This is a genomic window from Allobosea sp. AAP35 (assembly GCF_001295925.1).
Classification (GTDB): domain Bacteria; phylum Pseudomonadota; class Alphaproteobacteria; order Rhizobiales; family Beijerinckiaceae; genus Allobosea.
This window is the reverse complement of record NZ_LJHQ01000056.1, coordinates 1-54,456: the sequence shown is the minus strand read 5'-3', so window position 1 is coordinate 54,456 and position 54,456 is coordinate 1. Positions and strand designations below refer to the sequence as shown.

At 68.0% G+C, this 54,456-nt stretch carries 58 protein-coding genes and 1 pseudogene (1 of these 59 only partly in view); 45 read left to right on the top strand and 14 right to left on the bottom strand.

Annotated elements, in window-relative coordinates; genetic code table 11:
• Window positions 1–446: the 5' portion of an alpha/beta hydrolase gene (locus IP69_RS17730; RefSeq protein WP_054144165.1), read on the bottom strand. It extends 379 nt beyond the left edge of the window; the window shows 446 of its 825 coding nt (coding positions 1–446); its start codon is at window positions 444–446; its stop codon lies off the left edge, out of view.
• Between the two features lie 163 nt (window positions 447–609).
• Here IP69_RS17730 and IP69_RS17725 point away from each other — a divergent pair, with 163 nt between their 5' ends.
• Genes IP69_RS17725 through IP69_RS17715 form a run of 3 tightly spaced genes read left to right on the top strand, consistent with a single transcriptional unit; the run spans window position 610 to window position 2,219 of the window.
• On the top strand, window positions 610–1,608 hold the full coding sequence (locus IP69_RS17725; RefSeq protein ID WP_054144164.1) for an asparaginase: 999 nt from the start codon (window positions 610–612) through the stop codon (window positions 1,606–1,608).
• Window positions 1,609–1,668: 60 nt separating this feature from the next.
• Window positions 1,669–1,896, top strand: coding sequence for an antitoxin MazE-like protein (locus IP69_RS17720; protein ID WP_054144163.1), 228 nt, complete (start codon window positions 1,669–1,671; stop codon window positions 1,894–1,896).
• A complete protein-coding gene (locus IP69_RS17715) occupies window positions 1,893–2,219 on the top strand; it encodes a type II toxin-antitoxin system PemK/MazF family toxin (RefSeq protein WP_054144162.1) in 327 nt (108 codons plus the stop codon). The genes IP69_RS17720 and IP69_RS17715 overlap by 4 nt, the downstream gene beginning before the upstream one ends.
• A 3-nt stretch (window positions 2,220–2,222) precedes the next feature.
• Here the strand turns inward: IP69_RS17715 and IP69_RS17710 are convergent, their stop codons facing one another.
• From IP69_RS17710 to meaB, 3 genes are all read right to left on the bottom strand, one after another.
• A complete protein-coding gene (locus tag IP69_RS17710; RefSeq protein WP_054144161.1) occupies window positions 2,223–3,599 on the bottom strand; it encodes a TIGR03808 family TAT-translocated repetitive protein in 1,377 nt (458 codons plus the stop codon).
• Between the two features lie 70 nt (window positions 3,600–3,669).
• Window positions 3,670–4,299: a hypothetical protein gene (locus tag IP69_RS17705; RefSeq protein ID WP_054144160.1), complete on the bottom strand. Its 630-nt coding sequence runs from the start codon at window positions 4,297–4,299 to the stop codon at window positions 3,670–3,672.
• 35 nt (window positions 4,300–4,334) lie between these two features.
• Window positions 4,335–5,321 (bottom strand): methylmalonyl Co-A mutase-associated GTPase MeaB, encoded by a 987-nt coding sequence (gene meaB / locus IP69_RS17700; protein ID WP_054144159.1) that lies wholly within the window; start codon window positions 5,319–5,321, stop codon window positions 4,335–4,337.
• Window positions 5,322–5,524: 203 nt separating this feature from the next.
• Between meaB and IP69_RS17695 the strand changes: the two genes are divergently transcribed.
• Together IP69_RS17695 and IP69_RS17690 are read left to right on the top strand one after the other, a co-directional pair.
• On the top strand, window positions 5,525–6,604 hold the full coding sequence (locus IP69_RS17695) for an alpha/beta hydrolase (protein ID WP_197279937.1): 1,080 nt from the start codon (window positions 5,525–5,527) through the stop codon (window positions 6,602–6,604).
• Between the two features lie 110 nt (window positions 6,605–6,714).
• Window positions 6,715–7,737 (top strand): alpha/beta hydrolase, encoded by a 1,023-nt coding sequence (locus IP69_RS17690; protein ID WP_054144187.1) that lies wholly within the window; start codon window positions 6,715–6,717, stop codon window positions 7,735–7,737.
• A 16-nt stretch (window positions 7,738–7,753) separates the two neighbouring features.
• Here the strand turns inward: IP69_RS17690 and IP69_RS17685 are convergent, their stop codons facing one another.
• Window positions 7,754–8,212, bottom strand: coding sequence for an Lrp/AsnC family transcriptional regulator (locus tag IP69_RS17685; RefSeq protein ID WP_054144157.1), 459 nt, complete (start codon window positions 8,210–8,212; stop codon window positions 7,754–7,756).
• A 150-nt stretch (window positions 8,213–8,362) separates the two neighbouring features.
• On the opposite strand from IP69_RS17685, the gene IP69_RS17680 reads away from it, so the two are divergent.
• Complete coding sequence (locus IP69_RS17680) at window positions 8,363–9,646, top strand: cystathionine gamma-synthase family protein (RefSeq protein ID WP_054144156.1); 1,284 nt, start codon at window positions 8,363–8,365, stop codon at window positions 9,644–9,646.
• On the top strand, window positions 9,643–10,485 hold the full coding sequence (locus IP69_RS17675) for a lytic transglycosylase domain-containing protein (RefSeq protein WP_054144155.1): 843 nt from the start codon (window positions 9,643–9,645) through the stop codon (window positions 10,483–10,485). The genes IP69_RS17680 and IP69_RS17675 overlap by 4 nt, the downstream gene beginning before the upstream one ends.
• 12 nt (window positions 10,486–10,497) lie before the next feature.
• Here the strand turns inward: IP69_RS17675 and IP69_RS17670 are convergent, their stop codons facing one another.
• On the bottom strand, window positions 10,498–11,250 hold the full coding sequence (locus IP69_RS17670; protein ID WP_248306883.1) for a DUF3750 domain-containing protein: 753 nt from the start codon (window positions 11,248–11,250) through the stop codon (window positions 10,498–10,500).
• Window positions 11,251–11,380: 130 nt separating this feature from the next.
• Between IP69_RS17670 and IP69_RS17665 the strand changes: the two genes are divergently transcribed.
• From IP69_RS17665 to IP69_RS17645, 5 genes are all read left to right on the top strand, one after another.
• The gene (locus IP69_RS17665) at window positions 11,381–12,493 is read left to right on the top strand and encodes a polyamine ABC transporter substrate-binding protein (protein ID WP_054144153.1); all 1,113 of its coding nucleotides are present in this window, start codon (window positions 11,381–11,383) and stop codon (window positions 12,491–12,493) included.
• A 26-nt stretch (window positions 12,494–12,519) separates the two neighbouring features.
• Entirely contained in the window at window positions 12,520–13,674 is a 1,155-nt protein-coding gene (locus tag IP69_RS17660) for an ABC transporter ATP-binding protein (RefSeq protein ID WP_054144152.1), read from the top strand.
• Window positions 13,671–14,570, top strand: a complete 900-nt coding sequence (locus IP69_RS17655) for an ABC transporter permease (RefSeq protein WP_054144151.1) — start codon at window positions 13,671–13,673, stop codon at window positions 14,568–14,570. Before IP69_RS17660 ends, IP69_RS17655 begins: the two co-directional genes overlap by 4 nt.
• Window positions 14,567–15,355: an ABC transporter permease subunit gene (locus tag IP69_RS17650; protein WP_054144150.1), complete on the top strand. Its 789-nt coding sequence runs from the start codon at window positions 14,567–14,569 to the stop codon at window positions 15,353–15,355. The genes IP69_RS17655 and IP69_RS17650 overlap by 4 nt, the downstream gene beginning before the upstream one ends.
• A gap of 101 nt (window positions 15,356–15,456) precedes the next feature.
• A complete protein-coding gene (locus IP69_RS17645; RefSeq protein WP_054144149.1) occupies window positions 15,457–15,738 on the top strand; it encodes a hypothetical protein in 282 nt (93 codons plus the stop codon).
• Window positions 15,739–15,794: 56 nt separating this feature from the next.
• Here IP69_RS17645 and scpA read toward each other — a convergent pair whose 3' ends face one another.
• The 6 genes from scpA to IP69_RS17615 all read right to left on the bottom strand — a co-directional run bounded on the left by scpA (window position 15,795) and on the right by IP69_RS17615 (window position 21,976).
• On the bottom strand, window positions 15,795–17,960 hold the full coding sequence (gene scpA, locus IP69_RS17640; RefSeq protein ID WP_054144148.1) for a methylmalonyl-CoA mutase: 2,166 nt from the start codon (window positions 17,958–17,960) through the stop codon (window positions 15,795–15,797).
• The gene (gene thiD, locus IP69_RS17635) at window positions 17,957–18,790 is read right to left on the bottom strand and encodes a bifunctional hydroxymethylpyrimidine kinase/phosphomethylpyrimidine kinase (RefSeq protein WP_054144147.1); all 834 of its coding nucleotides are present in this window, start codon (window positions 18,788–18,790) and stop codon (window positions 17,957–17,959) included. The genes scpA and thiD overlap by 4 nt, the downstream gene beginning before the upstream one ends.
• Window positions 18,787–19,068 carry a helix-turn-helix transcriptional regulator gene (locus IP69_RS17630; protein WP_054144146.1) on the bottom strand — a complete coding sequence of 94 codons (282 nt, stop codon included), beginning with the start codon at window positions 19,066–19,068 and terminating at the stop codon, window positions 18,787–18,789. The genes thiD and IP69_RS17630 overlap by 4 nt, the downstream gene beginning before the upstream one ends.
• Window positions 19,065–19,358 carry a type II toxin-antitoxin system RelE/ParE family toxin gene (locus IP69_RS17625; protein ID WP_248306882.1) on the bottom strand — a complete coding sequence of 98 codons (294 nt, stop codon included), beginning with the start codon at window positions 19,356–19,358 and terminating at the stop codon, window positions 19,065–19,067. The genes IP69_RS17630 and IP69_RS17625 overlap by 4 nt, the downstream gene beginning before the upstream one ends.
• 54 nt (window positions 19,359–19,412) lie before the next feature.
• Window positions 19,413–21,410 (bottom strand): methylmalonyl-CoA mutase subunit beta, encoded by a 1,998-nt coding sequence (locus IP69_RS17620; protein WP_054144144.1) that lies wholly within the window; start codon window positions 21,408–21,410, stop codon window positions 19,413–19,415.
• Between the two features lie 179 nt (window positions 21,411–21,589).
• Window positions 21,590–21,976 (bottom strand): DUF2267 domain-containing protein, encoded by a 387-nt coding sequence (locus IP69_RS17615; protein WP_054144143.1) that lies wholly within the window; start codon window positions 21,974–21,976, stop codon window positions 21,590–21,592.
• Window positions 21,977–22,130: 154 nt separating this feature from the next.
• Here IP69_RS17615 and IP69_RS17610 point away from each other — a divergent pair, with 154 nt between their 5' ends.
• From IP69_RS17610 to IP69_RS17560, 11 genes and pseudogenes are all read left to right on the top strand, one after another.
• Window positions 22,131–23,672 (top strand): helicase HerA-like domain-containing protein, encoded by a 1,542-nt coding sequence (locus tag IP69_RS17610; RefSeq protein WP_054144142.1) that lies wholly within the window; start codon window positions 22,131–22,133, stop codon window positions 23,670–23,672.
• A gap of 274 nt (window positions 23,673–23,946) precedes the next feature.
• Window positions 23,947–25,338, top strand: a complete 1,392-nt coding sequence (locus IP69_RS17605) for a dipeptidase (protein ID WP_054144141.1) — start codon at window positions 23,947–23,949, stop codon at window positions 25,336–25,338.
• Between the two features lie 4 nt (window positions 25,339–25,342).
• On the top strand, window positions 25,343–25,924 hold the full coding sequence (locus IP69_RS17600; protein WP_054144140.1) for a TIGR00730 family Rossman fold protein: 582 nt from the start codon (window positions 25,343–25,345) through the stop codon (window positions 25,922–25,924).
• 161 nt (window positions 25,925–26,085) lie between these two features.
• Complete coding sequence (locus tag IP69_RS17595) at window positions 26,086–26,484, top strand: hypothetical protein (protein ID WP_054144139.1); 399 nt, start codon at window positions 26,086–26,088, stop codon at window positions 26,482–26,484.
• The gene (locus IP69_RS17590; RefSeq protein WP_054144138.1) at window positions 26,462–27,724 is read left to right on the top strand and encodes a terminase family protein; all 1,263 of its coding nucleotides are present in this window, start codon (window positions 26,462–26,464) and stop codon (window positions 27,722–27,724) included. The genes IP69_RS17595 and IP69_RS17590 overlap by 23 nt, the downstream gene beginning before the upstream one ends.
• A 128-nt stretch (window positions 27,725–27,852) precedes the next feature.
• On the top strand, window positions 27,853–28,968 hold the full coding sequence (locus tag IP69_RS17585) for a phage portal protein (protein ID WP_082359444.1): 1,116 nt from the start codon (window positions 27,853–27,855) through the stop codon (window positions 28,966–28,968).
• A gap of 147 nt (window positions 28,969–29,115) precedes the next feature.
• Window positions 29,116–29,298: pseudogene (locus IP69_RS17580) on the top strand (phage portal protein); the annotation flags it as partial.
• Entirely contained in the window at window positions 29,295–29,495 is a 201-nt protein-coding gene (locus IP69_RS17575; protein ID WP_054144136.1) for a hypothetical protein, read from the top strand. The pseudogene IP69_RS17580 and the gene IP69_RS17575, both read left to right, overlap by 4 nt.
• On the top strand, window positions 29,492–29,674 hold the full coding sequence (locus IP69_RS17570; RefSeq protein ID WP_054144135.1) for a hypothetical protein: 183 nt from the start codon (window positions 29,492–29,494) through the stop codon (window positions 29,672–29,674). Before IP69_RS17575 ends, IP69_RS17570 begins: the two co-directional genes overlap by 4 nt.
• Window positions 29,671–30,207 (top strand): HK97 family phage prohead protease, encoded by a 537-nt coding sequence (locus IP69_RS17565; RefSeq protein WP_054144134.1) that lies wholly within the window; start codon window positions 29,671–29,673, stop codon window positions 30,205–30,207. Before IP69_RS17570 ends, IP69_RS17565 begins: the two co-directional genes overlap by 4 nt.
• 24 nt (window positions 30,208–30,231) lie before the next feature.
• The gene (locus tag IP69_RS17560; protein ID WP_054144133.1) at window positions 30,232–31,476 is read left to right on the top strand and encodes a phage major capsid protein; all 1,245 of its coding nucleotides are present in this window, start codon (window positions 30,232–30,234) and stop codon (window positions 31,474–31,476) included.
• Window positions 31,477–31,500: 24 nt separating this feature from the next.
• Here IP69_RS17560 and IP69_RS17555 read toward each other — a convergent pair whose 3' ends face one another.
• Together IP69_RS17555 and IP69_RS17550 are read right to left on the bottom strand one after the other, a co-directional pair.
• Complete coding sequence (locus tag IP69_RS17555; protein WP_082359443.1) at window positions 31,501–32,343, bottom strand: trypsin-like serine protease; 843 nt, start codon at window positions 32,341–32,343, stop codon at window positions 31,501–31,503.
• Window positions 32,344–32,408: 65 nt separating this feature from the next.
• Window positions 32,409–33,188: a trypsin-like serine protease gene (locus IP69_RS17550; protein WP_054144131.1), complete on the bottom strand. Its 780-nt coding sequence runs from the start codon at window positions 33,186–33,188 to the stop codon at window positions 32,409–32,411.
• A 70-nt stretch (window positions 33,189–33,258) separates the two neighbouring features.
• Here IP69_RS17550 and IP69_RS17545 point away from each other — a divergent pair, with 70 nt between their 5' ends.
• The 22 genes from IP69_RS17545 to IP69_RS17440 form a co-directional block, all read left to right on the top strand.
• Window positions 33,259–33,828 (top strand): head-tail connector protein, encoded by a 570-nt coding sequence (locus IP69_RS17545; RefSeq protein WP_054144130.1) that lies wholly within the window; start codon window positions 33,259–33,261, stop codon window positions 33,826–33,828.
• 3 nt (window positions 33,829–33,831) lie between these two features.
• Window positions 33,832–34,176 (top strand): phage head closure protein, encoded by a 345-nt coding sequence (locus IP69_RS17540; RefSeq protein ID WP_054144129.1) that lies wholly within the window; start codon window positions 33,832–33,834, stop codon window positions 34,174–34,176.
• A complete protein-coding gene (locus tag IP69_RS17535; RefSeq protein WP_054144128.1) occupies window positions 34,173–34,583 on the top strand; it encodes a DUF3168 domain-containing protein in 411 nt (136 codons plus the stop codon). Before IP69_RS17540 ends, IP69_RS17535 begins: the two co-directional genes overlap by 4 nt.
• A 31-nt stretch (window positions 34,584–34,614) precedes the next feature.
• Window positions 34,615–35,025 carry a phage major tail protein, TP901-1 family gene (locus IP69_RS17530; RefSeq protein ID WP_054144127.1) on the top strand — a complete coding sequence of 137 codons (411 nt, stop codon included), beginning with the start codon at window positions 34,615–34,617 and terminating at the stop codon, window positions 35,023–35,025.
• A gap of 11 nt (window positions 35,026–35,036) precedes the next feature.
• Window positions 35,037–35,417, top strand: coding sequence for a gene transfer agent family protein (locus IP69_RS17525; RefSeq protein ID WP_054144126.1), 381 nt, complete (start codon window positions 35,037–35,039; stop codon window positions 35,415–35,417).
• The gene (locus IP69_RS17520) at window positions 35,414–35,623 is read left to right on the top strand and encodes a phage tail assembly chaperone (RefSeq protein ID WP_054144125.1); all 210 of its coding nucleotides are present in this window, start codon (window positions 35,414–35,416) and stop codon (window positions 35,621–35,623) included. Before IP69_RS17525 ends, IP69_RS17520 begins: the two co-directional genes overlap by 4 nt.
• A gap of 37 nt (window positions 35,624–35,660) precedes the next feature.
• Window positions 35,661–36,266: a phage tail tape measure protein gene (locus IP69_RS17515; protein ID WP_054144124.1), complete on the top strand. Its 606-nt coding sequence runs from the start codon at window positions 35,661–35,663 to the stop codon at window positions 36,264–36,266.
• 12 nt (window positions 36,267–36,278) lie between these two features.
• Window positions 36,279–36,917, top strand: a complete 639-nt coding sequence (locus IP69_RS17510) for a DUF2460 domain-containing protein (RefSeq protein ID WP_054144123.1) — start codon at window positions 36,279–36,281, stop codon at window positions 36,915–36,917.
• A 21-nt stretch (window positions 36,918–36,938) separates the two neighbouring features.
• On the top strand, window positions 36,939–37,820 hold the full coding sequence (locus IP69_RS17505) for a DUF2163 domain-containing protein (protein ID WP_054144122.1): 882 nt from the start codon (window positions 36,939–36,941) through the stop codon (window positions 37,818–37,820).
• Window positions 37,817–38,260 carry a peptidase P60 gene (locus IP69_RS17500; protein ID WP_054144121.1) on the top strand — a complete coding sequence of 148 codons (444 nt, stop codon included), beginning with the start codon at window positions 37,817–37,819 and terminating at the stop codon, window positions 38,258–38,260. The genes IP69_RS17505 and IP69_RS17500 overlap by 4 nt, the downstream gene beginning before the upstream one ends.
• Window positions 38,260–42,177 (top strand): glycoside hydrolase/phage tail family protein, encoded by a 3,918-nt coding sequence (locus IP69_RS17495; protein WP_054144120.1) that lies wholly within the window; start codon window positions 38,260–38,262, stop codon window positions 42,175–42,177. Before IP69_RS17500 ends, IP69_RS17495 begins: the two co-directional genes overlap by 1 nt.
• Window positions 42,178–42,232: 55 nt before the next feature.
• The gene (locus IP69_RS17490; RefSeq protein ID WP_054144119.1) at window positions 42,233–42,550 is read left to right on the top strand and encodes a hypothetical protein; all 318 of its coding nucleotides are present in this window, start codon (window positions 42,233–42,235) and stop codon (window positions 42,548–42,550) included.
• Between the two features lie 40 nt (window positions 42,551–42,590).
• Window positions 42,591–43,259 carry a response regulator transcription factor gene (locus tag IP69_RS17485; RefSeq protein ID WP_054144118.1) on the top strand — a complete coding sequence of 223 codons (669 nt, stop codon included), beginning with the start codon at window positions 42,591–42,593 and terminating at the stop codon, window positions 43,257–43,259.
• Between the two features lie 9 nt (window positions 43,260–43,268).
• Window positions 43,269–44,648 carry a sensor histidine kinase gene (locus IP69_RS17480; RefSeq protein ID WP_054144117.1) on the top strand — a complete coding sequence of 460 codons (1,380 nt, stop codon included), beginning with the start codon at window positions 43,269–43,271 and terminating at the stop codon, window positions 44,646–44,648.
• A 74-nt stretch (window positions 44,649–44,722) separates the two neighbouring features.
• Window positions 44,723–45,826, top strand: a complete 1,104-nt coding sequence (gene ccmI / locus IP69_RS17475) for a c-type cytochrome biogenesis protein CcmI (protein WP_054144116.1) — start codon at window positions 44,723–44,725, stop codon at window positions 45,824–45,826.
• Window positions 45,823–46,362: a cytochrome c maturation protein CcmE gene (gene ccmE, locus IP69_RS17470; protein ID WP_054144115.1), complete on the top strand. Its 540-nt coding sequence runs from the start codon at window positions 45,823–45,825 to the stop codon at window positions 46,360–46,362. The genes ccmI and ccmE overlap by 4 nt, the downstream gene beginning before the upstream one ends.
• A gap of 7 nt (window positions 46,363–46,369) precedes the next feature.
• Entirely contained in the window at window positions 46,370–48,355 is a 1,986-nt protein-coding gene (locus IP69_RS17465) for a heme lyase CcmF/NrfE family subunit (RefSeq protein ID WP_054144186.1), read from the top strand.
• Between the two features lie 5 nt (window positions 48,356–48,360).
• Window positions 48,361–48,837 carry a cytochrome c-type biogenesis protein gene (locus IP69_RS17460; protein WP_054144114.1) on the top strand — a complete coding sequence of 159 codons (477 nt, stop codon included), beginning with the start codon at window positions 48,361–48,363 and terminating at the stop codon, window positions 48,835–48,837.
• A gap of 137 nt (window positions 48,838–48,974) precedes the next feature.
• The gene (locus tag IP69_RS17455; protein ID WP_054144113.1) at window positions 48,975–50,153 is read left to right on the top strand and encodes a Do family serine endopeptidase; all 1,179 of its coding nucleotides are present in this window, start codon (window positions 48,975–48,977) and stop codon (window positions 50,151–50,153) included.
• A gap of 177 nt (window positions 50,154–50,330) precedes the next feature.
• Window positions 50,331–51,014, top strand: coding sequence for a response regulator transcription factor (locus IP69_RS17450; protein ID WP_054144112.1), 684 nt, complete (start codon window positions 50,331–50,333; stop codon window positions 51,012–51,014).
• Window position 51,015: 1 nt separating this feature from the next.
• The gene (locus IP69_RS17445) at window positions 51,016–52,560 is read left to right on the top strand and encodes an ATP-binding protein (RefSeq protein WP_082359441.1); all 1,545 of its coding nucleotides are present in this window, start codon (window positions 51,016–51,018) and stop codon (window positions 52,558–52,560) included.
• An 11-nt stretch (window positions 52,561–52,571) separates the two neighbouring features.
• On the top strand, window positions 52,572–54,456 hold a 1,885-nt coding region (locus tag IP69_RS17440), incomplete at its 3' end, for a bifunctional [glutamine synthetase] adenylyltransferase/[glutamine synthetase]-adenylyl-L-tyrosine phosphorylase (RefSeq protein ID WP_156323522.1).

Sequence of the window (54,456 nt, the reverse complement as noted above, 5' to 3'; positions counted from 1 at the left end):
GTCGCCAGCAGGCAGGCCGAAAGATGCCCGCCGGCCGAATGCCCGGTCGCCACCACCGGCAGCGCGTAGCGCCGCCACAGGGCCGCAGCCGCCTGTTGGATTTCCCACACGATATGGCCGAGCGTGACCTGTGGGCAAAGATCATAGCCGACGACGGCGACCGGCACGCCCCGTGCGTTCAGTCCGCGCGCCATATGCGAGAAGAAGCTGCGGTCGAGCCCCTGCCAGTAGCCGCCATGGATGAACATGACGATGGCCGTGCTGTTGATGGTCGCCGGCTTGAACAGGTCGTAACGCTGGCGCTCGCTCTCGCCATAGGAGACGCCGAGTTCGCACAGTGCCTCGCTCCGATAGATTTCGGCATCGCGCGCCCAGCCCGCGATCAGCCCAGGGTGTTCGGGCACGCGGGCGCGGTTGTTGTATTGCGTTTCGTAGTCGCTCGACATGCCTGGCTCCGGCTGGCCTGATGCCCACAGGTCTTCCCGCTGACGCAGGAACACGCCCGTCATGGCAGGTGCCGCCAGTCTGCGCCATGGCTTTTGACAGGTCGAGCGCCGGTCGGCACAAGGCGCTCGCGTTCCATGCAGGACGCCCGCTTGGGAGACGACCATGGAAAACCCGATCCTCGCCGAGGTGACGCGCGGCAACACCGTCGAATCGCGCCATCGCGGGGCCGCCCTCATCGTGGACGCCGACGGCGCCGTGGTGTTCTCGGCGGGCGATGTCGACCGCCCCGTCTTTCCCCGCTCGGCGGTGAAGGCGTTGCAGGCACTGCCGCTGTTAGAAAGCGGCGCAGCCGATCGCTATGGTCTCACCGAGCCGGAGATCGCGCTCGCCGTCTCCTCGCATTCCGGCGAGCCACTCCATGCGCAAACCTCGCTCGCCATGCTGGCCAAAGCCGGGCGCGACGCCGGCTGCCTCGAATGCGGCGCGCACTGGCCGATGAACGATGCCGCCGCGCGGGCGCTGGCGAAGGGCGGCCAAGAGCCGAGCGCGCTCAACAACAACTGCTCGGGCAAGCATGCCGGCTTCGTCTGCCTCGCCTGCGGTCTCGACGAGGACCCGGCCGGCTATGTGAAGGCCGGACATGCCGTGCAGAAGGCCGTGCGCGGCGCCTTGGAAGAGGTCACCGGAGCTGCCCATTCCACCGACCTCATGGGCACCGACGGCTGCTCGATCCCGACCTATGCCGTGCCGCTGAAGGCGCTGGCCATGGGCTTCGCCCGTTTCGGCACCGGCCACGGCTTCGGACCGCAGCGCACGAAAGCCGCCGCCCGCATCCGCAAGGCCGCGGCCGCCCACCCCTTCATGGTCGCGGGCACCGGCCGCTTCGACACCCGCGCCATGGAACTGCTTCGCGAGCGCATCTTCATCAAGACCGGGGCCGAGGGCGTCTATTGCGGTGCCCTGCCGGAGCTGGGCTACGGCATCGCGCTGAAATGCGACGATGGCGCCGGCCGCGCGGCGGAGGTGGTGATGGCGGATCTGATCGCGCGCTTCCTTCCGATGGACGAGGTGGAACTGGCCGCCTTCGCCCCGCTGCGCGAGAGCGTGATGACCAACTGGAACGGTATCGAGGTCGGACGCGTCAGGGCCGCCGCCATTTGACCAGCGAAAGGTCGCGCGTTACCTTTCGACGCCAGAACTTTCGACTGGGGGAGACCCGCCATGCCGCGTCCCGCCTTGAAGGACGGTCTGACCAAGCAGGCCCGCTACCGCGCCGCCAAGAAGGCGGCAGGGCTGAAAGAGGTCAGGCTCTGGACCTTCGACACGAAGGATCCGGCGTTTCTGGCGCAGTTGAAGCGAGAGATGACAGCAATCCGTGAGAGTCCCGCTGAGACGGATGATATCGCGTTCGTCGAGGCGCTGACTGACTGGCCCGCTGAAGACAAATGAAGCGAGGCGATGTGGTCATCGTTGCGGCGCAGGGTGAACACGGCAAGCCCCGCCCTGCGCTGGTCGTTCAGAACGATCTCATCGATGATGTCGATACGACGCTGGTATGCCTGATTACGACGAGTACGGAGATCTCGGCTGCATTCCGCCTAGCGGTCGCGCCGAACGCGTCAAACGGGCTAGTCGATCACAGTCATGTCATGCTGGACAAAACTACCATGGTGCTTCGGCGGAAGTGCCGGGCGGTGGTCGGACGGCTTTCTGACGCGCAGATGGCGGATGTCGATCTTCGCCTGGCCTTCGTCCTCGGCCTTGGCGGTTGAACCTCATCCCGCCGCGTTGCCCTCGACCCGGATGCCGGTCGCCCGCGCGTCGGGCGTCCTTGTCAAATCCCCGGTGACCGCCTTGCCATACTCCGTGCCGACGACCGCGCCGCGGCTCGCCTCCGCGATGACGTTGCCGGAGATCACCACGTTGCGCTGCTTGGGCACCAGCGAGACGGAGATGCCGATGCCGGTGCGGCGGACCATGTTGCCGGTCGCGACGAGGTTGCGCATGCCCCAGGACCAGCCGAGCGAGATGCCGATGTCGCTGGCGTCCTCGATGACGTTGCCGGTGACGGTGGCCTCCGCCTCGATATGAACGCCCATCCCGCCGATGGGCTCCTTGACGCCAGGATAGAGGCCTTTGCGGGCATTGCGGATGATGTTGTTGGCAAACACCGACAATCTGCCGCCATGGTCGAGATTGGTGATGTTGGCGCCCTGCGCGCAATCCTCGACGATATTGTTGGCGACGATCGCGCCCTCGAAGGCAAATTCGGAATAGATCCCGCATTCGCCGCAGCGCTTGCCCTGATTGCCGAGAATCTGCACGCTGGAGCCGGAATTGTTGCGGATGAAGGTCAGCGCGCAATCGCGCAGCTGATTGCCTTCGATGATGGCGCCGCCGGCCTTGTAAAGGCTGATGCCGTTGCCATGGGGTCCATCGCCGCCGGCATCGGCCCGGATGCGCTCGATGCGGTTGCCCCTGATGAACGAGCGTTCGTCGCCGGGCTGGCCGCGCCAGAGCTGGATGCCGTTATTGCCGCAATCCTCGACGCGGTTGCGTTCGATCTGCAGGCCGCGCGAATCCAGAGAGAACAGCGCGGCTTCGCGCATCCTCTGGAAGCGACTGGTTTCGACGCTGCCGCCGGTGCGGTTGAACACCAGCCCGAGCGCGCCGGCGTCGATGAAGGCGCAATCGCGGATGGAGATATCGGCGACGTCATCCGCGTTGAGCAGCCCTTCGCGACCCGCGATGCGGATGCCGACCCCGTCGAGGGTCACCCCCGTGAGGGAGACCCGTCGCAGGCCGCGCGCGACCAGCAGCGGCCCCCCCTGGGCCGCGACCAGCCTCGTCGCGCCCTCGATGCCGATCAGGCTTGCGCCGTCTGGCAGAGCGACGCGCGCGATGCGGTAGCGACCAGGCGCGAGCATCAACGGCGCCTCGCGCCGGGTGGCTTCTGCCAGCGCGGTTTGCAACTGGCGCGACTGATCGTCGGGCGAACCCGGCCGCAAGCCGAACTGCGCCGCATCGACCCCAAAGGAACCCAGCGCGCCTGCGATCGGGCGCCGCGACGTCTGGGCGAGCGCCGGTGGGGCCATGAGCGAGCCTGTGCCGAAAAAGGCCGCCGTTAGCAGCGACCGTCGGGAAAGGACCATCTGCACCTCCGTGAGTGTACGACGGTTCAAGCGCCGTGCCGCGGCGGGCCGTGCCATTCCGGGACGGGCTTTAGCGCAATCGGCGACCCTGCCTCGCCAGGGCGGCTCCGATCTCGGCCAGGCTGCGGGTGAGCTTGTCGGCGCCGGGCCTGAACGCTGCCACCCGCTCATGCGGACGCTGGCCCGGCCCCGGGCGCAGCCACGGCACATGCACGAACAGCACCGGCGTCGCGTCGCCTCCCGTCCGCCGGAGCGCGGCGGCATAGCAGGCATCGCAGAGATAGCGCCCGGCGGAAGGCGACAGGGCGCTGCGAAGGCCCCGCCGTTCCAGCGCAGCAAGCGCGCCGGGCGCATTGCCGGTCGTGCGCAGCGGCAGGGCCGCCGATACGGCGGCGGCGGCATGCGGCGTCGCGCCGGTGGCGTCGGGATGAAGCGGACTGGCATGGCCGCGCGCGAACAGCTCGACGCGCACCGTGCGGGCCCGCGCGGCGAGCCCCAGCATCAGGATGGCTTTCGGGCGTGTCGCCGCCAGCTGGGCCTGCAATTCCGGCAGGCCCTTGCCGTAGCTGGTTTCGAGGATGAGCGCGCGCGCGTCCAGCCCCGCATGTCGCAGACGAACCGCGACCGCGCGTGCCAGTGCTGTCGTCGGGTTGATGCGCACGCGCGGAAACGGGCCGAAGCCGGTAATCAGAATGTCCATCGGCCGCGCGTCTCCATGCTGAACCGTTTTTTTCGTTAGAGCCCCAGAGCCTGGGCGATCTCCTCGGCTGCCAGCGTAGGCGACAGCGTGCCGGCCGCAACAGCCGCCTCGAGCGCCGGGGTGCGAGCCTTGAGCGCAGGGTCCTGGCGCAATCGGGCCTGAAGCCTGTCCTGGACCATCGCCCACATCCACTTCACGTCCTGGCGGCGTCGCTTCTCGGCGATCAGCCCCTTCGCATCATGGCGGGCACGGTGCTCCTCGATCTTAGCCCAAAGTGCTTCGAGGCCTTCGCCGGTCAGAGCCGAGATCGTGACTGCCGGCGTCGACCACAGCGTCGATGCCGGGGCCAGGATGTGCAGCGCAGCCTGATATTGCGCAGCCGCCATGCGCGCGGCTGTCGCTCCCGAGCCATCGGCCTTGTTGACCGCAATCATGTCGGCAAGCTCGATGATGCCCTTCTTGATGCCTTGCAGTTCGTCGCCGGCATTGGGCAGCATCAGCACCAGGAAGAAATCGGTCAGATCCGCCACGGCGGTCTCCGACTGGCCGACGCCGACCGTCTCGACCAGGATGACGTCGAAACCCGCCGCCTCGCAGAGCAGCATGGTTTCGCGTGTCCGGGCCGCCACGCCACCCAGGGTCCCCGATGACGGGGAGGGGCGGATATAGGCGTGGGGATCGACAGCCAACCGCGCCATGCGGGTCTTGTCGCCGAGGATCGAGCCGCCGGTGCGGGTCGATGAAGGGTCCACGGCCAAGACCGCAACCTTGTGGCCTCTGGCCGTCAAAAAGCAGCCGAGCGCGTCGATCGCGGTCGATTTGCCGACGCCGGGCACGCCGGTGATGCCGACGCGGGTCGCGCCGCCGGTCCTGGGGAGAAGGTGCTGAATCAGGGCGCTCGCCTGCTCGCGATGGTCGGCCCGGCGCGACTCTGCCAGTGTGATGGCCCGCGCCAACGCTGCGCGGTCGCCAGCGGCTAACGCTGCGGCAAGGGCGGTGACAGCGGCGGTGAGATCGGCCATAACGCCACCTAGCAAGGCTGGGTGGCTTGCGACAAGGTTTGGGTTGGGGACAACGTGGCTTCGCTGCGGGGCGATGCTCGCCTCATTGTTACCCTTTTCGCGACGAAAGCTGTCTGGCGATGATCATGCGAGTGTTGCGGTTGCGGGTTCTCGCATGGGCTGTGTTTGTGCCCTTGGCACTGGGCGCCTGCGGGACGCCGCGGGTGCTGAACATCAACGCAACGCCATCGACCGAGATCGCGGGCAAGGTCGAGATGTTCGTCGCGACGACGCGCGAGACCTCGCTCGAGCCGGTCTTCTTCAGCGGCGAGCGCGGACCCCGGCTGGCCTTTGCCCGCCTGGATTTCACGGTCCCGAAGAGCCACAAGACCGGCGAACTGGAACTGCCCGATTCCGGACCGGGCGATCCTGCCAAGCATTTCACGATCACGAATCTGAAGCGGCTCGATCTTGCGCCCATCGTCGCCGATGTGCGCCGCGAGATCCTGCGGCGGCCGCCCGCGGAACGCGACGTGCTGGTCTTCGTCCATGGCTTCAACACGAATTTCGCCGATGCGGCGTTCCGCTTTGCCCAGATCATTCATGATTCGGGCTTCAAGGGCGTGCCGGTGCTGTTCACCTGGCCCTCGCGCGGACAGTTGCTGGCCTACCCCTATGATCGCGAGAGCGCCTATTATTCGCGCGACTTCCTCGAGCGCAATCTGCGGGCGATCGCGCGCGATCTCGGCACGACGCGCATGGATATCCTGGCCCATTCGATGGGCACGCTTCTGACGCTGGAAGCGGTGCGGCAGGCTGCGATCCGTGGTGACGGGACCTTCGGCGGCAAGCTGCGCGACATCATTCTGGCCGCGCCCGATGTCGATCTTGACGTTTTCAGGACCCAGATGGCGGAAATCAAGCGCCCGGTGACGATCTTCGTTTCGGCCGATGATCGCGCGCTCGACTTCTCGCGGCGTTTCGCAGGCGACAAGACGCGGCTGGGGGCGATCTCCGCCAAGGACAAGGACATCATCGCCGAGTTGGAGAAGCTCGGCGCCCGCATCATCGATCTGTCGGACGTGGCCTCCGGCGACAGCCTGAACCACAGCAAGTTCGCACAGTCGCCCAAGGTCGTGCAGATGATCGGTCGCAGGCTGAAGGAGGATGGCGGCATCGAAACGGCCGGGCCCCAGCTCGGCGACCGTCTCGGCGATATCGCGGGCGGTGTTGTCGGCACAGTCGGCTCGACCGTCGGTCTCGTAGTCACCGCGCCGGTATCCATCATCTCGGGCGGCCGCTGAGCCGCTATCTGCCGCATCGGCTCGCGTTCTTCCAAAGATCGCCGCATTCTGGCCGCGTTAGCCTGTCGTTAAGATGGCACTGGCCAACTCGGCCCCTCATGATCGACTGGATGCCTGACACGATGCTTGGTTTGCGGCACGCTCTCACCTGCCGTCGGGCGGCGCTTGCCGCGCTGCTCGCGCTGTCGCTCTCGGCCTGCGCCCAGAGCGAAGTCGCCGTCTCGCCCTTCTCGGAGCCGACCCGCGCCGACGCCTCGGCGATCGGCAAGGAGCCGGAGCTCCTCGTCGTGACGACGCGCAAGCCCGTCGGCCCGCGCCAGCCTTTCTTCGGCTCCGATCGTGGTTCGCTGACCTTTGCCGAGGCGCGCCTTTCGCCGCCCGCGGACGGAATCTCGGGCCGCGTTTCCTCTGTCGTCAGCGGCGATTGGGCGGTTCTGGGGCTCGACAGCCAGACCTCCGCCGATGCCGGCCGCGCTTTCGCCCAGGCCGCGACCGGACGCGACGTGCTGCTCTACATTCACGGCTACAACGAGACCTTCGAATCGGCTGCGCGCAGTGCCGGCCAGCTCTCGCATTCGCTCGAATTCCAGGGCCGAACCGCGATCTTCTCCTGGCCCTCGGGCGGCAAGCTGTTCGACTATGCCTATGACCGCGAAAGCGCGCTGTGGTCGCGCGACGGCTTCGTCAGGGCCTTGCAGGCGCTCGTCGCCAACCCGACCGTCGGCCGCATCCACATCGTCGCCCATTCGATGGGCACCTTCCTGACGCTGGAAGGCCTGCGCGAACTGCGCGATTCGGCCGATGTCTATGCGCGCATCGGTTCGGTCGTGCTCGCTTCGCCCGACATCGACATCGACGCCTTCGAGCAGACGGTCGGCAAGCTCGGCCCGCTGGCCCGTCGCATGACGCTGATCATCGATCCGGGCGACCGAGCCTTGGCGATTTCGTCCCGCCTTGCCGGCGGTGTCGCCCGCGCCGGCGCCGCCGACCGCTCGCGTCTCGAAGCGCTGGGCGTGCGCGTCGCCGATACGCAAGGGCGCGGCTGGAGCATGCTGCGGCACGATCTCTTCCTGTCCGACAGCGAGGTCACGCAGGTCGTGCGCCGCGCCATGGATCGCGGCAAGGGCGCCTGAGATCGGGCCGGGCCGCTCATAAGGGCGGCAGGCCGATGCGCTTCTTGACGGTAGCCAGCGCGAAATTCGATTCGACCGACTGGATGCATTTCAGCCGCGTCATCTTCTGCTTCAGGAAGCGCTCATAGCCCTCGATACCGTCGGTCAGCACGCGCAGCAGATAGTCCTGGCTGCCGGTCATCAGGTAGCATTCGGTCACCTCGTTCCAGCCCTCGACCGCCTTCTCGAATTCGGCGATGTGCTCCTGCGTCTGCTGCGAGAGCCGCACCGAGACGAAGACACTGAAAGGCAGACCATAGGCCTTGGGGTCGACGGTGGCCGAATATCCCTGGATCACGCCGGTGTCCTCCAGCCGCTTCAGCCGGCGCAGACAGGGCGTCGGCGAGAGCCCGACCCTCTGCGAAAGATCCTGATTGGTGATGCGCCCATCTTCCTGGAGGACGGCGAGCATGCGGCGATCGACGCTGTCGAGCATGGACTGCTCCTCATGAATTGATTTTTGGCAGGATCATGCTGAAATGAAATTCTAGACAGATGAAGCCATCCAAGCAATCGCCGGCTGGCGGCCTTATCTTCAGACGAACGGATCGGCGCTGGCCGGCCGCGGTTCGACAGGGAGATCGTCATGAGCGAAGACAATTATCACAAGGACCGCATCGCCAACCGCAAGCTCCATCCCGAGACGCTGATGATGGGCTTCGGCTACTCGCCGGCGATGTCGGAAGGCTCGCTCAAGCCGCCGATCTTCCTGACCTCGACCTTCGTTTTCGCCAATGCCCAGCAGGGCAAGGATTTCTTCGACTTCACCTCCGGCCGTCGGCAGCCCAAGCCGGGCGAGAAGCCCGGCCTGGTCTATTCGCGCTTCAACCACCCCAATATGGAAATCCTGGAGGATCGGCTGGCGATTTGGGACGAGGCGGAAAAATGCGCCGTCTTCGCCAGCGGCATGGCGGCGATCGCCACGACCTGCTTCGCCTTCCTGCGGCCGGGCGACACGATCATCCACTCCCGCCCGCTCTATGGCGGCACCGAAACCCTGCTCAAGAACCAGATGGGCGCCTCCGGCGTCACCGCTTTCGGATTCACCGACGGTCTCGACATCGTGCAGATGCGGGCCAGCGCCCAGGCTGCAGCCGCCAAAGGCCGTGTCGGCATGATCCTGGTCGAGACGCCGGCCAACCCAACCAACGGGCTGGTCGATCTCGCCGCCTGCAAGCTGATCGCCGACGAACTGGAAAAATCGCAGGGCCATCGCCCGCCGGTCGTTGTCGACAACACCATGCTCGGCCCGAAATACCAGAAGCCGCTGAAGCAGGGCGCCGATCTCTCGCTACTCTCGCTGACGAAATATGTCGGCGGCCATTCCGACCTCGTCGGCGGCTCGATCAGCGGCTCGGAAGCGCTGGTCCGGCAGGTGAAGAGCTGGCGCGGATCGCTGGGCACCCAAGCCGACCCGAACTCCTGCTGGATGCTGATGCGCTCGCTGGAGACGCTCGACATCCGCATGAGCCGCGCCAACGAGAACGCCAAGCTGGTCGCGGATTATCTCTCCAGCCACCCGAAAGTGGCCAAGGTGCATTATCTCGGCGACCTCAAGGACGGTGACCCGCGCAAGGCGGTGTTCGACCGGCAATGCACGGCCGCCGGCTCGACCTTCGCCTTCGACGTGGTGGGCGGCGAGAAGGAGGCTTTCGCGCTGCTCGACAATCTCCAGATCATGAAGCTCGCGGTCTCGCTCGGCGGCACCGAGACGCTTGTGTCGCACCCCGCGGCGATGACGCATTCCGGCGTCGCCCGCGAATTGCGCGAGGAGATCGGCCTGACCGACGCGCTGATCCGCATCTCGGTGGGCATCGAGAACATCGAGGACCTGATCTCGGACCTGGCACAGGCGCTGGAGGCGGTGTGAGGCGAGCGGCGGCGCTCTGTGGCGCACTCGCCTGGGTCGCGTCCTGCGCGGCCCAGCCGGCCCTCGCGTCCGAGCCGCAGGAAAGCATCGCGGAAACGATCTGCCGGCTGATCGAGCGGGCGGCCCTCGACAGCAAGCTGCCGGTCTCCTTCTTCACCCGGCTGATCTGGCGCGAAAGCAGCTTCCGGCCCAACGTCACCAGTTCCGCTGGAGCGCAAGGCGTCGCTCAGTTCATGCCCGGCACGGCCAGCGAGCGGGGGCTGGCCGATCCGTTCGATCCCGAAGCCGCGATCCCGGCATCGGCCGCCTACCTCGCCGCTTTAAAGGGCCAGTTCGGCAATCTCGGCCTGGCCGCGGCCGCCTATAATGCGGGGCCGGGCCGGGTGTCGCGCTGGCTGGGACAGGGCGGCAGCCTGCCGCTGGAAACGCAAGCCTATGTCCGCTTCATCACCGGCCGCAGTGTCGAGGACTGGCGCCCCGGTGCCGGGGACATGTCTCTCGATCCGACGACGGACAAGACCGACTGCCTGGCGACCGTCGCTTCGATCCGGCGCTCGGCGCCGCCCGCTCTGATCGAGGGCGTCTACGCGCCGTTCGGCGTCCAGCTTGCCGGCAACGTCTCCAAGGCCCGTGCCATCCGTTCCTACCAGGCGGTCGCCCAGCGCTTTGCCTCGCTTCTGGCCGACCGGCCGACATTGATCCTCGGCTCACGCATTGCGGGGCGAGGCCGCGCGCCATTCTACCGCGTCCGCCTGCCGGCCCAGACGGCGCGCGAGGCCAGCGCCTTCTGCGAGCGGCTCAGGCGCGCCGGCGGCAACTGCGCGGTGCTGCGGAATTAGGGTTCGTCGGGGCTAGGCGAACAGGCTCAATGGGCTGACCCGCCCCCAGCCCGGCAGCTTCAGGGCCGGGCTGCGCAGGTCGAACCCGGCGACGAGTCCCAGCAGATTGACCTCGACGCCTTCAACCCAGCCGATCGTCACGCCCGCGAGCCCATAGAGCGAAGCCTGCACGCCCGTGCGGCTCGGAGTGAGCCCGGCGTAGAGCCCATCCTCGCGAAAATCCTTGCCGATCGCGGTCGGCGGCAGGGCTTGGGCGAGTTCGGGGACCTCGGCCATGACATGCTGGACGAAGCTGTTCGAGTTTGGACCGGGCCATGCCTTGTAACTGCCGGGCGTCACATAGGCATAGCTTTTCACCGCCGCGCGGATGCGCGGGATGAGCTGTTCCGCCGCCGCGCCCCGGATCTCGGTGACGAGTTCAGGCAGGTTGCCGTACCAGCGCCCATCCGCCTCGCGATGGTTGACGCGCACGGGCGTGCCCCAGCCGACCACGTCGAAGCGCGTATAGGCGCTGGCGCCGGGCTCCTTCACCACGACCCAGGAATGATGCGCGAAGACGCCGCGCCAGCGGCCGACGCGCGCGGCGAAGACATGGACGGTCGCCTCGGGCTCCGTGGAGGCCGCCGGAAGCAGTTTCGCGCTCGACCAGTCAGCCCGCCGCCAATCCTCCGCCATGCCCTGCATCGACCACCAGGCCGCATGCGTCAGCAGGGGAAGGATGAACAGCAGCAGGAAGAGCAGGGGAACGAGGCGGGCGGCGCGCATGACCCTTGATATGTGGCAGCCATGTTGCATCGCAAGGTCGTGGACAGCACGGCAGGATCACAACGGCTTGAGGCGCGCCGCCAAGCTGCTAGCCTCAGTGCCGTCTGGCTCAGGGGGAATCGAACGGATCATGACGAAGCGTGCTTGGCTGAAGGGGATCGTATCGGGTGCGGCGCTGGCGCTTTCGCTTCTGGCGGCGGGCCCCGCGGCGGCGCAGGGCAAGGAACTGCGCATCTACAACTGGTCGGACTATGTCGACCCCGAGGTTCTCGACGCCTTCAAGAAGGAAACCGGCATCACCGTCGTCTACGACACCTTCGACCAGATGGAGACGGTGGAGACCAAGCTGCTCGCCGGCAAGACGGGTTACGACCTGATCGTCGTGACGGCGTCCTTCCTGCCGCGCCATATTCCGCTCGGGCTCTACGCGCCGATCGACGCCGCCAAGGTGCCAAACCTCAAACATGCCTGGCCCGAGATCCAGGGACGGCTGGCCAAATACGACCCCGGCAACAAGCACGCCGTGAACTACATGTGGGGTACGACCGGGATCGGCTACAACGTCGGCAAGATCAGGGAGCGCCTCGGCCCCGACGCGGTCATCGACAGCTGGAAGATCCTCTTCGAGCCCGACCAGCTCAAGAAGCTCTCCAACTGCGGTGTCCATGTCCTCGATGCGGTCGAGGAGATGTTCCCGGCAGCGCTGCGCTATCTCGGGTTGAACCCGGATTCCAAGGTGGAGGCCGATCTCAACAAGGCCGGCGATCTGCTGCGCAAGATCCGTCCGCATATCCAGAAATTCCACTCCTCGGAATACATCAACGCGCTCGCCAATGGCGATATCTGCCTTGCCGTCGGCTATTCGGGCGATGTGCTGCAGGCGAAGAAGCGGGCTGAAGAAGCCAAGAACAAGGTCGAGATCGCCTATGCGATCCCGAAGGAGGGCGCGCTGATGTGGTTCGATTCCTTCGTCGTTCCCAAGGATGCCGCCAATCCCGAGGCGGCGCTGAAGTTCATCGATTTCGTCAACCGACCGGAAATGGCAGCGAAGAACTCGGACTTCATCCAGTATGCGAATGGCAACCTCGCCTCCAAGCCGCTGCTTTCGGCCTCGGTGCGCGACAATCCCGGCATCTACCCGCCCGAGGCGGTGATGGGCCGCCTCTACACGATCACACCCTACGACCAGAAGTCGCAGCGGCTGGTCAACCGGCTCTGGACGCGGGTGAAAACCGGCAAGTGAGCGACGACAGACGGGGCGCTGCTACCATGCGCAAGGCATCGCCTGGCAGCCTGCGCCGCGCCTTCCAACCGTGGGACGACACGAACGCCAAGCCGATCATCGAGTTCCGGGGCGTCACGAAGCGCTTCGGCGCAGTCACGGCGGTTTGCGATGTCTCGCTCTCGCTCTACCCGCGCGAATTCTTCGCGCTGCTGGGTCCCTCCGGTTGCGGCAAGACCACGCTGATGCGGATGCTGGCGGGCTTCGAGACGCCCGATGAGGGCCAGATCCTGCTCGACGGCGTCGACATCACGGCCGTGCCGCCGCATCTGCGCCCGGTCAACATGATGTTCCAGTCCTATGCGCTCTTCCCCCATCTCAGCGTCGCCGACAACATCGCCTATGGGCTGAAGCGCGAGGGTCTACCGCGCGCCGAGATTGCCCGCCGCGTCGAGGAGATGCTCGCGCTGGTCAAGCTCGACGGGCTTGGTCGCCGCAAGCCCGACCAGCTTTCGGGCGGCCAGCGTCAGCGTGTCGCGCTGGCGCGCGCGCTCGCCAAACGTCCGAAGCTGCTGCTGCTCGACGAGCCGATGGCGGCACTGGATCGCAAGCTGCGCGAGGCGACTCAGTTCGAGTTGATGGACCTCCAGAGCAAACTCGGCACGACCTTCATGGTCGTGACGCATGACCAGGACGAGGCCATGACCATGTCCGACCGCATGGCGGTGATGGACCAGGGCCGGCTCGTCCAGATCGGCCCACCGGACGTGATCTACGAGGCGCCGGCCAACCGTTACGTCGCGGAGTTCGTCGGCGACATCAATATTCTCGAGGGGCGCGTTGCGTCGATCGAAGGCGATCTTGTCAAGGTCGAGACAGGGATCACTGGGACGGTCGAACTCGACGAGGAGCGGCCGACTCTCGCGATCGGCGCTCCGGTCCTCATTGGTCTGCGTCCTGAGAAGATCGAGCTCAGCCATGACGAGCCGGCAGGCGACCTCAACAAGGTCGCGGGCGAAATCTGGGATATCGGCTATCTCGGCGACGTCACCATGGTGCAGGTCATGGTCGGCGGGGATCAAGGCCAGTTGCTCAAGGTCGCGCTGACGAACCGCACCCGCCGCGCGGCGCGGCCCTTCGCCTGGGAAGATCAAGTCTGGCTCTCCTGGGACGTCGAGGCCGGACTGGTGCTGCCGCCATGAGCGCGCCGGTCGCACCGCCTGCGCGTCTCGGCCGGCTCCTGGTGGCTGCGCCCTATCTCTGGCTGCTGCTGTTCTTCCTCGCGCCCTTTGCGATGGTGCTGCGCATGGCATTGTCGGATGCGGATACCGCGCTGCCGCCCTATGCGCCGCATTTCGAAGGCTTGGCGAGACTGGGAGAATTTTTCGCCCGGCTCGATCTCGAGAACTTCCGCCTGCTCGCCGAGGATTCCCTCTACGGGCAGAGCTACCTTTACTCGCTGCGCGTCGCGGCGCTGACGACGCTGATCGCGCTCGCGATCGGCTACCCGCTCGCCTATGCCATGGCGGCCGCGCCCCGGCACTGGCGGCCCGTCCTGCTGGTGTTGGTGGTGCTGCCCTTCTGGACCTCGTTTCTGATCCGGGTCTACGCCTGGATCGGCATCCTGCGGCCCGACGGCCTGCTCGACATGATGCTGGGTAGCCTCGGCCTGACCAGCGAACCCTTACGGCTTCTGAACACCGAGGCCGCCGTCCTGATCGGCATGGTCTATTCCTATCTGCCCTTCATGGTGCTGCCGCTCTACGCGACGCTGGAGAAGCTCGATCGCAGCCTGCTCGAAGCGGCGGCCGATCTCGGTGCGACACCCGCGACGGCCTTCCTCACCGTGACTCTGCCGCTGTCGCTGCCCGGTCTTTTCGCGGGCGCCGCGCTCGTCTTCATCCCCTCGGTGGGGGAATTCGTGATCCCCGATCTGCTCGGCGGGCCGGATACCACGTTGATCGGAAATCTGCTCTGGACCACCTTCGCATCGCGCGACTGGCCGCTCGCCTCAGCCGTCGCGATCGTGCTGCTGGTCGTGCTCGTCCTGCCGCTGGCGCTGCTTCAGCAAGCCAGGCTGGCGCGGGGCGGCCCATGAAGCGGCTCGGCCCCGGCCTGATCCTCGCCCTCGTCGTCGGCTTCGCCTTCCTCTATCTGCCGATCCTGGCGCTCGTCGCCTATTCCTTCAACGCCTCGCGGCTGGTCACGGTCTGGGGCGGGTTCTCGACGCATTGGTATGGCTCCCTGCTGTCGAACCAGCCCTTGCTCGACGCCGCCTGGCTGAGCGTCAGGCTCGCCTTCGTCTCCGCGACGCTCGCGGCCGGGCTCGGTACGCTGGCTGCGCTCGCGCTGGTGCGGCATGGCCGGTTCCAGGGGCGGCTTTTGTTCTCCGGCATGGTGCTGGCGCCGCTGGTCATGCCCGAGGTGATCACGGGCCTATCGCTCCTGCTGCTGTTTGTGGCGGCCGATGTCGAACGCGGCTTCTGGACGGTGACGATCGCCCACGCGACCTTCGGCCTCGGCTTCGCCTGCATCGTCGTGCAGGCGCGGCTCGCCGGCTTCGACCGCTCACTGGAGGAGGCCGCACGCGATCTCGGCGCCACGCCGCTCGTCACCTTCTGGACCGTCACGCTGCCGCTGATCTGGCCGGCTGTCGCCGCCGCCTGGATGCTGGCCTTCACGCTCTCGCTCGACGATCTCGTCATCGCCAGTTTCACCACTGGTCCCGGCGCGACGACCCTGCCGATGCGGCTCTATTCGGCGATCAGGCTCGGCGTCTCGCCGGAGATCAACGCCGCCTGCACACTGATGATCGGCGCCGTCGCGCTGGCCGTGATTTCCGCCTCGCTGTTGCTGAAGCGCCGGCAGGTGGCGGGCAGCTAAACCAGAGGTGAATGGCGGCCTCAAATGCCGTTCAGGCGCGATCAGTGAATGTCCGTGTCAGGCAAGGGATGTCCCCTGGGCCACCACACAGGACGAGGACCATGTTCCGCACATTCGCCGCGACCAGCCTGGCCAGCCTTGCCATCGGCGCCGCCGTCTTCGCCACCGCCAGCCTCACCACCGTCAGCCCGGCGGAGGCTTTCGGTGGCCGCTACGAGCGCGGCTATTACGGCCCGCCGGCCCATGGTTGGCGTCCGCCGCCGCCTGTCGTCCATGGCTATTGGGGCCGCCGCCACTGGCAGCGCTATCATGACGGCTACGGCTTCCGCCCGCCGCCGCCCCCGCCGCGTTACGGCTATGGCTATGGTCACGGCTGGCGCTGACGTCGCGCAGCGACGCCCGTGATCATGGACAGGCACGACCCGGTCGCGCCTGTCTTTCACTCCGCCGCGTCGCGCTGAACGTAGCCCAGCTGAGTGTTGAGGTCCTCGAGCAGCTTCTCGGCGGCATCCGCAATGACGGTGCCCGGCGGGAAGATCGCCGCGGCACCGGCGTCCTTCAGCGCCTCGAAATCCTGCGGCGGGATGACGCCACCGACCACGATCATGATGTCGGGCCGGCCGGCCTTGGCCAGAGCCGCCTTGAGTTCCGGCACCAGCGTCAGATGGCCTGCCGCGAGCGAGGAGACGCCGATGATGTGGACGTCGTTCTCGACGCCCTGGCGCGCCGCCTCGTCGGGGGTGGCGAAGAGCGGGCCGATATCGACGTCGAAGCCGAGATCGGCGAAGGCCGAGGCGATGACCTTCTGGCCGCGGTCATGCCCATCCTGCCCCATCTTGGCGACGAGGATGCGCGGGCGGCGGCCATCGGCCTCTTCAAACGCCTGCGTCATCATCTGCACGCGCATCACCGCCGGGTTCATCGTGCCGACCTCCCGCTTGTAGACGCCCGAGATCGACTTGATCTCGGCGCGATGGCGCCCGAAGACCTGCTCCATCGCCATGGAAATCTCGCCGACGGTCGCCTTGGCGCGTGCCGCCTTCACCGCGATGTCGAGCAGGTTGGCGTCGCCCCGCGCGCCGTCGGTCAGCGCGGTCAGCGCGGCCTGGACGTCGGCCTCGTTGCGCTCCGCCTTGAGCCTGCGCAGCTTTTCGAGCTGCTGCGTCCGCACCGAGGCGTTGTCGACCTTGAGCACGTCGATGGACGCCTCGTTGTCGGGCTTGAACATGTTGACGCCGATGATCGCCTGCAGCCCACCATCGATGCGAGCCTGCGTCTTGGCGGCGGCCTCCTCGATGCGCAGCTTGGGGATGCCAGCCTCGATCGCCTTGGCCATGCCGCCGAGCGCCTCGACCTCCTGGATATGCGCCCAGGCCTTCTTGGCGAGTTCCGCCGTCAGCCGCTCGACATAATAGGAGCCGCCCCAGGGATCGATGATCCGGGTCGTGCCGCTCTCCTGCTGCAGCAGGATCTGCGTGTTGCGGGCGATGCGGGCGGAGAAGTCCGTCGGCAGGGCCAGCGCCTCGTCGAGCGCATTGGTGTGCAGCGACTGCGTATGGCCTTGCGTCGCCGCCATTGCCTCGATCATCGTGCGCGGCACGTTGTTGAAGACGTCCTGCGCCGTCAGCGACCAGCCGGACGTCTGGCAATGGGTCCGCAGCGGCAGGGACTTCTCGCTGGTGGCGCCGAAATCCTTGACGAGCTTGGCCCAGATCAGCCGGCCGGCGCGCAGCTTGGCGACCTCCATGAAGAAGTTCATGCCGATCGCCCAGAAGAAGGACAGGCGCGGCGCGAAGGCATCCACGCCTAAGCCCGCGCGCTGGCCGGCACGGATGTATTCGACACCGTCGGCGAGCGTATAGGCGAGCTCGAGATCCTGCGTCGCCCCCGCCTCCTGCATGTGGTAGCCGGAAATCGAGATCGAGTTGAACTTCGGCATATGCTGCGACGTGTAGGAGAAGATGTCGCCGATGATCCGCATCGAAGGGGTGGGCGGGTAGATATAGGTGTTGCGGACCATGAACTCCTTGAGGATGTCGTTCTGGATGGTCCCCGAGAGCTTGGCTGCGGCTACGCCCTGTTCTTCCGCTGCGACGATGTAGAGCGCCAGCACCGGCAAAACCGCGCCATTCATCGTCATCGAGACGCTCATCTGGTCGAGCGGGATGCCGGAGAACAACGTGCGCATGTCGTAGATCGAGTCGATCGCGACGCCGGCCATGCCGACGTCGCCGCCAACGCGGGGATGGTCGGAATCATAGCCGCGATGGGTGGCCAGATCGAAGGCGACCGAGAGACCCTTCTGGCCGGCGGCGAGATTGCGCCGGTAGAAGGCGTTTGAATCCTCGGCCGTGGAGAATCCGGCATATTGCCGGATCGTCCAGGGCTGGTTGACATACATCGTCGGGTAGGGACCGCGCAGATAAGGCGCGATGCCCGGCAAGGTGTCGACGAAGGGCAGGCCCTCGCGATCCTGCGCCGTGTAGACCGGCTTCACCGGGATGCCCTCAGGCGTCAGCCAATCCTCGCCGGCTGGCAGCGCGGAGGCGCTCGCCGCCTGAGTGCCCTCGAAGGCCAGCGTCGAGAAATCCGGGATGGCGGTCATGGCTGTCTCCCGTCCTGACGATCCCACCAGTGGTGGAAATGATGCACCGGTCCGTGGCCATGGCCAACCGGAACCTCGTCGGCCGCCGCAATAGCCGCCGAGATATAGGTCTTGGCATGGCCGACGGCTTCCGGCAGCGAGAGCCCCTTCGCCAGCCCCGAGGCGATGGCGGACGACAGGGTGCAGCCTGTCCCATGGGTGTTGCGCGTGGTCAGGCGCGGCGCCGCGAAGCGCTGGCGGCTGCCGCCCGCGAGCAGGAGAAGATCGCTGCTGCTGTCGCCGCCGCCATGCCCGCCCTTGATCAGAACATTCGAAGCGCCGAGAGCGGCCAGCGCATCGGCCTGCCGCTCGACCGCGTCCTCGGTTTCAGCGACGCTGGTGCCGAGCAAAGCGGCGGCTTCCGGCAGGTTGGGCGTAATCAGGCTCGCCAGCGGGAAGAGATGGCGCCGGATCGCAGCCACCGCCTCGTTCTCCAGCAAGCGCGCGCCCGAGGCCGCGATCATCACCGGGTCGAGCACGATGTTGCGCGCCTTGTGGCGCTTCAGCCCCGCGGCCACGGTCTCGATCAGTTCCGCCGTCGCCAGCATGCCGATCTTCACCGCCTCGACGTCGAGATCCTCGAAGACCGCGTCCATCTGCTGCGCGACGAAAGCCGCTGGCACGGCGTGGATCGCGCTGACGCCCTTCGTGTTCTGCGCCGTCAGCGCGACGAGGACGCTGGCGCCATAGATCTGATGGGCCGCGAAGGTCTTCAGATCGGCCTGGATACCGGCGCCGCCGCTGGAATCCGAGCCGGCAATGGTCAAGGCGATGGGGTGGCGTGTGCTCACTCGGCGGCTTCCAATGTGATGCGGAGCTTGGTGCCGGTCGCCTTGGCGTAACGCTCCAGCGTCCGGGTCGAGGGCTTGCTGCGGCCGCTTTCGAGCCGGGCGACGACCGATTGTGTCGTGCCCATCCGCTGCGCCAGTTCTTCCTGCGTCAGGCCGGCCCGGTTGCGGGCCCGGGCCAGCGAGGTGAGAAGGGCAAATTCCTCCTCCAGCGCGTCATATTCGCGCTTGAAGTCGGGGTCCTTCATCTGTTCGGCGGCCCATTCGCTGAAATCTCTCATGTCACGTCCTTCGCCCGCTCGCGCGCGATCTCGATTTCGCGATGAGGTGTCTTTTCGGTCTTCTTGACGAAGCCCCGCGAGATCACGACGCGTCGCCCGCTCGCTGTCAGATAAATGGCGCGCGCGATCCCGTCTCGTCCTGTCAATCTCAATTCCCAGAGCCCATGACCGAGCGGCTTGATCCAGCCGAACGGCAACGCATGCAATCCATCGCGCTGGATCACCTCAATGAACCGCGTCAGGCGAGCCTTGATGTCAGGCGCAAACGCTTCCAATTCGCGCTCGACCACATGGCTGAAAACCTGGACCGTCCATCCCTCGCTGCGGTTCATAGCAAAAAAGCGCTAATCGGACAAGGCTGGCATTGCCGCCGCGAGAGCCTCCTGAAGCATAGCCACCGCATCACAGCCGGCATGAACATAACTGCCGACGCCAGCCGCGCGCAGCGCCGCCTCAAGTTCTCCCGGCTTTCCGGCAAGCCAGACGGTCGCGCCGGCATCCGTCAGCGCCTGAGCGGCCGCAGCGCCCTCGGCCGCATAGGCGGCGTCCGATCCGCACAGGCAGGCAAGCTTTGCGCCGGACATCTCGAAGGCGGCGACCAGTGCAGCGAGATCGGTGCCGCCATCCCGGGTGAAACCGTCGGCGATCGGGGCCGCGAGACCGCCCGCTTCGAAAAGGTTGCGGGCAAAACCGGCGCGCGCCGTAAAATCCGCGACCGGCCCCAGCGTCGCGAGGAAGACGACGGGCCGCGCCGCAGCCGCATCGGCCCGGTCGCGCAGCGCCTCAAAGGGTTCGGCCAGGCGCTGCGACGGCAGGGCCTGCGCCCGCAATCCGTCCTGCGGCGCGATCAGGCCCTCCCGACGGTTGGCGCCCGAGGCGAGCCGATCGATCAAGGCCTCCGGATCGAAAGTCTGGCCGGTTGCCCCGCTCGGCTTGCCGAGGGACACCGGGGCCACATCCAGCACGGCGACGGCGGCCTCCTTCAGGTTCGGGAATTCGCTCGTTCCGGTGATCGGTTCGCGCCGCGTCGCGATCGCCTTGGTTCGTGTCGCGCGCTGGTTGGCGAGGTCGGCCTGGAGCGTGCCGGTGGTCAGCGCCGCGAGAATGCCCGGCAGGCCGTCCTTCGCCTCCCGCTCGATCGCCTGCATCTGCGTCCAGCCCTGCTCGCACAGCGCCTGCGTTAGGGCTTCGAAGCCGCCGGCGCCCCCAGCAGGATCTGTGACGCGCCAGAGGTTGGCCTCCTCCAGCAGGACGAGCTGGGTATTGCGGGCGACGCGGCGCGCGAAGCCGTCGGCGAGGCCGAGTGCTGCTGTGAACGGCTGCACGGTCACCGAGTCGGCGCCGCCGATGCCTGCGGCAAAGGTCGCGATCGTGCCACGCAGCAGATTGACCCAAGGGTCGCGTTTCGTCAGAGAGCGCCACGCCGTCTCGGCATGCACAATCATCGGCGTCGGCGTCAGGCCGCAGGCCTGCTGCACACGCTGCCAGAGCAGGCGGGCGGCGCGGAACTTCGCGATGGTCAGGAACTCGTCGGTATCCGCCACCAGCGTGAACGAGAGCGCGTCGCGAGCCTCCGACAGTGAAAAGCCTTCGGCTTCCAAGGCGCGCAGATAGGCGATGGCGGTTGCCAGCACGCAGCCCAGTTCGTGCGCCTCGCTGGCGCCCGTCTCGTGCCAGGGGCGGGCATCCACCGTGACGAACGGCCCCTGGAAGCCGCGCGTTTTCAGGGCACGGATGGTGGCGGCGAGTCGCCGGCCGACCTCGGACCAGGGGGCGGCGAGACCGCCGGTCGAGGCAAACAAGCCGATCGGGTCCATGCCGAAGTCGATTGCGAGCGTCTCGGGCGAAAGCCCGCGTTTTTCGACCAGCGCGGCCAGCATCAGCGCGTTGACGCGGCCCTCCGGGGCGGGGTCAAGCCGCAGCTGGATCAAATCGAGCATCGCGCCGTCGAGCGCGGCATTGAGCGCGGCGACATCATCCGCAATGAGGCCGTAGCTGCGCGCCGCAGGAGAACCGGCGAAAGCGATCGTCAGCGAATCCGCACCGCCTTCGAGGTCGGCCAGAGCGAGCTTTTGCGCCTCGGCCGGCTCGGGATGGTCAATACGGGCCGCGACATGCCAGCGGCCGGTCTCGGCACGCAATGGCCTGAGCGTTGGGCTGGCGGCTGGATAAAGTGGCTCGATGCGGATGCCGTCGGCGGTCTTGGACACCAGCCGCTTCTCGAAACCGGCGCCCTTCAGCACCTTGTCCACGGCCGCTCGCCAAGCCTCCTGCGAGGGCACGGGGAAGGCGTCCATGAAGGCCAGTTCGCCGGGGAGGTCGGATGCTGGGGCCGATTTCATGCGCGCCGGTCCTCGTTTCGCCGCTGGTGCAGTCGCGATGGCGGTGATTGCCACGCGCCACGACGCATCGCCATTCCTACTTCGTCGCAACGCGGCTGCGCAAACCCGCGCCGCGGAGGGCGCAAATGACAACGCCGCCTCGCGGCGGCGCTGTGACGTTCACATTGCGGCGGCGCGGCTCAGACGAACTGGCCGAGGCCGGGGATGGCGCCGACGATTGCGCCCATCGTGTCCTCGCCCGCCTTCTCGCGGCCGACCGCGAACATTTCCTTCGAGACCGACTGGATCTGGCCCATCGACAGGCCAGCGCCCATCAACTGCCCGCCCAGCGCCATCACGCCGCCGCTGCCGCCCATCATGCCGCCGACCATGCCCATCAGCCCGCCCTTGGCGCCGCCTTCGGTCTCGGCGAGTTCCTGAGCGCCCGGCAGCGCCGCCATCAGCTCGCCGATCTCGGCCGGGGGGCCTTCCTTCTGCAGAAAGGCGAGGATGATGCCGATCGCCTTGCGGGCGAGCTCTTCATTGAGGCCCGAGGCCGCCATCACGCGGGAGATCAGTTCGTCCATGCTCTTGGTCCTGTCGGTTGCGGAGTGTCGGGCGAGATAGTTCACATATCAACGGTTCGATCAAGCACTGAGCCCGCGCGAGCGGGCTTCCGCCGGCGGGCGCGTTTCGCTACACCCTTGCCCTGACGTTTCGATAACGCAACAGGCGGGGCCCATGGCTGAAGACGGCGCGATTCTGATCGGCAAGAGCTGGAAGGCCGAGAACCTGCTGCTGAAGCTCGCCAACCGCCACGGCCTTGTCACCGGCGCGACGGGCACCGGCAAGACGGTGACGCTGCAGGTGATGGCCGAAGGCTTCGCGAGGGCCGGCGTTCCGGTTTTCGCCGCCGACATCAAGGGCGATCTGTCCGGCATTGCGGCGCCGGGCGATTCCAAGCCGCCCTTCGTCAAGCGTGCCGAAGAGATCGGCGTGAAGTACGAGCCCGACCAGTTCACAACCGTGTTCTGGGACGTTTTCGGCGAGCAGGGCCACCCCGTCCGCGCCACCATCTCCGAGATGGGTCCGCTGCTGCTCGCCCGCCTGCTCGATCTCAACGAGACGCAGGAGGGCGTGCTCAACATCGCCTTCCGCATCGCCGACGAGCAGAAGCTGCTGCTGCTCGACCTCAAGGATCTCCGCGCGATCCTGGCGCATATCGCCGAGAACGCCAAGGAACTGACCACCAAATACGGCAATGTCACCTCGCAGACCGTCGGCACGATCCAGCGCGCTTTGCTCGTTCTGGAAAACCAGAAGGGCGACATGTTCTTCGGCGAGCCGGCGCTCGACATCGCCGATCTGATGAAGACCGACCGCTATGGCCGCGGCATCGTCAACATCATGGCAGCCGACAAGCTGATGGCCAATCCGCGGCTGTATTCGACCTTCCTGCTCTGGCTGCTCTCGGAACTGTTCGAGCAGCTTCCCGAGGTCGGCGATCTCGACAAGCCGAAGCTCGTCTTCTTCTTTGACGAGGCGCATCTGCTCTTCAACGGCGCGCCCAAGGCGCTGCTGACGGCGGTCGAGCAGGTGGTGCGGCTGATCCGCTCGAAGGGCGTCGGCGTCTATTTCGTCACGCAGAACCCGCTCGATATTCCCGACACCGTGCTGGCCCAGCTCGGCAACCGCGTCCAGCACGCGCTGCGCGCCTTCACCCCGCGCGACCAGAAGGCGGTCAAGGCGGCCGCCGAAACCTTCCGCCAGAACCCCAAGATCAACACGGCCGACGTGATCATGCAGCTGGCCGTCGGCGAGGCGCTGACTTCGACGCTGGAGGGCAGGGGTACGCCGACCATCGTCGAGCGCACGCTGATCGCCCCGCCGATGGCGCAGGTCGGCCCCTGCTCGCTGCAGATCCGCCAGCAGGCGCTGGTCGAGTCGGGCTTCAAGGGCAAATACGACACCATGGTCGACCGCGAGTCGGCCTTCGAGATGCTGGCCGGCCGCAAGAATCTTGACACTGATGTCGACCCTGTCGAGGCCTCGACGACGGGCGGCGGCGGCATCCTCGACACGATCGGCGGCTGGCTCGGCGGCGCCGCGCCGCAGCAGCGCCCCAAGACCGGCCCCGGCAGCCGGGGCGGCCCTCTGCCGCAGAGCATGGCGGAAAAGGTGCTGACCTCAGCCGCCCGCTCGGCCGCGACCACGATCGGCCGCCAGGTCGGCACCGCGATCCTGCGCGGCGTGCTGGGCAGCATGATGGGCGGGAAGCGGTAGGAAACGGCGGCGCAATCTCAGCCCTCATCCTGAGGAGCCGCGAAAGCGGCGTCTCGAAGGATGCTCCGGATGCCACGGGAGCCTCCTTAAACATCCTTCGAGACGCCATTTCTGACGAAACGGCTTCTCAGGATGAGGACTGTGGTGAATGCCACGCTTGCAGGGCTGGCACTGCCTGCGTGTTCGGGTGCTGACGCCGCCCCCGCGCCTTGCCATGATGGCGTCACCTGAATCGGCTCTGCCTCCCCGCACGAGCCCAGACCTGCCGAGTGCCATGACCCAGCTTCCCGCGATCCTCTCCCGCCTCGACGCCGATCTCGACGCCTCGCTGACCCGCCTGTCCTCCTGGCTCGAAATCCCCTCGATCTCGACTGATTCGGCTTACGCTGCCGACAGCCGCCGCGCGGCGGAGTGGCTGGCGAGGGATCTGGAATCGCTCGGTTTCAACGCCGGCCTGCGCGAGACGCCCGGCCATCCGATCGTGCTCGCCCACCGGCCCAAGCCCGGCGCGCCGCATGTGCTGTTCTATGGGCATTACGATGTCCAGCCGGTCGATCCGCTGGAGCTTTGGGACACCAAGCCCTTCGAGCCGGTGGTCAAGGAGATCGAGCCCGGCCGGAAGGTCATCGTCGCGCGCGGGGCCTGCGACGACAAGGGCCAGGTCATGACCTTCGTCGAGGCGCTGCGGGCGACGCTCAGTGAGAGCGGCGATCTACCGATCGGCGTCACCATCATGGTCGAGGGCGAGGAAGAGTCGGGCTCGGTAAATCTGCCGGCCTTCGTCCGCGAAAATGCCGAGGAACTGAAGGCCGATTTTGCGCTGGTCTGCGACACCGGCATGTGGGACCGGCAGACGCCGGCCATCACGGCCTCGCTGCGCGGCATGGTCTATCAGGAGGTGACGATCACCTGCGCCGACCGCGACCTCCATTCGGGGCTGTTTGGCGGCGCGGCCGCCAATCCCGTCCATGTGCTGGCGAAGATCGTCGCGGCCCTGCATGACGAGGACGGGCGGGTCACGCTGCCGGGCTTCTATGACGGCGTCGAGGAGCCGACCAACCAGCAGAAGGCCGACTGGGCCGATCTCAACCTCACCGAAGAGGAGTTTTTGGGCCAGATCGGGCTGAAGCACTCGATCGGCGAGAAAGGTCGCATGCTGATCGAGCAGATCCAGTCGCGCCCGACCTGCGACGTCAACGGCCTCTGGGGCGGCTATACCGGGGAGGGCACCAAGACGGTGATCGCCTCAAAAGCCTCGGCAAAGGTCTCCTTTCGGCTCGTCGGGCAGCAGGACCCAGAGAAGATCGCCGCCGCCTTCCAGGCCTTCGTGCGCGCGCGGTTGCCGGCCGATGTGACGGCCGAGTTCATCGCCCATGGCGCCTCGCCGGCCATCGCCGTGCCGGTCGAGTCGCAGGCCCTGCGCAAGGCACAAGCCGCGCTGACGGAGGAATGGGGCCGCAAGGCCGTCACCATCGGCTCGGGCGGCTCGATCCCCGTCGTTGGCGATTTCAAGCGCCTGCTCGGCATCGACACGCTGCTCGTCGGCTTCGGGCTCGATGACGATCGCGTGCATTCGCCCAACGAGAAATACGACCTTTCGTCGTTCCACAAGGGCCAGCGCTCCTGGGCACGCATCCTGCAGGCGCTGGCGACGGAAGAGGTGTGAATCGATGAAATCCGTCTGCGTCTTCTGCGGGTCCAACCCCGGCAATGATCCCGTCTATGCCGATGGCGCGCGCGCCATGGGCGCAGAGATCGCACGCCGCGGCATGGTGCTGGTCTATGGCGGCGGCGCGGTCGGGCTGATGGGCGTCGTCGCCGATGCGGCGCTCGCCGCCGGCGGCGAGGTTCATGGCATCATCCCGCGCGCGCTGCGCGAAAAGGAGGTCGGCCATCACGGGCTGACCCGGCTCGAGATCGTCGAGACCATGCATATCCGCAAGGCCCGCATGGCCGAACTCTCGGAGGGCTTCATCGCCATGCCCGGCGGCATCGGCACCTTCGAGGAGCTGTTCGAGATCTGGACCTGGGCGCAGCTCGGCATCCACGACAAGCCGCTCGCCTTCCTCAACGTCGCCGGCTTCTACGATCCCTTGGCGACCTTCCTCGACAACACGGTGGAGGCCGGCTTCCTCAAGCAGACCCACCGCGCCATGACGATCACCGACACCCAGCCCGCGACCCTGCTCGACCGGATGGAGCAGTACGTGCCGGCGGTGACGTATAAATGGGTTGAGAAGGAGGAGGTGTGATGGACTCCAGCCGCGCACTTAATGGTTGTAGGAAATTAGTCCTTGACAGCGTCACGCTGATCGGGTAGACATCAGGAACGCTCACGAAGTGTGACTGAAACGAAGCCGCCGCGCTCATCCGCCGGCGGCTTTCGCATGTCGGGCCCTGCGAGGTTTTACCCATGTCCGATGACGACGATGACGCGCCGGCTTTGCCGGTCGCGAAGGGCAAGCGCTTGTCCGTGGCCCGCAAGGCCGTGGTGACGCGGCTCTGGCGCGCCGCGCAGCGCCAGCTCGACGCGCATGAGGCGCGGCTCGACGAACTGCCGAAGGGCGCGGCGGCCAGCGAATCCGAGGCGAAGGCGCTGGCCGTGCTCGCCCGCACCGTGCGCGAACTGGTGGCGCTCGATGCGACGGCGCCCGGCCGGGAGGACAAAACCAACGATGACCTCTCGCCCGCCGCAGGACTGCGCCACGTCGCCGAACTCCGAAAGGAGCTTGCACGACGTCTTGAAGTCATTGCCGCCGGAGGATCGTCTTCCGGCCCTGCGGCTCCTGATGGAAACAGCGACGCCTCATGAATACGAGGTCCTCAAGGCCGAGTGGCTGATCTGGGCGCGCCCTGATCAGAAGCCGCCGGAACCCCGCTGGTCGATCTGGCTGGTGCTCGGAGGGCGGGGCGCGGGCAAGACCCGCACCGGCGCCGAATGGGTCAAGGGCATGGCGCTGGGGCAGGAGCCTTATGCGCCGGCCGCCACCGAGCGCATCGCGCTGGTCGGCGAGACGCAAGGCCAGGTCCGCGACGTGATGATCGAGGGCGTCTCCGGACTGCTCTCGATCCACACGCGCTGGGAGCGGCCGAGCTGGTATCCCTCGCGGCGGCGGCTCGAATGGCCCAATGGCGCCATCGCCCAGGTGTTTTCGGCCGAGGATCCGGAAGGGTTGCGCGGCCCGCAATTCGGCGCCGCCTGGTCCGACGAACTGGCCAAGTGGCCGAAACTTCAGGAGACCTGGGACATGCTGCAATTCGGGCTTCGCCTCGGCGACCGGCCGCGCCAGATCGTCACCACGACGCCGCGCCCGCTGCCGCTGATCAAGCGGCTGCTGGACGATTCGCAGGTGGCGGTGAGCCGCGCGGCGACGAGCGCTAACCGCTTCAACCTCGCGGCAGACTTCATCCGCAGCGTGACGCAGAGCTATGGCGGCACCCGGCTCGGCCGGCAGGAATTGGACGGCGAACTGGTCGAGGAAAGCGCCGATGCGCTCTGGACGCGGGCGATGATCGAGGATTGCCGCGAGCGGGAAGCGCCGGCCCTGGCGCGGATCGTGGTCGCGGTCGATCCGCCGGCCTCGTCCTCGGCCCGGGCCGATTCCTGCGGGCTGGTGGTGGCCGGTGTCGACAGCGAAGGCCTCGGCCATGTGCTGGAGGATGGCACTGTGTCGGGCGCCCGCCCGCATGAGTGGGCGGCCAAGGCGGTCGCGCTCTACCGGCGCTTCGAGGCCGATGCGCTCATCGTCGAGGTCAACCAGGGCGGCGAGATGGCGACCGCGGTCATCCGCGAGGTCGATGCCGGCGTACCGGTGAGCGCAGTCAGGGCGACGCGGGGGAAATACCTGCGCGCCGAGCCGGTGGCGGCGCTCTATGCGCAGGGGCGGGTGCGCCATGCCGGGGCTTTCCCGGCGCTGGAAGACGAGATGTGCGATTTCGGCCCCGGCGGCCTCAGCTCCGGCCGCTCGCCGGACAGGCTCGACGCGCTCGTCTGGGCGCTGACCCATCTGATGCTGGGCCCAAAGGGCCGGCCGCGGGTGCGGGGGATTTAGCAGCCGTCATTCTCGGGCGTAGCGAAGCGTAGAACCGAGAATCTCCGGACGAGAAGACAATGGTTTCCGAGATGCTCGGGTCAAGCCCGAGCATGACGCGGCACCACAAGCTCAACAGCGAGATCTCCATGCTCAATTTCCTTCGCCACCTGCGCGGCCTCGCCGCGCCGGAACGCAAGCGCTCGCGCGTCGGGCCGCTGATCGCGCTGCATGAGGCCGGGCGCCCGGTCTGGACGCCGCGCGATTATGCGGCGCTGGCCCGCGAGGGCTATGAGCGCAACCCGGTCGTGCATCGCTGTGTCCGGCTGATCGCGGAGGCGGCGGCGCAGGCGCCGCTGATCGCCAAGGTTGGGACGCGCGAAATGCCGGAGCATCCGGCGCTGGTGCTGATCGACAGGCCCAATCCGCGCCAGGGCGGCATCGCCTTCCGCGAGATGCTGTTCGGGCATCTGCTGGTCGCCGGCAACGCCTATGTCGAGGCGGCAAGCGCAGGCCGCGAGCCGCGCGAACTCTATGCGCTGCGGCCCGACCGGATGAAGGTCGTGCCCGGCCGCGATGGCTGGCCTGAAGCCTATGACTATACAGTCGGCGGCGACACCATCCGCTTCCGACAGGATGAGGGCGAGGTCCCGCCGATCCTGCATCTGACCCTCTTCCACCCGGTCGACGACCATTACGGTCTGTCACCAATCGAGGCCGCCGCCTGCTCCCTCGACATCCACAACGCCGCCAGTAGCTGGCACAAGGCCCTGCTCGACAACGCGGCCCGGCCCTCCGGCGCGCTGGTCTATGACGGGCCGGACGGGGCGAGCCTGACCGACGCGCAGTTCGAGCGGCTGAAGGCCGAGCTGGAGGACAGTTTCCAGGGCGCTCGCAATGCCGGCCGGCCGCTGCTTCTCGAAGGCGGGCTCGACTGGAAGCCCTTGTCCTTGACGCCGGCCGAACTCGATTTCGTCGCGGCCAAGGGGGTTGCGGCGCGCGAAATCGCGCTTGCCTTCGGTGTGCCGCCTTTGCTGCTCGGCCTGCCCGGCGACAACACCCACGCCAATTTCGCCGAGGCCAACCGCGCCTTCTGGCGCCAGACGGCGATCCCGCTGGTGCGGCGCACCGCGCAGTCGCTGGCGCAGTGGCTGGGGACGCGTCCGATTTCAGTGCATCCTGCGATGCCAGATCGGAACCGTAGTCCGCCTCCTCAGCTACGCGCATGGCGCAACCTATGGTCGACGGTGAAACGAGGCGACTGAAGGTCACCGACCCCTCAACCGTTACCCTCGCCGCCATCGAGATGGCAAGGGTCCCCGCAACCGCTACTCCTATCACCCCCTGCTAGTTTAGAACAAAGCGTGAACGAATGCAAGTCTGGGCGCGAAATGTGTCCCCGCCCGCCCGGCCTCCGTCCTGCCTTCGGCGGGGATCTGACGCTGGAGCCCGATCTCGACGCGATCGAGGCGCTGGCCGAGGAGCGCGAGTCGCTCTGGCGCAGGCTCTCGGCCGCTACCTTCCTCACCGAGGACGAGAAGCGCGAGGCTGTCGGCTACGGCCGTGCGCCGCGAGCGGGAGAGGCCACCTCATGAACCTGCTCGAACAGCTCGTCACATCTTTCATCGGCAAGGCCGATGTCGGCCATCTCGGCCTCCTGCTCTGGGCCGTGACTTCGTCGGCTGCCGCCTGGTTCGTCATGCGCGAGGTCTCCGCCGCCAACCGGCGCTTCGACGATTTCGTCCGCGAACTCAACCGTTTCAACGCCCGCCATGAGGGGGATGAGCCATGATGCGTTCCGGAAAGACAAAGCCCGCGCCGCCGAAATCGACCGGTTCGGGCCGCAGCCAGCAGCAGGAGCCGGGACGGCCGCCCGCCAACACCGAAACTTTCGGCCGTTTCCTGCGCAATCTGGCGCGGCTGGAAGGCGGTGCGGCTCGCACGGGCAAGGCCAGGGAGCGGGCGCGATGAGGGCGGCCTTGTTCCCGAGCCCCTTCGCCCGTGAGTCCAAGTTCCTGCCGCTGCCGCCCGCGCGCATCGGCCTGGATGGCCTGTTCGAGGGCTATGCCAGCCTGTTCGGCATCGCCGATCTCGGCAAGGATATCGTCGAGCGAGGCGCTTTCCGCGAGAGCCTGGCGCGGCGCGGACCGGGAGGGGTCAAGCTGCTCTGGCAGCATGATCCTGCCGAGCCGATCGGCCGCTGGATCGCGCTCACCGAGGATTCGCGGGGGCTGTTCGTCAGAGGCCAGCTTTCGCTCGCCGTCGCGCGCGCCCGGGAGATCCACGCCCTGATGCGCGAAGGCGCCGTCGACGGGCTCTCGATCGGCTTCCGCTCCGAACGGGCCCGTACCGAGCCACGCAGCGGCCTGCGCCGGCTGGAGCGGATCGACCTCTGGGAGATCTCGATCGTCACCTTCCCGATGCTGCCGCAGGCCCGCATCTCCGCCGTCAAGGCGCTGGGCGCCGTGCAGCCTTCATCCCGTGCCGCCTTCGCTCACGCCTGAAACCGCTTCACCCGAGGAGAGACCATGACCACTGCCAACCACGCTCCCGAGAGCAAGGCCGCCGGCGCCGATCTGTCGCTGGCCTTCGACGATCTGCGCTACACGCTGGAGAGCTACCGCGTCAGCAATGACGAGCGCCTCGCCCAGATCGAGAGCCGCCACGGCGTCGATCCGCTGACCGAGGAGAAAATGGCGCGGATCGACACCGCGCTCGACGAGGCGACGCGCCGGCTCGACCGGCTGACGCTGGACCGCAGCCGCCCGGCCCTCGGCCGCGACGAGCCGCGCGATCCGCTCGTCGGCGAGCACAAGGCCGCCTTCGCATCCTATATTCGCAGCGGCGAGGCCGGCGGTCTGAAGCGGCTCGAGGGCAAGGCGCTTTCGGCCGGCTCGGGCCCCGATGGCGGCTATCTCGCCCCCTCCAGCGTCGAGAGCGAGATCTTGCGGCGGCTGGCGAGCGTCTCGCCGATCCGCAGCATCGCGACCGTCAGGACGATCTCCTCGGGCACCTACAAGAAGGCGTTCTCGACCACAGGCCCGGCCTCCGGCTGGGTGGCCGAGGCAGTCGCCCGGCCGCAGACCGGCTCGCCGACGCTGGCCGAGCTCTCGTTTCCGGCGATGGAGCTCTACGCCATGCCGGCGGCGACGCAGACCCTGCTCGACGACGCGATCGTCAACATCGACCAGTGGATCGCGGAAGAGGTCGAGAGCGCCTTCGCCGAGCAGGAGGGCGCGGCTTTCGTCAATGGCGACGGCATCGACAAGCCCAAGGGCTTCCTGGCTTACCCGACGGTGGCGGAGGCAAGCTGGAGCTGGGGCAATATCGGCGTGCTCAACACCGGCGTCGCCGGTGGCTTCGCAGCCGCCAACCCCTCCGATATCCTGGTCGATCTGGTCTATGCGCTGAAGGCCGGCTATCGCCAGAACGCCTCCTTCGTGATGAACCGCAAGACGCAAGGGACGGTCCGCAAGTTCAAGGATTCGACCGGCCAGCATCTCTGGCAGCCGCCAGCCTCGGTCGGCGCGCCCGCCACGCTGATGGGCTTCCCGCTGGTCGAGGCGGAAGACATGGCCAACATCGCCAACAACGCGGTCTCGCTTGCCTTCGGCGATTTCCGGCGCGGCTATCTCGTGGTCGACAGGGCGGGCGTCCGCATCCTGCGCGATCCTTACTCCGCCAAGCCCTATGTGCTGTTCTACACGACCAAGCGGGTCGGTGGCGGCGTGCAGGACTTCGCTGCGATCAAGGGTCTGAAATTCGCGTTGTGACCAAGTCTGGCTTGCGCCCTGTCCTCAGCGCGAGAACCACCAGCTGTAGCCGGCCGCCGGTGGCGGCCGGTCGAGCGGGCGCGGATTGGGGCCGAGCGCCAGCAGCCGCGCCGCGCTCTCGGTGATCCAGCCGCGATGATCGCTGATCGGGGTAATCGCCGTGAAGCCGCCGCAGATGCGTCGCTCGCGCGTGTTCAGCGGACCGCTGGACCAGCTGACGATTCCCACGAGATCGCGCGAGCGGACGTCGCCACGCAGGACCGGGCCGCCGGAATCGCCACGGCAGGCGCCGGCGCCCGGGGTCTCGCCCCGCGCTTCGGCATCAACGGCGACCTTGACCGTGTTCTGCGTAGTGTAGTTGCCGGCATTGACCAGCCGGGTCTCGCGCAGGCGCCGCGCCGTGTTCTTGTTGGTCTCCACCGACAGGCCAAACCCGGCCATGGTGACGTTCTCGCCCTGCCACAGGCTGCCACCCAGCGTCACCGGCTGGATATCGGCCGGCAACGGTGCCGCCAGCCGCAACATGGCGAGGTCGGCGCCAGGCTGGGTGCGCGGGGTCGTGCCCGGCACGAAGGTCGGATGCGGCAGCACTGCGACAACGGCGTGCCGGCGCGCGCGAAACCGCGTGTCGAGGCTGACGACGGTGACCGCGCCGCCGCCCATCAGGCAATGTGCTGCGGTCAAGACCAGTTCCGGCGCGATCACCGCGCCCGAACACAGTTCGCCGCGGCTGGTTTCGACGCGCAGCGTCGAAGCGCGTGCGCCGCGTACGTCCTGAGAGGCCGAACCGCCGACGACGGCCAGCGCCGGCACGGTGCCGACGACCAGCGCAGCGGCGAGAACGAGGAGATGCAGACGCGATGTCATGAGGCCAACCGGGTTGACGCGGCTCATTAATCTAGGGATTGCCGCGCCGTAGTCCAGCCTTTCCGTCAGCGGCTGGTCGTCCAGGAGGCGGCCTCTCCCCATTGTGACAGCGTGCCGTCGATCCAACTGCGCTGCGGCGCGACGAGGACGCCCTGGCTCAAAAGGCCGCAGCTCTTGCCGGACGGACCTGTCGACCAACTCGTGACGGCAACAACGCCGCCATCAGCCGTCATAGGCCCGCCGGAATCGCCCTGGCAGGCGCCAGGTCCGGGACGCTTGCCCGCACCCGCGGGATCGGCGGCCCAGAGCAGGATCTTGCCGGGACCATAGGGCTCGACCACGGCCAGTGCGGCCGAGCGATAGACGCCGGTGGTGCGCGCCTCGCTCTCGCGCGAGACGCCATAGCCGGCCAGAAGCACCACCGCCCCGGCGCGTGGCAGCCCGCCATCGACCAGGCTGGCGGGCGTGAATCGCGCCGGCAGCGGCGCGGACAGCCGCACCAGCGCGAGGTCGATCGAGCGGCGCCGCGCGGTCACCGCATCAGCCTTGAATTCGGGATGCAGTGCGATCGTGGCCGGTGCGATCAGCACGGGTTCGCCGCCGCCATCCTTCCAATGGATGCGCAGTTCCGTCCCGCCGGCCGCGCAATGGGCAGCCGTCAGGATTGCGCGCGCCGAGACGACGATGCCGGTGCAGACGCCGCCGCGCGCATTGAGAACCATCAGCGTCGAGCCCGCGACCGGCCCGCCATCGCGCCCGCCGACGACCGCGTCTGCGGAAAAAGAAGCGGCCAGCGCCAGTCCTGAAGCCAGTCCGGCCGTGGCGATCAAACGTCCGAGATGCATCTGCGGCTCTCCGTGAGGGAGGGTTGCATAGCGCGTCGGCCCCGCGAACCAAACCTGAATCGGAGCGACCATGACGCCGCTTGCCCTGACCCCGCCGGCCCAGGAGCCGGTTTCGCTGGCCGAAGCCCGGGCCTTCCTGCGCCTTGACCAGACCGATGAGGACGATCTGCTCGGCACGTTGATCACGGCTGCGCGGCTGATGGTCGAGGCGGCGTCGGGCCGCCTTCTCGTCGACCAGGCCTGGCGCATCGTCATCGACCGCTGGCCCGACAGCGGCGAGATCCGCTTGCCGCTTTCGCCAGTAAGCGCGCTGACGGCGGCGCGCGTCTATGACGCGCTGGGCGCGGCGCAGCCTGTCGCCACCACCGCTCTGCAACTCGATGGGCAGGCCGACCCGCCGATGCTGCGCATCGTCGCCGAAGTGCCCGAAATCGGCCGGGACCGGAGCGCGATCGAGATCGACGTCGTCGCTGGTTTTGGCGCGACGGCGACCGCTGTGCCGGTCCTGCTGCGGCAGGCGGTGCTGCGGCTGGCGGCGCGCTGGTTCGAGCGGCGCGGTGATGTCGTCGGCCGTGATGCCGAGGCGCTCCCGCCAGAGATCCTGGCGCTGATCGCGCCATTTCGCCGCGCGAGGTTGTAAGCCATGGCGACTTCGGATCTTGAGCAGGCACCCATCGGCGCGCTGCGGCGCCGGCTCACGCTCGAGGCACCCGTGGCGACGCCCGACGGCCTCGGCGGGGCGACGCTGACCTTTGAGACTGTCGCGGCGCTCTGGGCCCGGCTCGAATGGCTTTCGGGCGGCGAGCATTGGCGCCGGGGCCGGCCTGAACAGGCCGCGACCCACCGCGTCACGCTGCGCTGGCGCAGCGGGGTCGATGCCGGGCAGCGCCTGCGCGACGGCGACCGCCTCTTCGACATTCGCGCGGTTGCCGACCCCGATGGCAGCCGCCGCCACCTGATCTGCCTGGTTGAGGAAATCTCGCCATGAGCGACGCGATCCTCAGCGTGCGCGCCGCAATCCAGGCGCGGCTCGAAGCCGACGCCGATTTGGCCGCCCTGATCGGCCCCGGCCGCATCCATGACGAGGCGCCCCGCGCCGCGCGCGGCGTCTACATCGTCCATGGCGATGTCGAGGCGCGCGACTGGTCGACCGGCAGCGACCGCGGCTGCGAGCAGGATGTCGGCCTCACCATTTGGGCGGGCGAGAGCGGCTCGTCGCGGTTGGCGCTGGAGGCCGCGGCCCTTGCCGTCGCCCTGCTCGACGAGGCGTTGCTGACGCTCTCCGGGCACCGCCTGGTCAATCTGCGCTGGCGCTCCAGCCGGCTGGCCCGGGACGGCGCGACCGGGCTTGCCTTCGTGACGGTCCGCTTTCGCGCCGTGACCGAAGCCCTCTGATTTCAAACAAACAGCACGAAGGAGAGCCGCCATGTCGGCACAGAAGGGCAAGGATCTGCTGCTCAAGGCGGCGGATGGAGGAGGGGTCTTCGTCACGGTGGCCGGGCTGCGGGCGCGACAGATCGCGTTCAACGCCGAGACGGTGGATGTGACGCATTCGGAATCCGCCGGTCGCTGGCGCGAATTGCTGGCGGGGGCGGGCATGCGGCGCGCCGCGATCAGCGGCGCGGGAATCTTCAAGGACGAGGCGTCCGACGCGCTGGTGCGCCAGATCTTCTTCGATGGCGCCATCCGTGACTGGCAGGTGATCGTGCCCGATTTTGGCACCATCACCGGCCCGTTTCAGCTGTCGAGCCTGGAATATCGCGGCGACCATGCCGGCGAGGTCACCTTCGACCTGTCGCTGGAATCGGCCGGCCAGCTCGCCTTCGTCGCATTGTGAGGAGACGGGTCATGATCAACCGCCACCGCGGCGAGACCGCACTCCTGGTCGATGGCGAGGCGCTGCCGATGCGGCTGACGCTGGGCGCGCTGGCCGAACTCGAACAGGCCTTCAGCGTCGACAGCCTTCCCGAACTGGGTGAGCGTTTCGCCGGCGGCAGGCTCTCGGCCCGCGACATCATCCGAATTCTGACCGCGGGCCTGCGCGGCGCCGGCAGCAGCGTCAGCGAAGATCAGGTCGCGAGCCTGGCCTTCGACGGCGGGCTCAATGGCGCGATCACGGCCGTGATCGTCTTGCTCGACACGACCTTCGGCGGCGCGGACGACACCGCTACGGCGGCGCGAGCGGAGGTTGAAAACACGCCGCGCCCTCCGCAGCCGCCGGCGGCGTGAGCCCGTCGGCGGCGGCCGTGCCCTTTCCCTGGCGCGAGGTCATGGCGTTCGGGCTCGGCCGGCTCGGCTGGCCGCCGGCCGTGTTCTGGGCTGCGACGCCGCGCGAAATCGGCGCCGCACTGCGGGCTCACCAAACCTCCCACGGTGCCGTCGCGCCCAAACGGGCCGAACTGCGGGCGCTGATGGCCGCTTATCCCGACGCCTGACGTGGCGCTCACCCCCCGTTCGAAAGCGAGACCCTTCATGGCCGACGATGACATTGACCTGTCCTCCCACCTCTCCGACATGCGCTCGCTCGGCTCGTTGACCCAGAGCCTCGACAAATCGGCCGCGAGCTTCGGCAAATCGATCACCAATGCCTTTGCCAAGGGCATCATTGAGGGCAAGCGCTTCGAGGACGTGCTGCGCAGCGTCGGCCGCTCGATCACCGAGAGCCTGCTGAAATCGGCGCTCAAGACCTTGCAGTCCAGCCTGTCCGGACTGCTCGGGACCGGGATCAAGGGCCTGACCGGACTGTTCGGTGGCGGGCTGAGCCTGGGCGGTTTGAGCGGCGGCGGGGCCGTGCCGGTCGCGCCCTTCGCCGAAGGCGGGGTGATCGCCTCACCCGCCTATTTCCCGCTCGGGCGCGGGCTCGGGCTGATGGGCGAGCGCGGTGCGGAGGCGATCCTGCCTTTGTCGCGCGGCGCGGATGGCCGGCTCGGCGTGCGCTCGTCCGGGAGCGAAGCGCGCCGCCCGCTCAATGTCGTCGTGCAGGTCGCGACGCCCGATGCCGAGAGTTTCCGTCGCTCCGAGGCCCAGGTTTCGGCGGCGATCGCGCGCGCCGTGGCGCGCGGCAGCCGGGCGCTGTGAGGAGCGCGATCCATGGCCGATTTCCACGAGATCCGCTTTCCCACCGATATCGCGCGGGGCGCGCGCGGCGGGCCCGAACGCCTGACCCAGATCGTCACGCTGGCCTCGGGCCGGGAGGTCCGCAACAGCCGCTGGGCCCATTCGCGCCGCCGCTACGATGCCGGTGTCGGCATCCGCACGCTCGATGCGCTTTCGGCCGTCGTCGCCTTCTTCGAGGAGAGGCGCGGCCGGCTCTACGGTTTCCGCTGGCGCGACCGGCTCGACGGCAAGAGCTGCCCGCCTTCGCAGGCGCCCGCCGCAACCGACCAGCAGATCGGCACGGGAAACGGCGTCACAGGGGGCTTCCAGCTCTGCAAGCATTACGGCACCGGCATCGCGACCTATCGCCGGGAGATCACCAAGCCCGCGCCCGGCGAGGTGCTGATCGCGGTCGACGGCGTTGGCGCTGATCCCGCCCATTGGGCCTGCGATGCCACGAGCGGGCGCGTCACCTTCGCACCGGGCCATGTGCCGGGGCCGGGGGCGGTCGTGAGCGCGGGCTTTCTCTTCGATGTGCCGGTGCGCTTCGACATCGACGCCATCGAGGTCGATCTCTCGGCCTTCGAGGCCGGCGAAATCCCGCGCATTCCGATCGTCGAGATCATCCCGTAAGGCGAGACGAGGACAGCTCCGATGCGTGAGATTCCTGCGGCGCTGGCCACCCATCTGGCCCAGGGCGCGACGACCCTGTGCCGCTGCTGGAGCCTGACGCGCCGCGACGGCGCCGTGCTCGGCTTCACCGATCATGACAGGCCCTTGAGCTTCGACGGCATCGTTTTTGCCGCCGCGACGGGGCTGGAAGCGGCCGAGAGCGCATCCGAACTCGGTTTCGCGATCGGCGGCGGCGACGTCTCGGGCGCGCTGGCGGCGATCGGCCTGAACGAGGCCGACATCGCCCGCGGGCTGTACGATGACGCGCGGGTCACAGTCTGGCTGGTGAACTGGACCGACATCTCGCAGCGCCTGCTGCTGGAGACCGGCTTCGTCGGCGAGATCCGGCGCGGCGATGCAGCCTTCACTGCGGAGGTGAGGGGGCACGCCAAGGCCTTCGACGAGGAGCGCGGCCGGCTCTACATGCGCTCCTGCGCGGCCGATCTCGGCGGCTCACGCTGCGGCGTGACACTCGTGCCGGTCGAAGCCGGCGTGGCGTCGAGCGACGGCCGGCTCAGCCTGACGGCGCCGGAACTCGCTGCCTTTTCCGGCGGGCATTTCACCGGCGGGCGCCTCGTCTTCACGAGCGGCGGCAATCTCGGCTTTGCCACCGAGGTGAAGCGCCACGCGGCCGCGGGCGGTCTGACGTCGCTGCAATTGTGGCAGGCGCCGCCGTCCACGATCCAGGCGGGCGATACCTTCCTCGTGACGCCCGGCTGCGACAAGAGTTTCGCCACCTGCCAGGCCAAATTCGGCAATGGAATCAACTTCCGCGGCTTCCCGCACATCCCCGGAAACGACTTCATCATCGGGGGCGTCAGGCCCGGCGATGGCGGCCTCGACGGCGGGAGCCTGTTTCGATGAGCGCGCCTCTGACCCGCGCGGCCATCGTCGAAGCCGTTTCGCTGTGGCTCGGCACGCCCTATCACCACCAGGCCTCGCTGCGCGGGGTCGGCTGCGACTGCCTCGGGCTGGTGCGCGGCGTCTGGCGCGACCTCTACGGGGACGAGCCCGAGATACCGCCGCCCTATTCGCCGAGCTGGGCGGAGAGCCTCGGAACGGACACGCTGGCCATGGCGGCCTTGCGGCATCTGGTTCCCGTCGTGCCGGGGCTGGAACGGCCCGGCGACGTGCTGCTCTTCCGCTGGCGGGTGCATCTGCCGGCCAAGCATTGCGCCATCCTGAGCGCGCCCGACCGCATCATCCACGCCCATGACGGCGCGCAGGTCGCCGAGGTCGCCTACTCCGCCTGGTGGCGGCGGCACCAAAGCCACGCCTTTTCCTTTCCCGGAGTGACCGACTGATGGCGACGCTTCTTCTGCAGGTCGCGGGCAGCGCGCTCGGCACGGCGCTGGGCGGCCCGCTCGGCGCCGTCATCGGCCAGGCGATCGGCGGCATCGCCGGGGCGCGGATCGACCAGACGCTGCTGGGCGGCGGCGCTGGCACGAAGACGGTCGAGGGGCCGCGCCTGACCGAGATCGACGGGCTCGCCTCCAGCGAGGGCGCCGCGATCCCGCGCGTCTATGGCCGCGCCCGCATCGGCGGGCAGCTGATCTGGGCGACGCGCTTCGAGGAGGAGATCAAGGTCACCGTGACGCGCTCCAAGAGCGGCGGCAAGGGCAGCCCGAAGCAGAAGACGGTCGAGACGACCTACAGCTATTTCGCCAATCTCGCGATCGGGCTTTGCGAGGGACGGATCGCCTTCGTCCGGCGCATCTGGGTCGACGGTCGCGAGCTCGACGTCACCACCGTCACCATGCGCGTCCACCAGGGCGACGAAACGCAGGGTCTCGACCCGCTGATCGCCGCCAAGGAGGCTGGCGTGGCGCCGGCCTATCGCGGCCTCGCCTATGTCGTGTTCGAGCGTTTTCCGCTGGCCGACTACGGCAACCGCGTGCCGCAATTTGCCTTCGAGGTCGTGCGCGCCGTCGAGGGGCTCGGCGGCATGATCCGGGCCGTGACGCTGATCCCGGGGGCGAGCGAGTTCGTCTACGAGACGCGTGCCGTCAGCCATGAGCCCGAGCCTGGCGTCACCGAAAGCCTGAGCCGCCACCAGCTCTATGGCGGGGCCGATGTCGACACCGCGCTGGCCCATCTCACCGCCCTGTGCCCGAATCTGCGCCGCGTTGCGCTCGTCGTCGCCTGGTTCGGCGACGATCTGCGGGCGGACGCCTGCACGCTGTCGCCGCGCGTCGAGATCGCCCAGAAGCCCACGACAGGCGCCGAATGGGCGGCGGCGGGGCTGACCCGCGCGACGGCGCGCGTCGTCAGCGAGGCCGGCGGCAGGCCGGCCTTTGGCGGCACGCCGTCGGATGAAAGCGTGATCCGCCTTATCCGACGCCTGCGCGACGATTACGGCCTGGAGGTCGTGCTCTACCCCTTCGTGATGATGGACATTCCCGAGGGCAACACGCTGCCGGACCCTGCGACCGGCTCGATCGGCCAGCCCCGATACCCCTGGCGCGGCCGCATCACCTGCGATCCCGCTCCCGGCAGTTCCGGCAGCGTCGATGGCACGGCGGCGGCGCAGGCGCAGATCGCGGCGTTGCTGGGCAGCGTGTCTGCCTCGGACATGGCCGTCGCGGGCGAGCAGATCACCTGCGCCCAGCCCGATGAGTGGAGCTTCAGCCGCTTCGTCCTGCATCATGCCGCGCTGGCGCAGGCGGCCGGCGGGGTCTCTGGCTTCGTGCTCGGCTCGGAGCTGCCCGGGCTGACGCGGGTTCGCGGTGCGGCGGGCTATCCGATGGTCGACGGGCTCGTTGCACTGGCCGACCAGGTGAAGTCCATGCTGCCGGCCGCCACCCTGACCTATGCCGCTGACTGGACTGAATACGGTGCCCATGTCCGCAATGATGGGATGGACGTGACGTTTCCGCTCGATCCGCTCTGGGCCTCGCCGGCCATCGGCGCGATCGGCATCGACTTCTATCCGCCGCTCTCCGACTGGCGCGACACCACCGACCATGCCGACACCGCTATCGCCAGCGGGCCAGCCGATCTCGGCTATCTCCGTGCGCGGCTGAACACGGGTGAGGCGTATGACTGGTATTATGCTGATGCGGTGGGGCGGCTCGCGCAGACGCGTCTGCCGATCACCGACGGGGCCTATGGCAAGCCCTGGATCTTCCGCCCCAAGGATCTCGTCGGCTGGTGGAGCAACCTGCATGTCGAGCGCCTCAATGGCATCGAGACCGGCGCGACCGCCTTCGTGCCCGGGGCCAAGCCGATCTGGCTGACCGAGATCGGCATCCCCGCCGTCGACAAGGGGGCTAACGCGCCCAACGTCTTTCCAGACGCGAAATCCGCTGAGAGCGGCTCGCCTTATTTCTCCAGCGGCGCACGCGACGATCTGGTCCAGGCGCGCGGGCTGGAGGCGATCCTTTCGGGCTTCGACCCGGCGCGCGAAGGCTTCGAGGCCGCCCGAAACCCGGTCCATCCGGGCACCGGGATCCGCATGATCGATCCCGCTCATATCTTCGTCTGGAGCTATGATGCCAGGCCGTTCCCGGCCTTTCCCGATCTGGGCGGCATCTGGGCCGATGGCGCGGCCTACGACACCGGCCACTGGATCAACGGCCGCATCGAGGGCGCCCCGGTCGATCGCCTGCTGCGCCGGGTGCTCGCCGATTTCGGCCTGCCGGCGGCCGATCTGCTTGCGGTCGACGGCTTTCTCGACGGCTATGTGCTTGATCGGCCGCTTTCAGCGCGGCAGGCGCTCGAGCCGCTCGGGCAGGCTTTCGGCTTTGATGTGACGATGAGCGCCGGCAGATTGGTCTTCCGGGGCCGCGCGGGAGCTGTTGCGCGCCGCCTGAGTGCGAACGATCTCGTGGCCGACCGAGACGGCAACCCGTTCGCGCTGCGCCGGGCGCAGGAAAGCGAACTGCCGCTCGAATTGCGGCTGGGCTTCGCCGACGGCGAGAGCGACTACCGCACCGCCGCCGCCCGCTCGCGCCGGCTGGCCGGGGCGGCGCGCCGCGAGGTCGGGGTCGAAACCGCGATCGTCACCCGGCCGGCGGAAGGCCAGCGCCTTGCCGATCAGCGCCTCCAGGAGATCTGGGCCGGCCGCGAGACGCTGGAGCTCGAATTGTCGCCGCGCTGCCTCGATCTCGAGCCCGGCGATGTCGTCACCCTACCGATCGACGGCGCGGACCGGCTCTTCCGGCTGACGCGCATCGATGACGGTCCCAGCCGCAGGGCGAGCGCGCGCGCCGTCGAGCCTGCGATCTATCGCACCAGCGGCGCGCCGAGCCTGCCGCGCCCGCCGCGCAGCGCGCCCGCCTTGCCGGGGCGGCCGCTCGCCATCCCCCTGTCGCTGCCGATCGTGCGGACGCAGCCGCCGCCGCTTCTCTCATTGGCCGCCTTCGCGCAGCCCTGGCCCGGCGCGCTGGCCGTCTGGCAGGCCGACGGCGCCGGCCAGTTCGAGCTGCTGCGCCTCGTCGAGGCGCCCTCAATCGTCGGCGAAACGCTCTCCATCCTGCCGCCTGGCCCGGTCTGGCGCAGCGATGTCCGCGCGGTGCTCGATGTCCGCCTGCGCGGCGGCAGCCTGTCCTCTGTCCCCGCCGAGGCCGCGTTGGCAGGCGCCAATGCCCTGGCGCTCATTGATACAGACGGCACCGTGGAGATCGTGACAGCGGCGCAGGCGCAGCTGATAGGCCCGGGGCAGTTCCGGCTGTCAGGCCTGTTGCGGGGCATCGGTGGGTCGGAGGCCGCCGCCGCGCGCAGCCTGCCGGCCGGTGCGCGCGTGGTCGTGCTGGATGGTGCCGCCGTGACCCTCACCGATGCTCTCGCCGATCTCGGCCAGGAGCGGCGCTATCGCATCGGTCCCGTCCAGCGCGATCTTGGCGATCCGTCCATGGCCGAGATCGTCGCGACCGCCGGCGTCGCGGCGCTTCTGCCGCTCTCGCCGGTTCATCCGCGCGCGTTGCGAACGGCGGAAGGGATCACCTTCGCCTGGATTCGCCGCACCCGCATCGACGGCGATTCCTGGGACCTGGTGGAGGTGCCGCTGGGCGAAGAAACGGAATCATACGAGATCGATGTGGTGCATGCGGGCGTCTCGCTGCGCCGGACGCAGACGAGCGCGCCCGCCTGGACCTATCCGGCAGCCCTGGAACTGGCCGATTTTGGAGCGGTTCAGACGGAGATCGAGATTGTGATCGCCCAGATCAGCGCCGTGGTCGGGCGCGGGCATGAATGGCTTGGACGGGTCCGCATACGCTGAGATAGGCTGTTATCATGCAGCATTCATGGCGCGTTCACGCGTCAAGGACTAGCCGATGTCGATGATGCCCGTCGAACCCATCTTCGCCCTGACGCTGCTTGCGACGTTGCCGATCGTCCAGATCGACAATCAGGATCCGATGTCGTGCCTGTCCGCGGACGAGACGCGCGATGCGGTTGCCGATGGACGGGTGATCCAGCCGGCTCAGGCCTCGCGCCATGCGCGCCAGGCGGCGCCGGGGGAGGTCGTCCGCATCCGGCTTTGCCGTCAGGGCGACGATTATGTTTATGTGGTCACGACGCTCAAGCGCGACGGTCGCGTCGCCCGCGTGACGCTCGAGGGACAGTCGGGCAAGGTCGGCATGATTCGCTGATCGTTTCCGCCTTAGTCACCGCCAACAGGAGCTGCCCACCGTGAGATTGCTCGTCGTCGAGGACGACAAGGACCTCAACCGCCAGATCGTCACCGCGCTGGAAAACGCCGGCTATGCCGTCGACAAGGCCTTCGACGGCGAGGAGGGGTTGTATCTGGGCGAGACCGAGCCTTACGACGCGGTGATCCTCGATCTGGGCCTGCCCAAGGTCGACGGCGTCGCCGTGCTGCAGGGCTGGCGCCGCGCCGGCAAGACCATGCCGGTGCTGATCTTGACTGCGCGCGACCGCTGGAGCGACAAGGTCGGCGGCTTCGATGCCGGCGCCGACGACTATGTCACCAAGCCGTTTCATGTCGAGGAACTGCTGGCGCGCGTGCGTGCGCTGCTGCGCCGCGCGGCAGGCCACGCCACCTCAGAACTGACCTGCGGCCCGGTCAGGCTCGACACGCGTGCGAGCCGCGTCGTGGTCGATGGCAACCCGGTGAAGCTCACCTCGCATGAGTACCGCCTGTTGGCCTATCTCATGCACCATCAGGGCCGCGTCGTGTCGCGTACGGAACTGGTAGAACATCTTTACGATCAGGATTTCGACCGCGATTCGAACACGATCGAGGTCTTCGTCGGCCGGCTGCGCAAGAAACTCGGGGTCGAGGTCATCGAGACCGTGCGTGGCCTCGGCTACATCTGCGCCGCGCCCGAAAAGGTCTGATCGCGCGAGATGCTGTTCCGGTCGCATCGCTACTCGCTCGGCGCGCGGCTCTTCATTTCGGCGGCGGTCTGCTGCGCTCTGGTGCTGATTCTCGCCGGCTTCGGACTGACCACCTTCTATCGTCGCTCGGCCGAGCGTGGCTTCGACGAGCGGTTGAGCGTCTACATCAAGGAATTGATCGCAGATCTCGCCGCCCCGCCCGAGACCGAGCGCCAGGCGATCGGCGATCTCGGCGAGCCGCGCTTCGATCTGCCGCTTTCGGGCTGGTACTGGCAGATTATCCGGCTCGATGGCGAACGGCCGATCATCCGTGCCTCGCGCTCCCTCGTCGGCGGCCAGCTGCCCAAGCTGCTCGACCAGCCGATCGCGCCCAATGCGCGGGGCCTGCGCGAGAGCTACATCTCCGGCCCCGATGACCGCTCCTTGCGAATCCTCGAACGCGAGATCGATGTCGGTGAGGATGGCCGCTTCACCGTCGCGGTCGCCGCACCCTCCGACGAGATCGACGCCGACATCCGCGATTTCCGCTTCGCCTTGACCATGACCTTTGTGCTGCTCGGTCTCGCTTTGGTCGCCTCGACAATCGTCCAGGTCCGGTTCGGCCTGCGCCCGCTCGTACGGTTAGGGGCTGCCGTCGGCATGGTCCGCACCGGTGAGACGCCGCGCATCGTCGGCGAATATCCGCCCGATCTCGCACCGCTGGCGGGAGAGCTCAACCAGCTGATCGACGCCAATCACGAGATCCTCGACCGCGCCCGCACCCAGGTCGGCAACCTCGCCCATGCGCTCAAGACGCCGCTGAGCATCATGCTGAACGAGGCCGAGGCGGAAACCGGCGACGGCCTATTGCCGCAGACGGTGAAAAGCCAGGCCGCGATCATGCGCGACCAGGTTCAGTATTATCTGGACCGCGCACGCGCAGCAGCACTCTCGGGCGCGCTGGGCGGCGTCACCGAGGTTGGGCCGTCGCTCGATGCGCTGATCAGGACCTTCACCAAGATCTCGCAAGGCAGGGGCATCGTCGGCCGCCACAGCGTCCCATCGCGGGCCCGGTTTCGCGGCGAGAAGCAGGATTTCGAGGAAATGCTGGGCAATCTTCTCGACAATGCCTTCAAATGGGCGGAAGCGACCGTCGAGATTGCGCTTGAACCCTCGAAAGATCCGACGTCCGGACTCGTGTTGCTGATCGACGATGACGGCCCAGGTCTCCCCGACGCGGCGCTTGCCGATGTGCTCAAGCGGGGCCGGCGGCTCGACGAGGCGACGCCGGGCTCCGGCCTTGGCCTGTCGATCGTGGTCGATCTCGCCAAGCTTTACGGCGGCGAGCTTACGCTGCAGCGCTCGCCAATGGGCGGCCTGCGCGCCCGCCTCGTGCTGCCTTCCGTCTGAGCTGTGGGCCCGCGTGACCCTTTGTCGCCATCTTCGGACATGAAGCGGGGCCCGTCTTTGTCTATGACCTGTCCATGCTGATCTGGATCATCTTCGCAGTCATGACGGGGGCGGCGGTCTTTTCCCTGCTGTGGCCACTCAGCCGTAGCGGAATGACCGCCTTTGCCGATGTCGCCGATGCGACAAGCCTCTATCGCGCTCAGCTTGGCGAGATCGAGCGCGATCTGGCGCGCCGTCTGATCGCCCCCACCGAAGCCGAGGCGGCCCGCGCCGAAGCGGCGCGTCGCCTGTTGCGCGCATCCGGCGAGCAGGCTGATCCGGCGGGCGAGACGGAATCCTCGCTGCGCCGCCGCCGAGCGAGTTCGGCGCTGGCCTTGTCCTGCGTGCCGCTGCTGGCGTTGCTCGTTTACGGCGCCTATGGCTCGCCTGGACAGCCCGACCAGCCGCTGGCGGCGCGTCTCCAGGCCGATCCGTCTCAGCAGGATTTTGCCTTGGCGTTGACGCGCATCGAGACCCATCTCGCCAACAACCCGTCCGATGGCAAGGGCTGGTCGGTGATTGCGCCCGTCTACCTACGCCAGGGTCGCTACGATGAGGCAGCGAATGCCTTCGCCTCGGCGATCCGCCATGGCGCGACAAGCTCCGAAACGGTGGCTGGTCTCGGTGAGGCTCGCACGCTGGCCGCCGGCGGCGTCGTCACGGCGGCGGCGCGCGAAAGCCTGGTCGAGGCGGTTCGGCTCGATCCGAGCAATGCCCGCGCCCGCTTCTTTCTCGCCATCGGCAAGGAACAGGATGGTGATGTGCAAGGGGCAATCGCCGCGCTGCGCACGCTGCTGGCCGATGCAGCCGCCGACGCGCCCTGGAGCATGACTGTCCGCCAGCGTCTGGCGCGGCTGGAGGCCGAGGCCTCGGGAGGCGACCTCGCGGCGCTTCCGCCGGCCGAGCAGCAGGTTGCGGTCCGCGCCATGGTCGATGGGCTCGCCGAACGGCTGAAGGCCGGCGGCGGCACGTTACCTGAATGGACGCGTCTCATCCGCTCCCAGACCGTTCTCGGCGACAAGTCGGCGGCGCGCACCGCACTCGCCACCGCCCGTGAACGCCTGTCTCAGGACGCCGCTGCCCTGGCCGCGCTCGACGCGCTCGCCGTTGAACTTGCCCTCAGGGAGACCGCGCCATGAGCGCCGCCGAGCCTGTCGAGCCCGCGCGGCACGTCGTCACCAAGCGTCGTTTCACGCGCAAGCAGCGGCGGCTGGTGCTAATCGGCGCCGCCGGTGGCGTGCTGTGTCTGGCGGCGGGGCTGGTGCTCTTTGCGCTGCGCGACACGATCGTGTTTTTCTACGGTCCCACCGAGATTGCCGAGAAGGGCGTGACACCGGGCACGCGCATGCGGCTCGGCGGGTTGGTGGAGCAGGGCTCGGTCGTGCGCGGCCCTGGTCAGCGAATCGTCTTCTCGATCACCGACAGCCGCACCGTGATGAAGGTCACCTATGACGGACTGCTGCCGGACCTGTTTCGCGAAGGGCAGGGCGTCGTGACCGAAGGCGTGTTCCAGGGGGGCGACCAGTTCCGCGCCGATTCGATCCTGGCCAAGCATGATGAGACCTATATGCCGCGCGAAGTCGCCGACACGTTGAAAAAGCAGGGCCATTGGCAGCCCGGCGATGCCGGCGCCTCCGCGCCGCAGGCCAAGCCAGCGCCGCAGGCGACGCAGTGAGGCACTCATGATCGTCGAGATTGGCCATTTCGCACTCGCGCTCGCGCTCGGCGTCGCCGTGGTGCAGTCGGTCGTCCCGCTTTGGGGCGTTGCCCGCCATGACCGGGCCCTGGCCGGCGTCGGATCATCGGCTGCCATCGCCTGCTTCTTGCTGGTCGCGTTGTCCTTCGCCGCGCTGGTCGTCTCCTATGTGCGTTCCGACTTCTCGGTCGAGAACGTTGCCGCGAACTCGCATTCGACGCAGCCGCTGATCTACAAGCTGACCTCCGTCTGGGGCAACCATGAGGGCTCGATGCTGCTCTGGGTGCTGATCCTGACGCTGTTTGGCGCGCTCGTGGCCCTGTCGCGCCGGTCCTTGCCGGTCAGGCTGCGCGCCGGGACGCTGGCCGCCCAGGGCATGGTGACGGTTGCGTTCCTCGCCTTCACGCTTCTGACCTCCAACCCGTTCCGGCGGGTGTTCCCGGCCCCTGCGGACGGGCAGGATCTCAACCCGATCCTGCAGGATCTCGGCCTCGCGATCCATCCGCCGCTTCTCTATGTCGGCTATGTCGGCTTCTCGATCACCTATGCCTTTGCCGTCGCGGCGCTGATCGACGGGCGCATCGATGCCGTCTGGGCGCGGGCCGTGCGGCCCTGGACGCTGCTCGCCTGGGTCTTCCTGACGCTCGGCATCGCGATGGGCTCCTACTGGGCCTATTACGAACTCGGCTGGGGCGGCTGGTGGTTCTGGGATCCGGTCGAGAATGCCTCGCTGATGCCCTGGCTGGCCGGCACCGCGCTGATCCACTCCACCGTGGTGATGGAGAAGCGCGACGCGTTGAAGGTCTGGACGATCCTGCTCGCGATCCTGACCTTCTCGCTCTCGCTGCTGGGCACCTTCATCGTTCGCTCCGGCGTTCTGACCTCGGTGCACTCCTTCGCGACCGACCCGGCGCGCGGCCTCTTCATCCTGATGATCCTGGTGTTCTTCGTCGGCGGCTCGCTCGCCCTGTTCGCCTGGCGCGCGCCGCTCTTGCGGCAGGGCGGCCTGTTCGCGCCGGTGTCGCGGGAGGGTGCGCTCGTCGTCAACAACGTCTTCATCGCCACCGCCTGCGCCACGGTCTTCATCGGCACGCTCTATCCGCTGGTGCTGGAGATGGTGACCGGCGCCAAGATCTCGGTTGGCCCGCCCTTCTTCAACGCGACCTTCATTCCCGTGCTGGTACCGCTGCTGCTGGTGCTGCCACTCGGGCAGTCGATGGCCTGGAAGCGTGGCGATCTGCTCGGCGCGGCGCAGCGCAATGCCGCGGCCTTTGGTCTGGCGCTTCTGGTCGCGCTGGCAACGATCGCGATGACATGGGGCGGTCCCGTGCTGGCGCCGCTTGGCATCGGGCTCGGCATATTCCTTGTCCTGGGAGCGCTCTTCGATCTGGGGGAGCGCATCGTGACGCGCGCCAGCGGCTGGTCGGCGGTCCTCTCGCGGGCCAAGGGTCTGCCGCGCTCGGCCTGGGGCACCGCGCTCGCTCATGCCGGCGTCGGCCTGAGCGTGATCGGCATCGCCGCGACGGCCTGGAGCACGGAGGGCATCGGCGTGCTGAAGCCCGGCGAGCGCCTCACCAGCGGCCGCTACACGGTCGTGCTGGAATCGATCCAGCCTCGGAAGGGCCCGAACTTCACCGCCGAGGTGGCCCGCTTCCAGATCTTCTCCGGCAGCCGCGAACTGGCGCCGGTCGAGGCCGGAAAGCGCATCTACACCGCCCGCGCCATGCCGACGACGGAAGCCGGCATTCGCACCGACGGCCTGAGCCAGGCCTATATCGCGCTGGGCGAACCGCAGGGCGACGGCGCCATCGCTGTGCGGCTCTACGACAAGCCGCTGATCCTGCTGATCTGGATCGGGGCCATCGTGATGTCGCTGGGCGGCGCGCTGTCCTTGACCGACAGGCGCTTCCGCCTGGCGGCGCCGCGTCGCAGCGCGACGGCGCAACCCGTCGCCGTGCAGCCGGCGGAGTGATCGCGATGCGTCGAGCCGTCCTTCGCCGCCTGGCTTTCGCCGTCCTGCTCGGCGTCTTGGCCGGTCCGTCCTTCGCCGTTCAGCCCGGCGAAATCCTGCCCGATCCGGCGATGGAGCAGCGCGCCCGGGCAATCTCCTCGGAACTGCGCTGCCTGGTCTGCCAGAACCAGTCGATCGACGATTCCGACGCCCCGCTTGCCAAGGATTTGCGCGTGCTCGTGCGCGAGCGGCTCGTCGCCGGCGACAGCGACAGCGGCGTGCGCGATTTCGTCGTCGCCCGCTATGGCGATTTCGTCCTGCTGCGGCCGCCCTTCGACGTCAGGACCGCGCTGCTCTGGGGCTCGCCCTTCCTGATCCTGCTGGCGGCGCTGGGCTTCATGTGGCGCCGGGGCAGGGCGATGGCGGAACCCGCGAGTGCCGCGCCGCTGTCGGACGAGGAACGCCGACGCGTGGCGCGCCTGCTCGGCGACGAGGTTCCCTGAACCGCAACCTGCCGACGCAGACATAATTCGTTACCTTACGAAAACGTCATCTTCGGGCGAAATCGGCGTAACGCGCTGCCCGTCATGGTCCTCGTACGAGCAGGGAAGGCCCTGCCGACGCATTCGAGGTTTTCGCCATGACGACCAACACCACCCCCTCACGCTCCATCCTGAAGCGCGGCGCCCTTCTGGCCGGCGCGGCCACCCTCGGCATCGGCCTGGCGGCCGGCCTTGCCGACGGCGCGCTGAAGTTCGACCACCCCGCCTTTGCCCAGCCGATCCAGCTCTCGGGCGTCCAGAACCAGCTTCCGTCCTTCGCCGACATGGTCGAGAAGGCCAAGCCGGCCGTTGTCTCGGTGCGCGTCACGCAGACCGCCGCCGCCTCCGACGACGGCCAGGGCAATCTTGACGACCTGCCGCCCGGCCTGCGCCGCTTCTTCGAGCAGCAGGCGCCGCGCGGCATGAATCCCGGCCGGCCCCAGCCCCGCCAGGGCATGTCGCAGGGCTCGGGCTTCTTCATCAGCCAGGACGGCTATGTCGTGACCAACAACCACGTCGTCGACAAGGCCTCCGAGGTCCAGCTCGTCACCGATGACGGCAAGACCCTGAACGCCAAGGTCATCGGCACCGATCCGCGCACCGATCTCGCTTTGCTCAAGGTCACCGAGAGCGGCAGCTACCCCTTCGTTCAGCTGTCCACCAGCAAGCCGCGCATCGGCGATTGGGTGCTGGCGGTCGGCAATCCCTTCGGCCTCGGCGGCACGGTCACGGCCGGCATCGTCTCGGCGCAGGGGCGCGACATCGGCTCGGGCCCCTATGACGACTTCCTCCAGATCGACGCGGCGGTGAACCGCGGCAATTCCGGCGGGCCGACCTTCAACCAGCAGGGTCAAGTCGTGGGTGTCAACACCGCGATCTTCTCGCCCTCGGGCGGCAATGTCGGCATCGCCTTCGCGATTCCCGCCTCGACGGTCGAGCAGGTCGTCGCGGCCCTCAAGAAGGACGGGCGGGTCTCGCGCGGCTTCATCGGCGTCCAGATCCAGCCGGTGACCAGCGAGGTCGCCGATGCGATCGGCCTCAAGGAGGCTCATGGCGCTCTCGTCGCCGCCGCCGAGAAGGATGGCCCCGCCGCCAGGGCCGGTATCCGCCGCGGCGATACGATCCTCTCGGTCGATGGCGAGAAGATCAAGGATGCGCGCGACCTCTCGCGCAAGATCGCGACCTATGCGCCGGGCTCCAAGGCCAAGATCACGGTCTGGCGCGATGGCAAGGAGCGCGAGATCAGCTTCGAGGTCGGCCGTCAGCCGGCTGCGTGATCTTGAAAGCCATCACCGTGACGCCGCCCCTACAGGGTCGGCGTCACGGACAAGGCAAGGCGCGTGTTCTCCCGGCAGTCAGTCGCCCCCGCGCCGGGAGACCAGCCTTCACCGCGGCAGGCCGGATGCGTATCGTCCGGCCTGCCGTTTTTGTGTTTTCTGGGCTAGGGTTAGCTCATGCGACTCCTGATCGTTGAAGATGATGCCGAGGCTGCGGCCTATCTGACCAAGGCTTTCCGCGAGGCCGGCCATGTCGCCGACCATGCCGGAGACGGGCTCGAAGGCTATGCGATGGCCGAGGGCGGCGGCTACGACGTCCTCGTCGTCGACCGCATGCTGCCGCGCCTCGACGGCCTCTCGCTGATCCGCTCGCTGCGCGAGCAGAAGGACGCGACGCCGGCCTTGATCCTGTCCGCCCTGGCGCAGGTCGACGACCGCGTGAAGGGCCTGCGCGCCGGCGGCGACGATTACCTGCCCAAGCCCTACGCGTTTTCCGAATTGCTCGCCCGGGTCGAGGTTCTGGCCCGCCGCCGTGGGGCGCCGGCCTCCGAGCCGACAAGCTATCGCGTCGGCGATCTCGACCTCGATCGTCTGGCCCACCGCGTGACCCGGGGCGCTACCGAGATCCTGCTCCAGCCGCGCGAATTCCGCCTGCTCGAATATCTGATGAAGCATGCCGGCCAGGTGGTGACCCGCACCATGCTTCTGGAAAACGTCTGGGATTATCATTTCGATCCCCAGACCAATGTCATCGACGTGCATGTCAGCCGCCTGCGCGCCAAGGTCGACAAGGGCTTCGAGCATCCGATGATCCACACGATCCGCGGCGCGGGATACATGGTCCGTGACGCGGCGCGCTGAGATGGCGGCTGTGGACGCGCCGCGACAGGTGCAGCGCTTCCTGCCCAACCTGTTCCGCACGACGGCCTTCAAGCTGACGGCGATCTATCTCGTCGTCTTCGCGCTGTTTGCCGGTCTACTGCTCGGCTATGTCGCCTGGAACGCCAAGCGCCTGCTCGACGACCAGATCCGTTCCACGATCGATGCCGAGATCCAGGGTTTGGCCGAACAGCAGCGGCTCGGCGGCATCAGGCGGCTCGTCAACGTCATCGAGCGCCGCTCGCGCGCGCCGGGCGCCTCGCTTTATCTGGTGACCACCCCGGTGGGAGAGCGCATTGCCGGCAATGTCGAGGCGTTGCCGCCGGGCACCCTCGATCGCCCCGGCGAGACCGAGATCGAATATGCCCGCTCCAGCGAATCGGTCGACCGGCCGAGCCGCGCCATCGTGCGCATCTTCATGCTGCCGAACGGCTTCCGCCTGCTGGTCGGCCGCGATCTCGAGGAGCGCGAGCGGCTCGGCATCGTCATCCGCCGCGCGGCGGGCTGGTCCCTGCTGCTGGTCTTCGTGCTCGGCTGTTTCGCGAGCTGGTTCGTGGCGCGGCGCGTGCTCAAGCGCATCGACGACATGACCGGCACCGCCCAGTCGATCATGGCCGGCGACCTGAAGGGCCGCCTCGCCATCTCCGGCACCGGAGACGAACTCGATCGGCTGGCGCTCAATCTCAACGCCATGCTGGAGCGGATCGGCGAGCTCATGGCCGGCATGCAGCAAGTGTCCGACAATGTCGCCCACGACCTCAAGACGCCGCTGACGCGGCTGCGCAATCGGGCCGAGGAAGCCCTGCGCACGGCGAAATCGCCCGATGAGCTGCGTGCCGCGCTCGATGGCTCGATCGACGAGGCCGACAACCTGATCCGCGTCTTCAACGCGCTGCTGATGATCGCCAGGCTCGAGACAGGCCGCATCCAGGACAGCATGGACACGCTCGACCTCTCCGAGATCGTCTCCGGCATGGCCGAACTCTATGAGCCGCTGGCGGAAGAGGCCGGGTTGTCGCTGGTCACGCAGGTCGAACCCGGCCTGCGGGTCGCGGGCAATCGCGAGCTGATCGGCCAGGCGCTGGCCAACCTGATCGACAACGCGCTGAAATATGGCCAGCCGGCGGAGGGCGGCCAGGCGGTCGTCCTCGTCTCGGCGCGGCAGGGCGATGGCGAGGTTCTGCTGAGCGTTGCCGACCATGGCCCCGGCATTCCCGAGGCGGATCGCGCCCGCGTGCTCGACCGTTTCGTCCGCCTCGATGCCAGCCGCAGCAAGCCGGGCTTCGGCCTGGGGCTCTCGCTCGCCGCAGGCGTCGTGCGGCTGCATGGCGGGCAATTGCGGCTGGAGGACAATGCGCCGGGCCTGCGCGTGGTCATCGCCCTGCCGGCGACCCAGACCGCGATCCTCGACGCATCGGCCCGCGTCACTGCCGCCAGATCGATGGACATGCCTGTGGACATGGCGGCGGCGCCGGCACGTCCGCGCTCGACAGCCGCGCAAAACCCTGTTGGCCTGCCCTCCCTCTAGGGGGAACAGACATGACGGGGCGACTCTGTGACAGGCTGGATGCGGCGCCGGTGCTTCCAGCCCGGGCCCGCGCCGGAAGCATCATCGCCAAAGACCTGATCGAACGCCTCCATGACGAGGCGGCCGCCCAGTCACTGGCCGCGCATTTTGCCGAGCATCCGCGCTCGCTCGCCCTTGTGGCCGGCATCGTCGCCCATGCGCCCTTCCTGACCCAGATCATGCGGCAGGACCCCGCCGCCCTGTTCGCCTGCCTGACGCAAGCCCCCGAGGACCATCGCGACGCCCTGCTCGCCGACATCGAGGAGCGGGGAGTGGCCGCCACCGAAACCGCCGAGCTGATGCGCCTGCTGCGCCGGTTCCGGCGGACCATGGCGCTCCTGATCGCGCTGGCCGATATCGGCGGCGTCTGGAGCGTCGAGACGGTGACGGCCGCTTTGACGGCGACCGCCGACATGGCGGTGAAACTCGCCAGCGAGCATGTCCTGCGCCAGGCGGCCGATCTCGGGCGCATCCGCCTGCCGAACCCGGCCGCACCGGGGGAGGGCTCGGGCCTCGTCGTGCTCGCGCTCGGCAAGCATGGCGCGGCCGAGCTGAACTACTCCTCCGACATCGACATCGTCGTCTTCTTCGATCCGGAGGTTGCGGAAGTGGCCGGTGTCGCCGAGCCGACGAGTTTCTACGTCAAGCTCACGCAGTCCATCGCACGCATCATCCAGGAGCGTACGCCCGACGGCTATGTCTTCCGCGTCGATCTGCGCCTGCGGCCGGACCCCGCCTCGACCCATGTCGCCGTGCCCTTGCCCTCGGCCTATGCCTATTACGAGACGGTGGGCCAGAACTGGGAACGCGCGGCGATGATCAAGGCGCGGCCCGTCGCGGGCGATCTCGCGCTTGGCCAGCGCTTTCTGAAGGATCTCGCCCCCTTCATCTGGCGCAAATATTTCGATTTCGCGGCGATTGCCGACATCCACGCGATGAAGCGGCAGATCCAGACCGTAAAGGGCCACGAGACCATCGCGCTCGCCGGCCACAATGTGAAGCTTGGGCGCGGCGGCATCCGCGAGATCGAATTCTTCGTGCAGACGCAGCAGCTGGTCTTCGGCGGCCGGCGCACGACGCTGCGCGGCCCGCGCACGATCGAGATGCTCGCCGAACTGACCAGTGAGGGCTGGATCACGCCGCAGGCGCGCGACGAACTGGCGGAATCCTATCGCTGGCTGCGCACCATCGAGCATCGCCTGCAGATGCGCCATGACGAGCAGACGCAAACGCTGCCCAAACCGGCCGCCGACCTGGAGGCCTTCGCCCGGTTTTGCGGCTATCCGTCCACCGCAGCGTTCGGAAGGGCGCTGACCGCGCATGCCCGGCGCGTCGAGGGGCATTACGCGCTGCTGTTCGAGGAGGGGCCGAGCCTTGCCAGCGAGGCCGGGACACTGAGCTTCACCGGTGTCGAGCTCGATCCCGACACGCTGGAGACGTTGCAGAAGCTCGGCTTTCGCGCGCCGAAGATCGCGGCAGAGACGGTCCGCGGTTGGCATTTCGGCCGCCGCGCCGCCGTGACCAGCACGCGCGCTCGCGAGGTCCTGACCGAGCTGACGCCGGCGCTGCTGGTTGCGCTGGGCCGCACCGCCGACCCTGACGGCGCGCTGGCTCATCTCGACAACGCCTTCGTGCGGATGCCGGCGGCGGTCGAACTCCTGACGCTGCTGCGCTCGCAGGCCTCGCTGCTGACGCTGTTTGCCGAAATCCTCGGCAGCGCCCCGCGCCTGGCCAAGGTCGCGGAAATCCATCCCCATGTTCTCGACGGCGTCATCGATCCCGCCTTCGGCCAGGCCGCGCTGGATTGCGACGCGCTCACCCGCCGCATCCGCAGCGTCGTCGGCTCCCCCCCCCCCC

What these genes read in the sequence shown, in the direction of transcription:
- IP69_RS17725 (WP_054144164.1), top strand. Translation starts at nt 610, where the DNA reads ATGGAAAACCCGATCCTCGCCGAGGTGACGCGCGGCAACACCGTCGAA.
- IP69_RS17720 (WP_054144163.1), top strand. Translation starts at nt 1,669, where the DNA reads ATGCCGCGTCCCGCCTTGAAGGACGGTCTGACCAAGCAGGCCCGCTAC.
- IP69_RS17715 (WP_054144162.1), top strand. Translation starts at nt 1,893, where the DNA reads ATGAAGCGAGGCGATGTGGTCATCGTTGCGGCGCAGGGTGAACACGGC.
- IP69_RS17710 (WP_054144161.1), bottom strand. Translation starts at nt 3,599, where the DNA reads ATGGTCCTTTCCCGACGGTCGCTGCTAACGGCGGCCTTTTTCGGCACA.
- IP69_RS17705 (WP_054144160.1), bottom strand. Translation starts at nt 4,299, where the DNA reads ATGGACATTCTGATTACCGGCTTCGGCCCGTTTCCGCGCGTGCGCATC.
- meaB (WP_054144159.1), bottom strand. Translation starts at nt 5,321, where the DNA reads ATGGCCGATCTCACCGCCGCTGTCACCGCCCTTGCCGCAGCGTTAGCC.
- IP69_RS17690 (WP_054144187.1), top strand. Translation starts at nt 6,715, where the DNA reads ATGCCTGACACGATGCTTGGTTTGCGGCACGCTCTCACCTGCCGTCGG.
- IP69_RS17685 (WP_054144157.1), bottom strand. Translation starts at nt 8,212, where the DNA reads ATGCTCGACAGCGTCGATCGCCGCATGCTCGCCGTCCTCCAGGAAGAT.
- IP69_RS17680 (WP_054144156.1), top strand. Translation starts at nt 8,363, where the DNA reads ATGAGCGAAGACAATTATCACAAGGACCGCATCGCCAACCGCAAGCTC.
- IP69_RS17670 (WP_248306883.1), bottom strand. Translation starts at nt 11,250, where the DNA reads ATGCGCGCCGCCCGCCTCGTTCCCCTGCTCTTCCTGCTGCTGTTCATC.
- IP69_RS17665 (WP_054144153.1), top strand. Translation starts at nt 11,381, where the DNA reads ATGACGAAGCGTGCTTGGCTGAAGGGGATCGTATCGGGTGCGGCGCTG.
- IP69_RS17660 (WP_054144152.1), top strand. Translation starts at nt 12,520, where the DNA reads ATGCGCAAGGCATCGCCTGGCAGCCTGCGCCGCGCCTTCCAACCGTGG.
- IP69_RS17655 (WP_054144151.1), top strand. Translation starts at nt 13,671, where the DNA reads ATGAGCGCGCCGGTCGCACCGCCTGCGCGTCTCGGCCGGCTCCTGGTG.
- IP69_RS17650 (WP_054144150.1), top strand. Translation starts at nt 14,567, where the DNA reads ATGAAGCGGCTCGGCCCCGGCCTGATCCTCGCCCTCGTCGTCGGCTTC.
- IP69_RS17645 (WP_054144149.1), top strand. Translation starts at nt 15,457, where the DNA reads ATGTTCCGCACATTCGCCGCGACCAGCCTGGCCAGCCTTGCCATCGGC.
- scpA (WP_054144148.1), bottom strand. Translation starts at nt 17,960, where the DNA reads ATGACCGCCATCCCGGATTTCTCGACGCTGGCCTTCGAGGGCACTCAG.
- IP69_RS17630 (WP_054144146.1), bottom strand. Translation starts at nt 19,068, where the DNA reads ATGAGAGATTTCAGCGAATGGGCCGCCGAACAGATGAAGGACCCCGAC.
- IP69_RS17620 (WP_054144144.1), bottom strand. Translation starts at nt 21,410, where the DNA reads ATGAAATCGGCCCCAGCATCCGACCTCCCCGGCGAACTGGCCTTCATG.
- IP69_RS17615 (WP_054144143.1), bottom strand. Translation starts at nt 21,976, where the DNA reads ATGGACGAACTGATCTCCCGCGTGATGGCGGCCTCGGGCCTCAATGAA.
- IP69_RS17610 (WP_054144142.1), top strand. Translation starts at nt 22,131, where the DNA reads ATGGCTGAAGACGGCGCGATTCTGATCGGCAAGAGCTGGAAGGCCGAG.
- IP69_RS17605 (WP_054144141.1), top strand. Translation starts at nt 23,947, where the DNA reads ATGACCCAGCTTCCCGCGATCCTCTCCCGCCTCGACGCCGATCTCGAC.
- IP69_RS17600 (WP_054144140.1), top strand. Translation starts at nt 25,343, where the DNA reads ATGAAATCCGTCTGCGTCTTCTGCGGGTCCAACCCCGGCAATGATCCC.
- IP69_RS17595 (WP_054144139.1), top strand. Translation starts at nt 26,086, where the DNA reads ATGTCCGATGACGACGATGACGCGCCGGCTTTGCCGGTCGCGAAGGGC.
- IP69_RS17590 (WP_054144138.1), top strand. Translation starts at nt 26,462, where the DNA reads ATGGAAACAGCGACGCCTCATGAATACGAGGTCCTCAAGGCCGAGTGG.
- IP69_RS17585 (WP_082359444.1), top strand. Translation starts at nt 27,853, where the DNA reads ATGCTCAATTTCCTTCGCCACCTGCGCGGCCTCGCCGCGCCGGAACGC.
- IP69_RS17575 (WP_054144136.1), top strand. Translation starts at nt 29,295, where the DNA reads ATGAACCTGCTCGAACAGCTCGTCACATCTTTCATCGGCAAGGCCGAT.
- IP69_RS17570 (WP_054144135.1), top strand. Translation starts at nt 29,492, where the DNA reads ATGATGCGTTCCGGAAAGACAAAGCCCGCGCCGCCGAAATCGACCGGT.
- IP69_RS17565 (WP_054144134.1), top strand. Translation starts at nt 29,671, where the DNA reads ATGAGGGCGGCCTTGTTCCCGAGCCCCTTCGCCCGTGAGTCCAAGTTC.
- IP69_RS17560 (WP_054144133.1), top strand. Translation starts at nt 30,232, where the DNA reads ATGACCACTGCCAACCACGCTCCCGAGAGCAAGGCCGCCGGCGCCGAT.
- IP69_RS17555 (WP_082359443.1), bottom strand. Translation starts at nt 32,343, where the DNA reads ATGACATCGCGTCTGCATCTCCTCGTTCTCGCCGCTGCGCTGGTCGTC.
- IP69_RS17550 (WP_054144131.1), bottom strand. Translation starts at nt 33,188, where the DNA reads ATGCATCTCGGACGTTTGATCGCCACGGCCGGACTGGCTTCAGGACTG.
- IP69_RS17545 (WP_054144130.1), top strand. Translation starts at nt 33,259, where the DNA reads ATGACGCCGCTTGCCCTGACCCCGCCGGCCCAGGAGCCGGTTTCGCTG.
- IP69_RS17540 (WP_054144129.1), top strand. Translation starts at nt 33,832, where the DNA reads ATGGCGACTTCGGATCTTGAGCAGGCACCCATCGGCGCGCTGCGGCGC.
- IP69_RS17535 (WP_054144128.1), top strand. Translation starts at nt 34,173, where the DNA reads ATGAGCGACGCGATCCTCAGCGTGCGCGCCGCAATCCAGGCGCGGCTC.
- IP69_RS17530 (WP_054144127.1), top strand. Translation starts at nt 34,615, where the DNA reads ATGTCGGCACAGAAGGGCAAGGATCTGCTGCTCAAGGCGGCGGATGGA.
- IP69_RS17525 (WP_054144126.1), top strand. Translation starts at nt 35,037, where the DNA reads ATGATCAACCGCCACCGCGGCGAGACCGCACTCCTGGTCGATGGCGAG.
- IP69_RS17515 (WP_054144124.1), top strand. Translation starts at nt 35,661, where the DNA reads ATGGCCGACGATGACATTGACCTGTCCTCCCACCTCTCCGACATGCGC.
- IP69_RS17510 (WP_054144123.1), top strand. Translation starts at nt 36,279, where the DNA reads ATGGCCGATTTCCACGAGATCCGCTTTCCCACCGATATCGCGCGGGGC.
- IP69_RS17505 (WP_054144122.1), top strand. Translation starts at nt 36,939, where the DNA reads ATGCGTGAGATTCCTGCGGCGCTGGCCACCCATCTGGCCCAGGGCGCG.
- IP69_RS17500 (WP_054144121.1), top strand. Translation starts at nt 37,817, where the DNA reads ATGAGCGCGCCTCTGACCCGCGCGGCCATCGTCGAAGCCGTTTCGCTG.
- IP69_RS17495 (WP_054144120.1), top strand. Translation starts at nt 38,260, where the DNA reads ATGGCGACGCTTCTTCTGCAGGTCGCGGGCAGCGCGCTCGGCACGGCG.
- IP69_RS17490 (WP_054144119.1), top strand. Translation starts at nt 42,233, where the DNA reads ATGTCGATGATGCCCGTCGAACCCATCTTCGCCCTGACGCTGCTTGCG.
- IP69_RS17480 (WP_054144117.1), top strand. Translation starts at nt 43,269, where the DNA reads ATGCTGTTCCGGTCGCATCGCTACTCGCTCGGCGCGCGGCTCTTCATT.
- ccmI (WP_054144116.1), top strand. Translation starts at nt 44,723, where the DNA reads ATGCTGATCTGGATCATCTTCGCAGTCATGACGGGGGCGGCGGTCTTT.
- ccmE (WP_054144115.1), top strand. Translation starts at nt 45,823, where the DNA reads ATGAGCGCCGCCGAGCCTGTCGAGCCCGCGCGGCACGTCGTCACCAAG.
- IP69_RS17465 (WP_054144186.1), top strand. Translation starts at nt 46,370, where the DNA reads ATGATCGTCGAGATTGGCCATTTCGCACTCGCGCTCGCGCTCGGCGTC.
- IP69_RS17460 (WP_054144114.1), top strand. Translation starts at nt 48,361, where the DNA reads ATGCGTCGAGCCGTCCTTCGCCGCCTGGCTTTCGCCGTCCTGCTCGGC.
- IP69_RS17455 (WP_054144113.1), top strand. Translation starts at nt 48,975, where the DNA reads ATGACGACCAACACCACCCCCTCACGCTCCATCCTGAAGCGCGGCGCC.
- IP69_RS17450 (WP_054144112.1), top strand. Translation starts at nt 50,331, where the DNA reads ATGCGACTCCTGATCGTTGAAGATGATGCCGAGGCTGCGGCCTATCTG.
- IP69_RS17445 (WP_082359441.1), top strand. Translation starts at nt 51,016, where the DNA reads ATGGCGGCTGTGGACGCGCCGCGACAGGTGCAGCGCTTCCTGCCCAAC.